General features: G+C 31.4%; 57 protein-coding genes and 1 pseudogene (1 of these 58 running past the window's edge). 47 read left to right on the top strand and 11 right to left on the bottom strand.

Annotated features, from left to right (window positions below; genetic code table 11):
* From CLHOM_RS06030 to CLHOM_RS06020, 3 genes are all read left to right on the top strand, one after another.
* A protein-coding gene (locus CLHOM_RS06030; RefSeq protein WP_052220800.1) for a DNA topoisomerase III crosses the window boundary here: on the top strand, positions 1 to 1,627 show its 3' portion. The gene continues 569 nt to the left of window position 1, outside the view; only the last 1,627 of its 2,196 coding nucleotides appear in the window; its start codon lies beyond the left edge, outside the window; the stop codon is at positions 1,625 to 1,627.
* A 193-nt stretch (positions 1,628 to 1,820) separates the two neighbouring features.
* The gene (locus CLHOM_RS06025) at positions 1,821 to 3,011 is read left to right on the top strand and encodes a class I SAM-dependent methyltransferase (protein ID WP_052220799.1); all 1,191 of its coding nucleotides are present in this window, start codon (positions 1,821 to 1,823) and stop codon (positions 3,009 to 3,011) included.
* A gap of 35 nt (positions 3,012 to 3,046) precedes the next feature.
* Positions 3,047 to 3,226: a DUF1540 domain-containing protein gene (locus CLHOM_RS06020; RefSeq protein ID WP_052220798.1), complete on the top strand. Its 180-nt coding sequence runs from the start codon at positions 3,047 to 3,049 to the stop codon at positions 3,224 to 3,226.
* Positions 3,227 to 3,361: 135 nt separating this feature from the next.
* On the opposite strand, the gene CLHOM_RS06015 is transcribed toward CLHOM_RS06020, so the two are convergent.
* Positions 3,362 to 3,823, bottom strand: a complete 462-nt coding sequence (locus CLHOM_RS06015) for a spore coat protein (RefSeq protein WP_052220797.1) — start codon at positions 3,821 to 3,823, stop codon at positions 3,362 to 3,364.
* A 291-nt stretch (positions 3,824 to 4,114) separates the two neighbouring features.
* Between CLHOM_RS06015 and CLHOM_RS06010 the strand changes: the two genes are divergently transcribed.
* From CLHOM_RS06010 to CLHOM_RS05985, 6 genes are all read left to right on the top strand, one after another.
* Positions 4,115 to 4,621 carry a DUF4149 domain-containing protein gene (locus CLHOM_RS06010; RefSeq protein WP_052220796.1) on the top strand — a complete coding sequence of 169 codons (507 nt, stop codon included), beginning with the start codon at positions 4,115 to 4,117 and terminating at the stop codon, positions 4,619 to 4,621.
* Positions 4,622 to 4,698: 77 nt separating this feature from the next.
* Positions 4,699 to 5,397, top strand: coding sequence for a YetF domain-containing protein (locus tag CLHOM_RS06005; RefSeq protein WP_242846741.1), 699 nt, complete (start codon positions 4,699 to 4,701; stop codon positions 5,395 to 5,397).
* A gap of 16 nt (positions 5,398 to 5,413) precedes the next feature.
* Positions 5,414 to 6,136 (top strand): YetF domain-containing protein, encoded by a 723-nt coding sequence (locus CLHOM_RS06000; protein ID WP_052220795.1) that lies wholly within the window; start codon positions 5,414 to 5,416, stop codon positions 6,134 to 6,136.
* Between the two features lie 13 nt (positions 6,137 to 6,149).
* Positions 6,150 to 6,350 carry a hypothetical protein gene (locus CLHOM_RS05995; RefSeq protein WP_052220794.1) on the top strand — a complete coding sequence of 67 codons (201 nt, stop codon included), beginning with the start codon at positions 6,150 to 6,152 and terminating at the stop codon, positions 6,348 to 6,350.
* Between the two features lie 57 nt (positions 6,351 to 6,407).
* Entirely contained in the window at positions 6,408 to 6,602 is a 195-nt protein-coding gene (locus tag CLHOM_RS05990; RefSeq protein WP_052220793.1) for a hypothetical protein, read from the top strand.
* Between the two features lie 146 nt (positions 6,603 to 6,748).
* Positions 6,749 to 7,438, top strand: coding sequence for a YetF domain-containing protein (locus tag CLHOM_RS05985; RefSeq protein WP_052220792.1), 690 nt, complete (start codon positions 6,749 to 6,751; stop codon positions 7,436 to 7,438).
* A gap of 65 nt (positions 7,439 to 7,503) precedes the next feature.
* On the opposite strand, the gene CLHOM_RS05980 is transcribed toward CLHOM_RS05985, so the two are convergent.
* From CLHOM_RS05980 to CLHOM_RS05975, 3 genes are all read right to left on the bottom strand, one after another.
* Complete coding sequence (locus CLHOM_RS05980; RefSeq protein ID WP_052220791.1) at positions 7,504 to 8,001, bottom strand: hypothetical protein; 498 nt, start codon at positions 7,999 to 8,001, stop codon at positions 7,504 to 7,506.
* A gap of 219 nt (positions 8,002 to 8,220) precedes the next feature.
* Complete coding sequence (locus CLHOM_RS18920; RefSeq protein ID WP_423230630.1) at positions 8,221 to 8,388, bottom strand: N-acetylmuramoyl-L-alanine amidase family protein; 168 nt, start codon at positions 8,386 to 8,388, stop codon at positions 8,221 to 8,223.
* A 34-nt stretch (positions 8,389 to 8,422) separates the two neighbouring features.
* A complete protein-coding gene (locus CLHOM_RS05975; RefSeq protein ID WP_052220790.1) occupies positions 8,423 to 8,776 on the bottom strand; it encodes an N-acetylmuramoyl-L-alanine amidase family protein in 354 nt (117 codons plus the stop codon).
* A gap of 204 nt (positions 8,777 to 8,980) precedes the next feature.
* Here CLHOM_RS05975 and CLHOM_RS05970 point away from each other — a divergent pair, with 204 nt between their 5' ends.
* The gene (locus tag CLHOM_RS05970) at positions 8,981 to 9,211 is read left to right on the top strand and encodes a heavy-metal-associated domain-containing protein (RefSeq protein WP_052220789.1); all 231 of its coding nucleotides are present in this window, start codon (positions 8,981 to 8,983) and stop codon (positions 9,209 to 9,211) included.
* A 42-nt stretch (positions 9,212 to 9,253) separates the two neighbouring features.
* Entirely contained in the window at positions 9,254 to 9,463 is a 210-nt protein-coding gene (locus tag CLHOM_RS05965; protein ID WP_052220788.1) for a hypothetical protein, read from the top strand.
* Between the two features lie 57 nt (positions 9,464 to 9,520).
* Here CLHOM_RS05965 and CLHOM_RS05960 read toward each other — a convergent pair whose 3' ends face one another.
* Positions 9,521 to 11,218, bottom strand: coding sequence for a methyl-accepting chemotaxis protein (locus CLHOM_RS05960; RefSeq protein WP_052220787.1), 1,698 nt, complete (start codon positions 11,216 to 11,218; stop codon positions 9,521 to 9,523).
* 420 nt (positions 11,219 to 11,638) lie between these two features.
* Between CLHOM_RS05960 and CLHOM_RS17840 the strand changes: the two are divergent.
* The 8 genes and pseudogenes from CLHOM_RS17840 to CLHOM_RS05930 form a co-directional block, all read left to right on the top strand.
* Positions 11,639 to 11,794, top strand: a pseudogene (locus CLHOM_RS17840) (four-helix bundle copper-binding protein); the annotation flags it as partial.
* Between the two features lie 361 nt (positions 11,795 to 12,155).
* On the top strand, positions 12,156 to 12,422 hold the full coding sequence (locus tag CLHOM_RS05955) for a metal-sensing transcriptional repressor (protein ID WP_052220786.1): 267 nt from the start codon (positions 12,156 to 12,158) through the stop codon (positions 12,420 to 12,422).
* Positions 12,423 to 12,442: 20 nt separating this feature from the next.
* Complete coding sequence (locus tag CLHOM_RS18465) at positions 12,443 to 12,592, top strand: LDCC motif putative metal-binding protein (RefSeq protein ID WP_175478680.1); 150 nt, start codon at positions 12,443 to 12,445, stop codon at positions 12,590 to 12,592.
* Between the two features lie 19 nt (positions 12,593 to 12,611).
* Complete coding sequence (locus CLHOM_RS05950; protein WP_423230629.1) at positions 12,612 to 14,858, top strand: heavy metal translocating P-type ATPase; 2,247 nt, start codon at positions 12,612 to 12,614, stop codon at positions 14,856 to 14,858.
* A gap of 159 nt (positions 14,859 to 15,017) precedes the next feature.
* Positions 15,018 to 15,233, top strand: a complete 216-nt coding sequence (locus CLHOM_RS05945) for a heavy-metal-associated domain-containing protein (protein WP_052220784.1) — start codon at positions 15,018 to 15,020, stop codon at positions 15,231 to 15,233.
* A 19-nt stretch (positions 15,234 to 15,252) separates the two neighbouring features.
* Positions 15,253 to 15,663 (top strand): NusG domain II-containing protein, encoded by a 411-nt coding sequence (locus tag CLHOM_RS05940; protein ID WP_052220783.1) that lies wholly within the window; start codon positions 15,253 to 15,255, stop codon positions 15,661 to 15,663.
* A gap of 296 nt (positions 15,664 to 15,959) precedes the next feature.
* Entirely contained in the window at positions 15,960 to 16,646 is a 687-nt protein-coding gene (locus CLHOM_RS05935) for a response regulator transcription factor (RefSeq protein WP_052220782.1), read from the top strand.
* Positions 16,647 to 18,026, top strand: coding sequence for a sensor histidine kinase (locus CLHOM_RS05930; protein ID WP_052220781.1), 1,380 nt, complete (start codon positions 16,647 to 16,649; stop codon positions 18,024 to 18,026).
* 250 nt (positions 18,027 to 18,276) lie between these two features.
* Here CLHOM_RS05930 and CLHOM_RS05925 read toward each other — a convergent pair whose 3' ends face one another.
* A complete protein-coding gene (locus CLHOM_RS05925) occupies positions 18,277 to 19,437 on the bottom strand; it encodes a DEAD/DEAH box helicase (protein WP_052220780.1) in 1,161 nt (386 codons plus the stop codon).
* A gap of 395 nt (positions 19,438 to 19,832) precedes the next feature.
* On the opposite strand from CLHOM_RS05925, the gene CLHOM_RS05920 reads away from it, so the two are divergent.
* From CLHOM_RS05920 to CLHOM_RS05895, 6 genes are all read left to right on the top strand, one after another.
* On the top strand, positions 19,833 to 20,000 hold the full coding sequence (locus CLHOM_RS05920; RefSeq protein ID WP_052220779.1) for a zinc-ribbon domain-containing protein: 168 nt from the start codon (positions 19,833 to 19,835) through the stop codon (positions 19,998 to 20,000).
* A 689-nt stretch (positions 20,001 to 20,689) separates the two neighbouring features.
* Positions 20,690 to 21,562 (top strand): branched-chain amino acid ABC transporter permease, encoded by an 873-nt coding sequence (locus CLHOM_RS05915; RefSeq protein WP_052220778.1) that lies wholly within the window; start codon positions 20,690 to 20,692, stop codon positions 21,560 to 21,562.
* Between the two features lie 2 nt (positions 21,563 to 21,564).
* A complete protein-coding gene (locus tag CLHOM_RS05910) occupies positions 21,565 to 22,575 on the top strand; it encodes a branched-chain amino acid ABC transporter permease (RefSeq protein WP_052220777.1) in 1,011 nt (336 codons plus the stop codon).
* Positions 22,541 to 23,311 (top strand): ABC transporter ATP-binding protein, encoded by a 771-nt coding sequence (locus tag CLHOM_RS05905; RefSeq protein WP_052220776.1) that lies wholly within the window; start codon positions 22,541 to 22,543, stop codon positions 23,309 to 23,311. Before CLHOM_RS05910 ends, CLHOM_RS05905 begins: the two co-directional genes overlap by 35 nt.
* Positions 23,311 to 24,015, top strand: coding sequence for an ABC transporter ATP-binding protein (locus tag CLHOM_RS05900; protein ID WP_052220775.1), 705 nt, complete (start codon positions 23,311 to 23,313; stop codon positions 24,013 to 24,015). The genes CLHOM_RS05905 and CLHOM_RS05900 overlap by 1 nt, the downstream gene beginning before the upstream one ends.
* 47 nt (positions 24,016 to 24,062) lie before the next feature.
* Positions 24,063 to 25,319, top strand: a complete 1,257-nt coding sequence (locus CLHOM_RS05895; protein ID WP_052220774.1) for an ABC transporter substrate-binding protein — start codon at positions 24,063 to 24,065, stop codon at positions 25,317 to 25,319.
* A 121-nt stretch (positions 25,320 to 25,440) separates the two neighbouring features.
* Here the strand turns inward: CLHOM_RS05895 and CLHOM_RS05890 are convergent, their stop codons facing one another.
* On the bottom strand, positions 25,441 to 26,277 hold the full coding sequence (locus CLHOM_RS05890) for a CAP domain-containing protein (protein WP_052220773.1): 837 nt from the start codon (positions 26,275 to 26,277) through the stop codon (positions 25,441 to 25,443).
* Between the two features lie 257 nt (positions 26,278 to 26,534).
* Here CLHOM_RS05890 and CLHOM_RS05885 point away from each other — a divergent pair, with 257 nt between their 5' ends.
* The 5 genes from CLHOM_RS05885 (at position 26,535) to CLHOM_RS05865 (ending at position 32,044) form a co-directional block, all read left to right on the top strand.
* Positions 26,535 to 28,100, top strand: a complete 1,566-nt coding sequence (locus CLHOM_RS05885) for an ABC transporter substrate-binding protein (RefSeq protein ID WP_052220772.1) — start codon at positions 26,535 to 26,537, stop codon at positions 28,098 to 28,100.
* Positions 28,101 to 28,178: 78 nt separating this feature from the next.
* On the top strand, positions 28,179 to 29,183 hold the full coding sequence (locus CLHOM_RS05880; protein ID WP_052220771.1) for an ABC transporter permease: 1,005 nt from the start codon (positions 28,179 to 28,181) through the stop codon (positions 29,181 to 29,183).
* 14 nt (positions 29,184 to 29,197) lie between these two features.
* A complete protein-coding gene (gene nikC / locus CLHOM_RS05875) occupies positions 29,198 to 30,094 on the top strand; it encodes a nickel transporter permease (RefSeq protein ID WP_423230628.1) in 897 nt (298 codons plus the stop codon).
* Between the two features lie 11 nt (positions 30,095 to 30,105).
* Positions 30,106 to 31,083 carry an ABC transporter ATP-binding protein gene (locus CLHOM_RS05870; RefSeq protein ID WP_052220770.1) on the top strand — a complete coding sequence of 326 codons (978 nt, stop codon included), beginning with the start codon at positions 30,106 to 30,108 and terminating at the stop codon, positions 31,081 to 31,083.
* Positions 31,076 to 32,044, top strand: a complete 969-nt coding sequence (locus tag CLHOM_RS05865) for an ABC transporter ATP-binding protein (protein WP_052220769.1) — start codon at positions 31,076 to 31,078, stop codon at positions 32,042 to 32,044. The genes CLHOM_RS05870 and CLHOM_RS05865 overlap by 8 nt, the downstream gene beginning before the upstream one ends.
* A 125-nt stretch (positions 32,045 to 32,169) precedes the next feature.
* Here CLHOM_RS05865 and CLHOM_RS05860 read toward each other — a convergent pair whose 3' ends face one another.
* A complete protein-coding gene (locus tag CLHOM_RS05860; RefSeq protein WP_052220768.1) occupies positions 32,170 to 32,991 on the bottom strand; it encodes a methyl-accepting chemotaxis protein in 822 nt (273 codons plus the stop codon).
* 158 nt (positions 32,992 to 33,149) lie between these two features.
* Here CLHOM_RS05860 and CLHOM_RS05855 point away from each other — a divergent pair, with 158 nt between their 5' ends.
* The 16 genes from CLHOM_RS05855 (at position 33,150) to CLHOM_RS05780 (ending at position 52,457) form a co-directional block, all read left to right on the top strand.
* Entirely contained in the window at positions 33,150 to 33,473 is a 324-nt protein-coding gene (locus tag CLHOM_RS05855) for a hypothetical protein (protein ID WP_052220767.1), read from the top strand.
* A 237-nt stretch (positions 33,474 to 33,710) separates the two neighbouring features.
* Positions 33,711 to 33,953, top strand: coding sequence for an acyl carrier protein (locus tag CLHOM_RS05850; RefSeq protein ID WP_052220766.1), 243 nt, complete (start codon positions 33,711 to 33,713; stop codon positions 33,951 to 33,953).
* Positions 33,950 to 35,458, top strand: a complete 1,509-nt coding sequence (locus CLHOM_RS05845) for an AMP-binding protein (protein ID WP_052220765.1) — start codon at positions 33,950 to 33,952, stop codon at positions 35,456 to 35,458. Before CLHOM_RS05850 ends, CLHOM_RS05845 begins: the two co-directional genes overlap by 4 nt.
* Position 35,459: 1 nt before the next feature.
* The gene (locus CLHOM_RS05840) at positions 35,460 to 36,563 is read left to right on the top strand and encodes a LuxE/PaaK family acyltransferase (protein ID WP_052220764.1); all 1,104 of its coding nucleotides are present in this window, start codon (positions 35,460 to 35,462) and stop codon (positions 36,561 to 36,563) included.
* Positions 36,560 to 37,855, top strand: a complete 1,296-nt coding sequence (locus CLHOM_RS05835; RefSeq protein ID WP_052220763.1) for an acyl-CoA reductase — start codon at positions 36,560 to 36,562, stop codon at positions 37,853 to 37,855. The genes CLHOM_RS05840 and CLHOM_RS05835 overlap by 4 nt, the downstream gene beginning before the upstream one ends.
* Positions 37,856 to 37,944: 89 nt before the next feature.
* The gene (locus CLHOM_RS05830) at positions 37,945 to 39,750 is read left to right on the top strand and encodes a sigma-54-dependent Fis family transcriptional regulator (protein ID WP_052220762.1); all 1,806 of its coding nucleotides are present in this window, start codon (positions 37,945 to 37,947) and stop codon (positions 39,748 to 39,750) included.
* Positions 39,751 to 40,083: 333 nt separating this feature from the next.
* Entirely contained in the window at positions 40,084 to 41,538 is a 1,455-nt protein-coding gene (locus CLHOM_RS05825) for a 4-hydroxyphenylacetate 3-hydroxylase family protein (RefSeq protein ID WP_052220761.1), read from the top strand.
* Between the two features lie 240 nt (positions 41,539 to 41,778).
* On the top strand, positions 41,779 to 42,066 hold the full coding sequence (locus CLHOM_RS05820) for a NifU family protein (RefSeq protein WP_052220760.1): 288 nt from the start codon (positions 41,779 to 41,781) through the stop codon (positions 42,064 to 42,066).
* Entirely contained in the window at positions 42,066 to 42,338 is a 273-nt protein-coding gene (locus CLHOM_RS05815) for a hypothetical protein (protein WP_052220759.1), read from the top strand. The genes CLHOM_RS05820 and CLHOM_RS05815 overlap by 1 nt, the downstream gene beginning before the upstream one ends.
* Before the next feature lie 17 nt (positions 42,339 to 42,355).
* Entirely contained in the window at positions 42,356 to 43,657 is a 1,302-nt protein-coding gene (locus CLHOM_RS05810; protein WP_052220758.1) for an acetyl-CoA hydrolase/transferase family protein, read from the top strand.
* A 33-nt stretch (positions 43,658 to 43,690) separates the two neighbouring features.
* A complete protein-coding gene (locus tag CLHOM_RS05805; protein ID WP_052220757.1) occupies positions 43,691 to 45,061 on the top strand; it encodes a hypothetical protein in 1,371 nt (456 codons plus the stop codon).
* A 232-nt stretch (positions 45,062 to 45,293) separates the two neighbouring features.
* Positions 45,294 to 45,824 (top strand): sigma-70 family RNA polymerase sigma factor, encoded by a 531-nt coding sequence (locus CLHOM_RS05800; protein WP_242846740.1) that lies wholly within the window; start codon positions 45,294 to 45,296, stop codon positions 45,822 to 45,824.
* Entirely contained in the window at positions 45,821 to 47,128 is a 1,308-nt protein-coding gene (locus tag CLHOM_RS05795; protein ID WP_052220755.1) for a DUF4179 domain-containing protein, read from the top strand. The genes CLHOM_RS05800 and CLHOM_RS05795 overlap by 4 nt, the downstream gene beginning before the upstream one ends.
* A gap of 171 nt (positions 47,129 to 47,299) precedes the next feature.
* Positions 47,300 to 49,039, top strand: coding sequence for a methyl-accepting chemotaxis protein (locus CLHOM_RS05790; RefSeq protein WP_052220754.1), 1,740 nt, complete (start codon positions 47,300 to 47,302; stop codon positions 49,037 to 49,039).
* A gap of 261 nt (positions 49,040 to 49,300) precedes the next feature.
* Positions 49,301 to 52,087, top strand: a complete 2,787-nt coding sequence (locus CLHOM_RS05785; RefSeq protein ID WP_052220753.1) for a 7TM diverse intracellular signaling domain-containing protein — start codon at positions 49,301 to 49,303, stop codon at positions 52,085 to 52,087.
* Positions 52,088 to 52,091: 4 nt separating this feature from the next.
* Positions 52,092 to 52,457 (top strand): response regulator, encoded by a 366-nt coding sequence (locus CLHOM_RS05780; protein WP_052220752.1) that lies wholly within the window; start codon positions 52,092 to 52,094, stop codon positions 52,455 to 52,457.
* A gap of 9 nt (positions 52,458 to 52,466) precedes the next feature.
* On the opposite strand, the gene CLHOM_RS05775 is transcribed toward CLHOM_RS05780, so the two are convergent.
* Positions 52,467 to 54,149 (bottom strand): MutS-related protein, encoded by a 1,683-nt coding sequence (locus tag CLHOM_RS05775; RefSeq protein WP_052220751.1) that lies wholly within the window; start codon positions 54,147 to 54,149, stop codon positions 52,467 to 52,469.
* 276 nt (positions 54,150 to 54,425) lie between these two features.
* On the opposite strand from CLHOM_RS05775, the gene CLHOM_RS05770 reads away from it, so the two are divergent.
* Entirely contained in the window at positions 54,426 to 55,589 is a 1,164-nt protein-coding gene (locus CLHOM_RS05770; RefSeq protein ID WP_052220750.1) for a radical SAM protein, read from the top strand.
* A 145-nt stretch (positions 55,590 to 55,734) separates the two neighbouring features.
* Here the strand turns inward: CLHOM_RS05770 and CLHOM_RS05765 are convergent, their stop codons facing one another.
* Positions 55,735 to 56,499, bottom strand: coding sequence for a hypothetical protein (locus tag CLHOM_RS05765; RefSeq protein ID WP_052220749.1), 765 nt, complete (start codon positions 56,497 to 56,499; stop codon positions 55,735 to 55,737).
* On the bottom strand, positions 56,489 to 57,361 hold the full coding sequence (locus CLHOM_RS05760) for a 4Fe-4S binding protein (protein WP_052220748.1): 873 nt from the start codon (positions 57,359 to 57,361) through the stop codon (positions 56,489 to 56,491). The genes CLHOM_RS05765 and CLHOM_RS05760 overlap by 11 nt, the downstream gene beginning before the upstream one ends.
* Positions 57,362 to 57,671 lie beyond the last annotated feature (310 nt).

The raw sequence follows: 57,671 nt of genomic DNA, 5'->3' as shown, positions 1-57,671 counted from the left end.
AGTTCAAACTCCAACTCTTTCAATAATTGCTTCAAAAGAAGAGGAGATAAAAAACTTTAAACCTAAAACTTATTATGGAATAACAGCTGTATCTGACAAATTGAAATTAATTTGGCAGGATAGTAAGACTAGAGATTATAAAACCTTTAATAAAGAAAAATGTAGTAGCATTGTTTCTAGTATTAAAAATAAGAAGGCTGAAGTTATCGAGATTGATAAGAGCTTTAAAAAGAGTTTTGCTCCAGGTCTTTATGATTTAACAGAACTTCAAAGAGATGCAAATAGAATATTTAACTTTTCAGCTAAAGAAACCTTATCTATTATGCAGAGGCTGTATGAAAATTACAAGGTTCTTACATATCCAAGAACAGACTCTAGGTATATATCTGAGGACGTAGTAGAAACCTTAAAGGATAGAGTTAAGGCTGCAGGGGTAGGACCTTATTCAAAGGCAGCTCAAAAGGTTTTAAGAAATCCAATAAAAGCTAATAAATCCTTTGTAGATGGCAGTAAGGTTTCAGATCACTATGCTATTATACCAACAGAGCAACATGTTTCATTAAGTACCTTTGGCGACAATGAAAGAAAGATATATGATTTAGTGGTAAAAAGATTTTTAGCAGTTTTATTTCCTCCTTTTGAATATGAACAGACAACTATAAAGGCAAGGATAGGTGAAGAAAACTTTATTGCTAAAGGGAAGGTAGTTATTTCAGAAGGTTGGAAGGAAGTATATGAGAAAAACCTTCAAGAGGAAGAGGATAATGGTGATCTTAAGGAACAAATACTACCAAGCATTAATAAAGGAGACATTTTAAATATCGCTTCAGTTACTATGACAAAAGGTGAAACTAAGCCTCCAGCTCCTTTTAATGAGGGAACACTTTTATCTGCTATGGAAAATCCAATAAAATATATGAGTGGTGAAAGTGAAGCTTTAAAAAAGACACTAGGAGAAACCGGTGGTCTTGGAACAGTAGCCACCAGAGCAGATATTATAGAGAAATTATTTAACAGCTTTTTAATTGAAAAAAAGGGTAAAGACATTTTTGTAACCTCAAAGGGAAAACAGCTTTTAGAATTGGTTCCAGAAGACTTAAGGTCTCCAGCCCTTACAGCACAATGGGAGCAAAAGCTTAATTCCATTTCTAAGGGGAAGCTTAATAAAAACAATTTTATTAATGAAATGAGAGATTATGCTAAAGAGGTTGTAGGTGAAATTAAAAATAGTGAAGAAAAATTTAGGCATGACAATTTAACTAGAGAAAAGTGCCCTGAATGCGGCAAGTATATGCTTGCGGTTAAGGGTAAAAAAGGCAAAATGCTAGTTTGCCAAGACAGGGAATGTGGTTATAGAAAAGGAATTGCTAAGATAACTAATGCAAGATGTCCTCAGTGTCACAAAAAGCTTGAGCTTCGCGGCTCTGGAGAAAGTCAAATATTTGTTTGCGGCTGTGGTTATAGAGAAAAGCTTTCAAGCTTCAATGAAAGAAGAAGCAAGGAAAATAAGAAGGTTTCAAAGCAAGATGTAAATAGCTATCTTAGAAAGCAGCAAAAAGAAATGAAAGAGGATATAAATAACCCATTTGCTGAAGCTTTGGCTAAATGGAAATCAGAACAAAAGTAGAGATGCTTTAAAATATGTAAAAGTCCACCCTATAAAAGATGTTTTTAGGGTGGACTAGAAGGTTAAGGGCTAATGAGCTTTTACGTTGTAATTTGAGACATAGGCTGATTTTATCATTTATTACAATATGTGAATATAATTTTTTCATCACGTCAATAATAAATGTTATATTAATTACAAAGGAAGTGAAAACATGGAAAAGAATGTTATACATAAGTTTTGTGAAAAAGTTAAAGATTATTCTTTTTCAATTGATTACTGGGATGGATCAAGTGAAAACTATGGTCAAGGAGCTCCTGCCTTTAAAGTCATATTTAAAGATAAAATTTCCGTAATGAAGATGCTAAAAGATCCTTCACTAGCCTTGGGAGAAGCTTATATGGATGGAATTATTGATTTTAAGGGCAATCTTGAACAAATTGTTGAAACAGCCTACAAAATTAAGATTCCTTTTTTTGAAAAGAAAGGTTTCCATGGATTACAAAAATTTTTTGCTAGGGAAAATAAATCAACTTCCCTAATAAAACAACGAAAAGATATTGAGCATCATTATGATTTAGGAAATGATTTTTATGAACTGTGGCTAGATGAAACTATGAGTTATTCATGTGCTTATTTTTGTTCACCAGAAGATTCACTTTATCAAGCTCAATTACAAAAAATTGATTACATATTAAAGAAATTGCAGCTTAAATCAGGAGAAACCTTACTAGACATAGGATGTGGGTGGGGGTGGTTGATTATTCGTGCTGCACAGCAATATGGAGTAAAAGCTTTAGGCATAACCTTGAGTGAGGAGCAGTATACCAAAACAAAGCAGCGTATTGCCGAACTTGGGTTAACAGAACAGGTAGATGTAAAATTAATGGATTATAGAAAACTTGCAGAAAGTGATGGTTATAAATTTAATAAAGTAGTCAGTGTTGGAATGGTAGAGCATGTGGGAAAAGCAAACTTGCCTAAGTATATGGAGGCAGTAGAGAAACTTCTTGTTCCTGGAGGTATATCTGTTTTACATTGTATTACAGGACAAATTGAGGGTCCTTGTAACCGATGGATTAGTAAATACATCTTTCCAGGTGGATATATTCCTTCAATTCGTGAATTGATTTATCTTTTACCTGAAAACGACTTTCACTTATTAGACGCAGAAAGCCTCCGTTTACATTATGCAAAAACTCTAGACCATTGGTCAAAAAACTTTGAAAACAAAATAGAGCAAGTTCGAGAAAAATATGATGAACGTTTTATTAAAATGTGGAGACTATATCTAAATTCTTGCGCTGCCTCCTTCTGTGCTAGTGGTTTAGACATTCACCAGATTATTTTCTCTAAAGGAATTAATAACAAACTGCCAATGACAAGGAACTACCTATACAGTTGAATTAAAGGATACTAAATAACTGGAGGTAAAGCATTATGTCGTCTAAAGTTGTAAAGAGTATGTGTGAAGAATGTTTTTTTAATGAAGAACACCAGTGTCATGCAGGTAGTATTGAGGTTAGATCTAGTGGAGATAACAAGGTTCACTCATCAGAAGGAATCTGCTGTAGCACTTTCGAAGCTAAAAATGATACCTGTGGATGCAGGAATCACTAATTACGTAAAAACAAAAGTAAACTTATTAAGGTAGAGCATAAATAGCTCTACCTCTTCTAAAAAATTCTTTCAACATATGTAACATTCATATCTAAATTTCTTCATTCAAAATTATTTACAGTTAATAATTTATTATTATTGTACATTATACATACCATGACTATTCATATAATTGAATAGTTCTTCACCATGTTTTTGCTCATCTTTTTGAATATGTTGCATTGCTTGCCTAACTATAGGATTAGCAGATTCAAAAATGTCAATATCATAAGTACCTGAAACATACTTTTCTGTTGATAATAAGTCACTACAAAGTATTTTATCATGCTGATTATTTATAGCTCCTTGGGAAGTACTTTGAGTCATTGGTTGTTGAGCTTGTTGATTGTGAGCTAGATTTGGCTGTTGCCCTTGAAGCATTTGATTAATAATATCATAGTGATGTTGTTCTTCACCAGATAGTCTATTAAAAAGTTGCTTCAACTGAGGATCTTGAGCTTGCTGAGAATAATTTTTGTATTTTTGAACACAAATTTCCTCTTGAAGTTTTCCATCCTCTAAGAACATTCTTTCTTTTTGACTAAGTTGTATTTGCATAATACCCCTCCTAGATTATTTATTGATACTGAATGATTATTAATTATTCAGCCTCCAACATATATTCTAAGCAATAAAAAATAATATTATACACTTAAAGTTTTATTATATTCTTCTGTTAAGTATAAATCATTTAGTTTTTTTATGTTCCTTATTAAAAAATTAAGAATGTTTACCGACGAAGAGTCAGATTCTACAGTGAGAATCATGTAGCTATATGAATAAAATTAACTTCATTAGAAAAAACTATTCTAAGAAAGGAGCAGGAAAATTAAAGGAGGCTTTTATCTTATGGAAATATCTCATGTAATATCCGCCTCACTGCATATCCTCGCTGCAGTTACTTGGATTGGAAGCATGATATACAGTGAGTTTGGAGTTAAACCAGCATTAAAGAATTTAGGAGATATGAAGGCTCATTCAGTTAGCGGAAATGCAATGAAGAAATTTTCTAGCCTTACATGGACCAGTCTTATTATCCTCATACTTACAGGAAGTTATGCAACCTACAGCAAGAAAGATAAGTTAGCTCCAGTTTTTCAAGAACCATCAGGTACAGTTCTATTTATAAAACTTGTTTTAGTAGCAGCAATGATAGTCATTTTATTTCTTCAAGTTTTTGTATATGGTCCTAAAATGCAAAGCCTTATAAGTACAGCTACACCACAAAATCAAGAAAATCAGATGGAGATGACTAAAACCTCAAACACTGCCAAAGTTTTATCAAAAACTCATTTATATACTGGTATCATCATTATTATCCTGGCAGTTATCCTTTCAGGACTGCTTGAAAAATAATTGCCAATGGTAATAGTTTAGGGGGCATGAAGATTAATAATCTTCATGTACTTTTAAGGAATACAGGAGGGTTTACTTTGGATTGGAATTCATTTATGGAAGGAAGTAAAAATTTATCAGCCTTTGCTTTGGCTTTAAGGGCTGTTATCCTTTATATTGCATTGATTTTTGCAACTCGCTTGATGGGCCACCGTCAAGTAGGAATCCTGTCAGGTCATAACTACTTGGTAGCTGCTGGAATCGTCAGCTTAGCTGCTATTAGAATGTTAAACCCTGAATCATCTCTTACTTCTGGATTAGTAATTACTTTTGTTTATGCCTTTGTAAATATTTTTTTATCTTATTTAGATATGAAATGGCCTAACTTAATTGATAGAAAACCAACACTTCTTATGAAGGATGGAATAATACTCAGAGAAAATATGCTTGATTGCCATGTAACACTAGATAATCTATTAGGTCAATTAAGACTAAAAGGAGCCCATAATCTATCAGAAATTGATACCATTGTACTAGAACCCTATGGGAAAATAAGTGTTATTAAAAAGCCTGAAGCATTACCACTTACAAGAAAACAGATGAACTTACCACCTAAAATGGCAACGCTACCTACAATTCTTATTTATGATGGAGAAATAGACGAAAAAAATCTTCATGCCATGGGGTTAGATCATGATTGGCTAATGACAAAATTAAAAGAAAAGGGCATTGCCAATCAAAAAGATATATTTTTAGCTATGCTTGAATCAGATGGAACAGTGTACATGAGTATATAGTAAAGAAGGTATGATAATGGAATTATTAAAAGATGTATTTGGAAGTGCTCAGGAAATTAGCCCATTTATATTTGCTTTACGCAGTATCGCAGTTGGAATTTTGCTATTCCTAGAAGGAAAAGTTTTACCACACCGTTCTGGTGGTCAGTTTGCAGGTTATGACTTTGCATTTTTCTGGATGATGGGTGGAATAACAGCAGCTCCCTTATTTGAAGCTAAAATAAGCTTTATTAATACTGCTGTTATAATTGTTGTGATATATAGTCTTCATTACCTTATATCCTATATAGCCGTAAAAAATAGAACTTTCGCTAAAGTTGTAATGGGGAAATCAATCCCATTGGTATCCGGTGGGAAGATTCTCCGACCTAACATGGCAAAAGCTTTCTTCCCATTAGAATTACTACTATCTGATATACGTAGCATAGATGCTCCTAATCTTAGTGAAGTGGAGGCTGCAGTTTTGGAAACCAGCGGTCATGTAAGTGTTCTAAAAAAATCAGACTATCAGCCTGTAACTCCAAAGGATTTAAAAATTCAAACCATGGGTGCTGGTCTTCCAACTCTCCTTATCAATGAGGGGAAGATTGAAGAAAAAAATTTAAAGGAATTAGGATATGATGAGAAATGGCTGAAGGATGAATTGCTTAAAAAAGGTATTGCAAATATAAAAGATGTTTATGCTGCATTAATTGATTCGACCGGAGAATTATATTATTCTGTAATAACTGAAAAATAAGGAGGTTATAAAAATGCTTACTGAACAAGAAATAATGAACAACGCTTTTAAGGAAATGCAGTTTCATGAAGACGGTATGGCAAAAAAATATGCTAGTATTTCACAACAAATTAACGATCCAAAGTTAAAGCAAATGTTAAAGGGAATGGAACAAGGATCACGTAATCACTATAATACATTAACACAAACCATGTCAAAGTTTTCGATTGTTTAAATCTTAGGTGTGGCATACCTTCTGGTTTGTCACCCTTCATTAAAGGAGTGATACTATATGAATAATATGGATTTTTTACATGATTCTCTACAGGATGAAATGATGCTACAATCTATGTATAATAAATACATGATGGAGATTAGCAACCCAGAAGTACGTCAGCTTTTCACTCAACTAAGAGATGCAAAAATGAAAAATGTCTCTCAGCTACAGCAAGAAATTAAAAGTATGATGGAGCAAGGAAAATCTTAATTCGAAAGAAGTATGAAATGAAACTGTTGATGATAAGTTATTAAAGCCCGTATAAAAGACACTCTATGATAAAACGGAGTCTAAAAAGGGCTCCGCTTTATGTTTCTAAGTATTTTATATATTTGTTATAAACCAGGAGGAAATTTATGAGTGGATATTTTAATATTTTTTTGAGATCTACAATTTCTTTTATAGTACTCCTCTTTATAACTCGTTTAATGGGGAGAAAGCATCGTTCAGAGCTTACATTTTTTGATCATGTTGTTTCAATTACAATAGGTTCAATAATTGCATCTGTTGCTGTTGATAGATCTATTAAGACTATTGATAGCATAATTGCTACTACAGTATGGGGTGTATTGCCAATTTTGGTAGGATATATTTCTATGAAAAATTTATTTTTCAGAAAGATTGTGGATAGCGAACCTTTAATTATTATTCAAAACGGAACTATAAATGATAAAAATATGGCAAAATCAAGATACCATATAGGTGATCTGCTAATGCAACTTCGTCAGAAGAATGTTTTTGATATAACTGAGGTAGAGTTCGCAATATTAGAGCCTAATGGAGACTTAAGTGTATTAAAAAAGCCTCAATATAATACTGTAACCACGAAAGATTTAAATATTCCGACTAACTACAAGGGACTAATGACAGAACTAATTATAAATGGTCAGATTATGAGGTATCATTTAAAAATGATAAATGTAGATATTGAATGGCTATTAAATCAGTTAAAGATGAGAAATATTACAAATGTTAATGATGTCATATTTGCTGCCCTTCAAACTGATGGACAACTATACATTGCATTAAAAAATAAAATAACTTAAATAAAAATTGTTGATGATAAATTATTTAGGGACATTTTGCTTTAACTCCAATAATCTTATTACCATTATACTTTTTTAGTGCTATCCATAAAGCTCTTTTTAAGCCATTTATCAACCAAAAGATAATACACTGTCATCAAGGGCGTCCAAACACTGTAGAACAGTAATGAATAAGGAATGACTAGCCATTTTAAGTAAACTATTGTGCCAGTGGCTTCCACATAGACCAATTCAAATACAGTATTGAATATAATCCAAAGAACATTATATTTCACCAAGTTTAAAATTTCTCTTTTCTTTGGGAATAGCCTTGAAAATATAAGTCCAAAGGTAGGATAAACAATGCAGTGATACAGTAGGGCATAAATTATGTTCACTTGGTTGTTTACATAATAATACATTTGAAATTGTATTAAAACTAATATATCAATAGTCTCTGAAAAAGCCCAAAATGAAAGGTATACAACAAAGTCAATAAACGTAAACCTTTTGGTGGCAATGAATATTATGGTTGTAAAAAGCATAACAGCAAATAAGACCCAATAAGCAATGTGTGCTACCATATAATCACCTCAATTAGATTAGTAAGTATGTAACATTTTCTAATGTAGTTATTATAGTTTAAATAACATTTTTTATTCAAAGCATATTTAAATCTATATATCTTTTTCTATTAAAATAATTGCAGGTGTAGTTTTTTGGTATATTATTAATACTGGAGTAGCTATTAAAAGAATAACTACTCCTACTTGGACAATGAGAACTAGTGGTACCTTATTAAGTTATTGAAAATACTCATTGATGCCACTAGCTATAGCTTGTGCAAATTTAGTCTGATATACTGGACTTGCGAGTAGAGATTCTTCTTTAGGATTGCTAATATAAGCAAGTTCTATAATAACAGTTGGAGTATCAACATTTTCAAGTATAGAAAAGTTTTCTGGTTTAATTCCCCTATCTCTTAAATTTACTTCATTTACAATTTTAGACTGAATAATCTTTGCGGATATAGATTACATTAAAATCTTTTTTCTCTAATATTTTGCCAACCTTTAACATCACTGCCAAAGCCACATCTTTTTCAAGTGTACCTTTAGGTCCAATAGGGCCAGGAGTTTTTCCACCATGACCTGTATCTAATACTACCGTATACCTATTTTTACCAATTATGGATGAATTGGTTTGTGGAGAAGTAGGCTCAACTGTTGATGAAATAGTAGGAGAATTGTTTGTCTTTAATATTGAATCGCTACCGTTTAAAACACCTATAACATTTATTGAAGTGGTAATCATAACAATAATCATTAAGAACATAAATATAAAAATAAACTTCTTCATTTGCAATATAATCTCTTGTCTATAGAAAAATGTAATTTCTTTAGTGCTATTTAGATTACAACATGGCATTACTATAGAAAGGATTAAAGGTAGAAGTTTATTAGATATTAAATAATAAAAATTTCAAACTTTAATATTTTTTCATAATTTCTTCATAAGTAAAAGGTATACTTTTATTAAATAAAAAATAAGGAAGGGATTTAGATGAGAAATCATACAATTAAATTTAAACAAGAAAATATACTTTGTCACAGATGTGTTATTAATGCGGTTAAAGCACTAAGTCAAATTAAATATGTTCAAGGATTTAATGTAGATATCGATTCTAAAATAATTCAAGTTATATATGAAGGGAATAGAATGTCAAAGGAAATCATAAGGGAGGCTGTTAACTACTCTATAATCAGTGGGAAAACAAAATTAATTTCATACTAGTTATTAAATTAACTTATATAAAGATAAAAGGAGTGTTGTATTATGGAATTCTTAGCAAGTAATTGGATATATTTTGCTATTGCCGCATTGATGGCATATATGATGTTTAAAAAGGGTGGATGCTGTGGGGGACATTCTGATGACTCACATTCCCATAGTAAAAATTCTAACAGTGGTGGATGCTGTAGTGGGAAACAAAATAGTAATTATATCAGTAAGAGTAATGAATATGATAAACGAAAATTATTATAGTGCTATAGAAATTTAATAAAAAACGTCCTCCTTTGAGGACGTTTTTGCTTATATCAACTAAATAACTTTAAAGTATTCAACCATAGAATTTAGGTTTTCTGTCATTGTAGAAAGAGTCTTTGATGTGGAAGATACTTCTTTAATGACATATGTCTGTTCCTCTATGTTAGCATTAATTTCTTGAGTGGTAGAAAAGAGATTTTGTGTATTTACTACAATACCATGCATATTTTCGGAGATATTACTTGATTGCTTAGCCTGCTCAACTGTTTGAGAAGAGATTTCTTCTATTTTTTCTATAAGAATATTCATATTATCTATAACGAGTTTAATTTGATTTTTTGTATCCATTGATACAGCTATGCCCTCTTTTACTTTATCTTCTGTTAAGGAAATACTATTTACTGCAACTTCAGTTTTAGATTGAATCTCAATAATCATATTTTCAATACTATTAGCAGCAGAAGCGCTTTCTTCAGCTAGCTTCTTAACTTGATCTGCTACAACAGAGAAACCCTTACCATGTTCTCCAGATCTAGCAGCTTCTATAGCTGCATTCAATGCCAACATATTAGTTTGGTTTGCTATATTAGTAATTAGAGAAGTTATGCTTTCAATTTTATTTGATAATACATCAAGTTCATATATAACACCTTTAACTTGTGCAGTAGAGGTTTGAATATCTGACATAGCTAAAGCAGCTGTTTCCACGGATCTTCTTCCTTTATCTGCATAATCTTTAAGAGCAAAGGAATTAGTCTTGGTTTCTTCTGCAAATATAGATACTTTATTTGAACTTGCTGAAATAGCTTGTATACTTTTATTGATTTCTTCTACAGCAGAAACAATATCTTGTATATTATCAGAAGAATTTGAAACCTTTTCTCCTATTTCAGTTGTAGTATTACTAGTATTATGCATTGCTGAAGCTAACTGTTCACTTCCTAAAGCTACTTCATTAGAGGTTAATTTTATTTGGGTTACAATATCTTTAAGTTTCATTCCTGTGTTATTTAAGGCATTAACTAGTACCCCTATTTCATCTGTAGCTTTTACATTTAGGCGATCTGTTAAGTTTCCTTTGGCTAAGTCTTTAGCAAAATTAACACTTTTCTTTAGTGGTTTGACTATTGATGAGGATATAGTTACTGCTAAGATAATGCTTATAATAAGTGCAACAGCAGTAAATATGATAACTAGAATAATAACTCTTTCATAAATCAATACGCTACTATCATATTTTTGTTTTGCTTCTTCAAGTTTATGCTCAGCTATCTCATCTATAGTTTTTTCTATAGTTGAAAATTTAGCAGAATTATCTTTAGAGATCTCGTAAGCTTCAGAATATTTAAAGGACATACTCTTATCTATAGCTTCTAATTGCTGTTTTTTTACTTTGATTATATCCTCTAGCAATGAATCAATTTGTTTGTTATCACTTTCGTGAGACATGCTTTTAAATTCATTAAGATTCTCAATAATTCCTTTAGAATAATACTCTTCTAAATGGGATGCATGTTCCTTCTTTTCAGCAATAGTTGGTGATAAAATAACATTCTTCTCTGAGCGTTGAACTATAGCTATGTAATATTGAGCATCTTTAATAAAGTTAATTCCCTTTACCTGGTCATGATACATTTTTTCTACATTTTGATTTATTTCACTTAATTGATATATGCCTACGGAACCTAGCAAGAAGATCAGGAATGTAGTAATACCAAAGGCTAAAAATAGTTTTTTTCTAATGCTGTCCATTTAATTACCCCCCATAATATTTATATTTACATAGTAGCTATATTACTAATATCATCACCGCAAATACTTTGCTTTCTTGGAGCAGTAGATGTATTAGATATATATTAAATTATTGTTGCTAGAACTTCTATGGTATATCCAGAACTTTTTGCTAGCTTTAATTTGACTAGAGATACTCATAAATTCCTCAAGTATATAACTAATGAATTGAGTATGTTTATCCTGATTGTAAAAAAGTAAACTAAATTATGGATAAAGTATATAAAAAAGATATGTTGATTTTATGAATATTTCTAAAAAGTAGAAGTATGGTAGATGCAATATTAGTTTTTATGTATAGGGAACATAATTATAAAGAAATAATATGTTTTGTAATATTATAAAAAAGGAGTGTTAATATGTTTGGTACAATAAAATAAATTTCAAGTATGCATAGATGCTTGCACAAAATGCGCACAGGCATGCTATGAGTGCTATAATGCATGTCTAAACGAGCCGGACTTAAATGCAAGAAAAAACTGTGTGAATATACTAGTTGAATGTGCTATGATGTGTCAAATGTCAGCAGCAACTATGTAATTTAATCTATTCAAAATACTAAATAATGATACCCTATTATATAGATAAAAAACTATTTAATAGGGTGTTTTTATTTAAAAAATATATATAAATAAATTATTTACTAATAAGACAAAATAATTTTAAAACGAAAATGCTATGATGAGATAAAAAATTTATGGGATTTTTTACTTCTTCATATTTTCTTCATAACATTTCATTATTATTAACTTATAGATAAATACTATAAGGAGTTGGATTATATGAATTTCAGGGGAACAGTTACTAGAAATAATTCCCTTGACAGTTTTTTGAAAAGGGGTTATATCGCAGTCGCACCACCCGCACGGGGTGGGGGGATAATAAAGGAGATATAATTATGAACGAGGAAAGAAAAAAAGCTTTAACATCATTAAAAACTGCCAAGGGACAAATTGATGGAATTATCAAAATGCTAGAAGATGAGAGATATTGCGTTGATATATCTAATCAGATTATTGCTTCACAAGCTCTTTTAAAAAAGGCAAATATGCTAATTTTAAAGCAGCATATGCATCATTGTGTAAAGGATGCTATTATGGAAAATGATGCTAATAGAAAAATAGATGAAATAATTGTTATTTTAGAAAAGGTAATTCAAAAGTAATTTTAGAGAGGGTGTATATTATGTTAAATTTTATAAAGGAATATTTTAAAAAATCTATAAAGAAAATGGCACAAGAAAATGAAAAAAATTTTGGTAAAGGTAAGTTGGATTGTTGTGATTTAAATAAAGCTAATAATGCAGCAAAGAAAGCTAATACTCAAGATAAGTAGAGAAAAAGAGGTGAAGGTCTTGGATAAAAATCTTAAAATAGAAGGAATGACCTGTGCAGCTTGCGCAAAGGCTATAGAAAGAGTTACAAAGAAATTAGATGGAGTTGTAGAATCAAATGTAAATTTTGCAACAGAAAAATTAAATATTAGTTATGATCCCTTAAAGGTTAGGGTTTCAGATATTAAGAAAGCGGTAGAAAAGGCTGGATATAAAGCTGTAGAAGAAGAAACTACTGTAGATTCAGATAAAGAAAGAAAAGAGAAAGAAATAAGGTTACTTTGGACGAAGTTTATTATTGGAGCAATTTTTACTGTGCCATTACTTGTTATTACTATGGGACATATGTTTGGTGAAGCCTTTGGATTTAAGCTTCCAATAGTCATAGATCCTATGATGAATCCTAGAAACTTTGCTTTAATCCAGTTAATACTTGTTATACCAGTTATGATAGCAGGTCACAAGTTCTTTACAGTAGGTTTTAAATCCTTATTTAGAAGAAGTCCTAATATGGATTCCCTAATAGCCATTGGAACTTCCGCTGCATTCTTATATGGAATATTTGCGATAGTACAGATTTATGGTGGAAACACAGAGTATGCTAAGGATTTATATTTTGAGGCAGCCGGTGTAATCATAACGCTAATAACACTTGGTAAGTATTTGGAAGCAGTTACAAAGGGTAAAACATCAGAAGCTATTAAGAAACTTATGGGACTTGCTCCCAAAACAGCTATCATTATAAGGGATGGCATAGAAATAGAAACTCCTATTGAAGAAGTTGAAGTAGGGGATATAATACTCGTAAAACCAGGAGAAAAAATGCCTGTAGATGGAGAAGTAGTAGAAGGTTCTACCTCTGTAGATGAATCTATGCTTACAGGAGAGAGCATACCAGTAGAAAAGAATATTGGAGATAAAATAATTGGAGCAAGTATCAATAAAAATGGTTCTATAAAATATAAGGCTACTAGAGTTGGTAAAGATACTGCACTTGCTCAAATAATAAAACTTGTAGAAGATGCTCAAGGGTCTAAAGCTCCAATTGCAAAAATGGCAGATATAATTTCAGGTTACTTTGTTCCAGTAGTTATGGGAATTGCTCTTATTTCAGCCTTAGCGTGGTATTTCATTGGTGGAGAAACAGGAATATTCGCTTTAACTATATTTATTTCGGTACTTGTTATTGCTTGTCCTTGTGCATTGGGACTTGCAACTCCAACTGCTATTATGGTTGGTACAGGTAAGGGCGCTGAATATGGTGTATTAATAAAGAGTGGTGTTGCTCTAGAAACAGCTCACAAAATACAAACAATAGTATTTGATAAAACTGGTACTATTACAGAAGGTAAACCAAAGGTAACTGATATGGTTGTTACAGATGGTATAAAAGGAGATGAATTACTACAATTAGCTGCATCAGCAGAAAAAGGTTCAGAACACCCACTTGGAGAAGCTATAGTAAAAGGTGCTGAGGAAAAGGGCATAGAATTTAAGAAAGTTGATTTCTTTAAAGCAATACCTGGTCATGGCATAGAAGTTAAGATAGATGGTAAAGATATACTATTAGGTAATAGAAAGTTGATGGTTGAAAGTAATATATCCCTAGAAGATCTAGAGGAAACTTCACACAATCTTGCAGGAGAAGGTAAGACTCCAATGTATGTGGCTATTGAAGGCAAGTTAGCAGGAATAGTTGCTGTTGCCGATACAGTTAAAGAAAACAGCAAAAGGGCAATAGAACAACTTCATAAAATGGAGATTGAAGTTGCCATGATTACTGGAGATAATAAGAGAACTGCAGAAGCTATAGCAAAACAAGTTGGAATAGATAGAATTCTTGCAGAAGTTCTCCCACAAGATAAAGCAAATGAAGTTAAAAAACTTCAAGCAGAAGGCAAAAAGGTAGCTATGGTTGGTGATGGTATAAATGATGCTCCAGCTCTAGCACAAGCAGATATAGGTATAGCAATAGGTTCAGGTACAGATGTCGCCATGGAATCAGCTGACATAGTTCTTATGAGAAGTGATTTAATGGATGTACCCACTGCAATACAATTAAGTAAGAAAACTATACTAAACATTAAAGAAAACTTATTCTGGGCATTTGGGTACAATACTTTAGGTATACCAGTAGCAATGGGAATACTATATATATTTGGAGGACCACTTTTAAACCCAATTATTGCAGCTGCTGCTATGAGTTTTAGCTCAGTATCAGTACTATTAAATGCACTTAGATTAAAAAGATTTAAAACAGCAAGATAAGTAGAGAACCCAAATCTATGATTTGGTGTGAGTCACTTAAGCAGAAATCTCAAATCTTTGATTTGAGGATGGTCGCTTACTCTTTGAGTACTGATTCTAGGAATGAGAAGGAGTTTCCTATTAGTAATTAAAATATAAATATATATGGAGGTAATAATTATGAAAAAGAAAATATTAATAGAAGGAATGAGCTGTGGACATTGCGTTAATCATGTTAAAGAGGCATTAAGTGAACTTAATGGAGTAACTAGTGTAGATGTAAATTTAGCTTCTAAATCAGCAGTAATAGAAGCATCTGAAGATGTAAAAGATGAGGAAATAAAGTTTGCTATTGATGATGTAGGATACGATGTAGTTAGAATAGAAGTATTATAATTTAGAAAAGAGCCTTGAAATGAAACCAATAAAAAAATTAGAAATAACAACATGGGATAAAATAATAATAGTAGTTCTGTTAATACTAAGTATTTTGCCAGCAGCAGTTTTAATGATAACTAAATCTAATAGTCAAAGCAGTCGTATTGTTATTAAAGTTGATAATAAATTGGAAAAAAGTATTCCATTGAATAATCAAGGTAAAAGTAAAATTTATGAGTTTAACTTTAATAAAAATATAGGATATGTCGAAGTAGAAAATGGAAGAGTAAGGATGCTTGAAATGAACAAGGAGATTTGTCCTAATGCTATTTGTTCAGACACAGGGTGGATAGATAAGGGTTACCAGAGTATCGTATGTCTTCCTAATAATATTGTGGTTACAATTGAAGGAAACAAAAATGAAAGTATAGATGCTTGGGTATATTAAAAAGATGATATAAAACCTTAAAGTATTATTAGAAAGCAAATATGAAGAAGGAAGGATTAGTTCGCTTCCTTCTTTTGTTTTTTGAGCATAAATATAATAGTTTTTTATAATTTATATTTTTGAATTAAATTGTCAAATCTTCATAAAATCTTTAAAAAAAATTACTATAATAACGATAAGTTTAAAATTCTTATATATCAAGTAATTATGGTAGTTATTATAAGTAGAAGAATAGCTAAAACATAATAGTTAGCAATATTCAACATAAAATCAATAGTTAAGAGGTGAGATTGCATATGAAAAACATTTTAATAATTGAAGATGAAGAGAAGGTATCTGGGGTACTAAAAGCTTATTTGGAAAAAGAAGGATATACAGTACATTGTACAACTAAAGGTCTTGAGGGAATTCAATTGTTTAAAAAAATAGAATTTAAGTTAGTAATTCTAGATTTAATGCTTCCAGATTTAAGTGGAGAAGAGGTATGTAAAATTATAAGAGAAACTTCAGATGTCCATATATTTATGCTTACTGCTAAAGGTACTTTAACAGATAGAATTGATGGTCTAAATATTGGAGCTGATGAGTATTTAGTTAAGCCTTTTAGCCCTAGAGAGCTAACTGCTAGAGTTAATGCATTGTTTAGAAGATTAATTACAGCAAGTGATTCTTCGATTCTTTCATTTGATAATAATATGTTAATTATAGATTATGAGAAAAGAATGGTTAAGCTTAATAATAAAGAAATTACTTTTACTCCAAATGAATTTGATATTTTATATGCACTTGCAGTTAATAAGGGAATAGTTCTTACACGAGAACAACTTATAGATAAAGTCTTTGGAGTTGATTTTGAAGGTTTTGATAGAACTATAGATGTACACATAAAAAATATTCGAAAAAAATTAGAGGAAGATACTAGAAAGCCTAGATACATTATTACTGTAATGAGAGTTGGATATAAGTTTGGTGGTGAGAATTAGATGCAATCTATCAGAAGAAGATTAAGTGTTATACTTGTTGCTTGTTCTATTGCAGCTATATTACTTGTAACCCTTTTTGTAAATGTAACTATAAATAATAAATTTAACAAATATTTAGATGATATTAAAAATAAGAGGAATGAAAGAATTGTAGGGTATTTTGAAGAGATATATAAGAGAGAAGGAAAGTGGGATGAGAATTCTGGGACAGAGTTAATGAATGAAGCCTACATGGGGAACTATTGTTTAACACTTAGAGATAACAATAAGAAAGTTGTATGGGGAATGAATCCAGAAGATATAAGATATAAATTTCACCTAAATACTATGTTAGTAAAAGATAAAGGTGTATATATATCACAAACTTTTGAAATTAAAAGGGAAGGTAAAATAGTCGGATTTATAGATATAGGACAATACTCTTCAGTTTTACTTACTGAGGAAGATGTAAACTTTAAGGTAGCTATAAATAAAAGCATTTTTGCTAGCAGTATAATGACACTGATAATTATAATAAGTATTAGTTTGTATTTTTCTAAACAATTATCTGTACCCATTAAAGAAGTTGCTAATATGTCTGTAAACTTGTCTAAGGGAAAATTTGATTTTCGAACTAAAACTAAAAGTAATATAGAGGAATTAGAAGATTTGAGAAAGAGTGTAAATATACTTGCAGAAAAGCTAAATCATCAAGAAATGCTTAGGAAACGCTTAGTATCAGATATATCTCATGAAATTAGAACACCACTAAATATACTTCAAAACAATTTAGAAGCTATGATAGATGGAGTTTTTGAAATTAATGAAGAAATATTAATAAGCTTAAATGAAGAAGTTATAAGGTTTGGGAAATTACTAAATAATCTAGACATACTAAAGGAATTTGAAACTGAAAGTATAGCATTAGCTCTAGAAACAATAGCATTAGATGACCTTCTTGAGGGTATCTATAAGGATTTTATAAGAATAGCTGAGAATAAAGGAATAAATCTTATATATGAAACAGAGTTATTAGAAAATTATAATATTATTGGAGATAAGGATAAATTAAAGCAAGTATTTATAAATCTAATTTCTAATGCACTTAAATTTACTAGGGAAAAGGGAAATATATTAATTAATTTATACGGTGATAACAAAAATATTGTTGTAGAAATTAAAGATAATGGCATGGGAATTAAGAAAGAAGATTTACCTTATATATTCGAACGCCTATATAGAGGAGATAAAAGTAGACATGAAATTGAAGGTAATGGTATAGGATTAACTATTGTAAAGAACATATTGCAACTTCATTCTGCAAGTATAGATGTAGAAAGTGAGGAAGGAGTGGGTACTACTTTTAGAGTATATTTTAATAGATTTACTAATGCTCAATAAATTAGGGATGCAGATATGATATAGTAAAGAAATACTATAGTCTATAAAAAGGCTTTGAAATGAAATTAATATATAAAAAGTTATTAAAGAAGATATATGGCGTGAAAAATAATTTTAAGAAAACCTCTTGTACATTAATAAAATCAATGTACAAGAGGTTTTCCATCTCTTACCATGACTAAAGGTGAAACTAAACCTCCGGCTCCAAGTAATGAACTCAACGTTTTTAAGCCGGATTTAAATTTCAGAGTTATCTTGCTTTAGGTTTTCTCTTGTTATAAATAACACCTTTATAAATTTCTTTTTCTTCTATATTAATATTAAATTGTCTCGTATATTTATTTATAAAAGATACTTCTCTTTCAGTAACAATTGAAATGGCTGTTCCGCTTTCTCCAGCTCTTCCAGTTCGCCCAACCCTATGAAGGTAGTTTTCAGGTTCCTCTGGAAGGTCTAAGTTAAAAATATGAGTTACTCCTTTTACATCAAGACCCCTAGCGGATAAATCAGAAGAAACTAGAATTTTAATTTTACCAGTCCTGAAGCTATCAATAGCTGTTTTTCTTTCTTCCTTGGAAGCATTTCCGTATATAGCTTCAGCTTTTACCTTATGATATTGAAGCTTTGAGGTAGTTAATCGAGTCTCTTCATTTTTATTTATAAATACAATTGCTTTCTCTGGATTAATTGATGCTATGAGTTTTCTTAAAAGCTCAATTTTATCCCTGTTTTCACATTTAAAATACATGTGAGTAATATTAGGATTTACTTTTACTGTCTCTTCTGCTTTTAAAAATACTGGAGATTTCATTAATTCCTGTGCAACACTGAGAGTCTTACTATTGATAGTGGCTGAAAAGACCATAAGCTGTCTATCTCTCATAGTAGTTTTAATGACGTCTTTTACTAATGGTAAATTGTTTTGATCAAGTAATTTATCACCTTCATCAATAACAATAGTCTTAATTGTATGAGCAGTTATTTTCTTCTTTTTTATTAACTCTAAAATCCTTCCGCTGGAACCTACTATTATATGAGGCTTTTCTTTAAGCTTCTCAATCTGTCTTTTGATATTTACCTCTCCAATTATAGGTGCTGAAGTTACTGGAGTATTAGAGTTTTCTGCTAAAGCAGTAATTTCTCTATCAATTTGCATAGCCAGTTCATGTGTTGGAGCTAAGATAATTGCTTGCATTTCTCTTTTAGTTAAATCTACTTTTTGAAAAATAGGAAGTAGATAAGCAAGTGTTTTACCGCTGCCAGTTTCTGATTGACCAATAATATCTTTATTTAATAAAGCTTCAGGTATAGCTTTTTCTTGTATACTAGTGGGTTTTATAATATGAAGTTTATTTAGACCTGTTACTATAGCTTCATTTAATCCTAATTCCTGAAATGATTTATTACTCATATTTCATATTTGTCTCCTTATAGTTAATTTGGAATATAAGAATTTTACGACGTAAAATTCTTAGTGACCAGTAACCAATTCCCAGTAACCAGTTTTATTAATCCTACTGGCAACTGGTTACTGGTTACTAAAGAAAAATGCGTCGCATTTTTCATCTATTTAACATAAAAAATCTATATAATTCTATACTTAGTGTATCACTTTGTCAAACACAATATATACAAAATTATTTTAAATATCTATTGTATAATGATATTGGATATGTTACACTGAGAAAGTAAGTAATGAACAATTACTTGGAAAGATTTAATATGGTTAACAACATTTCCTCTTTTTAGGAACATAGTGTAATCAAATTTTAAATCTAATATCTTATAAAAAGGAGGAATGTTGAAATGGCAGATAAGACATTAGTATGTAAAGATTGTGGAAAAGAATTCGTTTTCACTGAAGGAGAACAAAATTTCTACAAGGAAAAAGGTTTTGATAATGAACCACAAAGATGCGTAGATTGCAGAAAAGCAAGAAAGCAACAAAACAACAATAGAGGATTCAGAAGATAATAACTTCGAATGCTATACCCTATAAGATTGATCTCTTATAGGGTTTTTGTTATTTTATAGATAATATTATTAAAATTGAAGATTATTAAATATAATTTAACTTAAGAGAAGTATATCTGGAAATTTAAAAGGAAATAACTAGTAATTAGTCGGTTACTTGTGGTATACTATAGATAAATCTCAACTACTCATTTTTATTATTACCTAAAAGTAGTTATTATGCTTATGATAAGTAGTTGATTTTGTGACCTTGTGACAAATTGATACATAGCTTTAACCATTAGATTGATCCGTTGGACTGAGCCATCTAAACGATTTCAATATGATAGTCAGAATATTCATATAATATTATTTTATAACAGGATAATATAAAAGTATATGGTTATTTTGAAGACACTTATGAAAATGCGTATATTATTGATACGGTCGTTACACATTGTATCAATTTGGACGTATGTATAAAAATAAGACAAGTAACGGATGCTTTAAACTATTATTAGAGTAAATTTTCAGTGAATTTTCAGACTTATCACTTATTTAAAAAAAATTGAATCTGCTTACGGCCAAAGTTTACAAGGCTTTTAATAAAAAAGTAAAAATGTATGTTAAATATCTTGATCATTTGGCACAGGAGTTGCTTATATAAATACATGTAAACGTAATACATAAAATTTTTAAGGAGGTACAAGATGGTAGTTTTTTTACAAAACATAATTTCAGGTCTTGAGACTGGTGCACTTTATGCATTGGCAGCTTTGGGGTTAGTGCTAATATTCAAGACTTCAGACGTTATCAACTTTGCACAAGGGGACATGGCAATGTTTTCAGCCTTCGTTGCATATAGGATTTTCGAAAAGCATGTACCTTATTGGGGGGCAGTAATAGGAGCGTTAGTCTTTGCTGCAGTATTTGGATACATAATTGAAAGGTTGTTCTTAAGACCAGCTGTTAAGGCCTCGATTATTAATAAGTTAATAATCACCATGGGTCTGGTAATGGTTGTACAAGGCTTAGCGGTAATTTTCTTCGGAACAGAGGATTATTACTTAAGAAAAGCTATTGAATCTAACAACATAAATGTTGATGGAGTAATAATTCAACCAAATGCAATATTTATTATAGTTTTAATTCTTGCAATCGTATTTATATTTAACTATCTTGTTAAGAAAACTAAGTTTGGTATATCAATAAGAGCTACTGCTGAAAAAGATATGACAGCTAGAATGATGGGAATACCAGTTAGCTCAGTTTACTCAAGATCTTGGATGATAGCTACAGCTCTTGGAGCACTTGCTGGAATTCTAGTTGCACCTAAAACTCAAGTAAGCGTTACCATGATGGCAGACATACATATGAAATCATTTATAGCAGCAGTTGTTGGAGGATTCTCAAGCTTCATTGGACCTGTTGCAGGTGGATTCATAATGGGTATAGCAGATAATATGGTTGGATACTATATATCATTAGACTGGAAAACAGTAATTGTTTACGGATTCCTTATCGTAATGCTTCTAGTTAAGCCAGCAGGATTATTCGGCGAAATTATCAGGAAGAAGGTGTAGTGATGAAGGTATTACAAGACAAAAGAATTCAATTTATACTTACAGGAATACTTTTCGTATTGCTTGTAAATGTATTACCACTTAAATCTTCAACTTATACAATGTTAACAAGCTGCGTTATTTATTCAATTGCAGCATTAGGATTCAATGTTTTACTTGGATATACAGGACAAATATCACTTGGACATGCTGCCTTTATAGGCTTAGGTGCATATGTGTCAGCCTTTGTAACTCAAGATTTGAAGCTTCCATTCTTAGTTGGGTTACTTGCAGCAGGAGTTGTTCCAATAATACTAGGTTTAATACTTGGACTTGCAGCTCTTAGACTCGAAGGACACTTTTTAGCAATTGCTTCTTTAGGCTTTGGTGTTGCAGTTCAACAAACCTTTAAGGTATTGACTGCTTTAACAGGTGGATTTACTGGTAAAACAGCACCATCTGCTGTAATCTTCGGTACCAAATTAAAAGGTGGTCCAGAGTATTTAGCCTTTGCTGTAATCGTACTTGTTATTTTATGTATATTTGTATATAATATATATAATTCCAAAACTGGAAGAGCTTTCATAGCCATGAGAGACAGTGTTCACGCTGCACAAGCTATGGGTATTGACGTAGTAAAATATAAATTAATAGCATTCTCAATAAGTGCTTTTTATTCAGGAATTGCAGGATCAATATATATGCACTTAGTTAAATATACTCAACCAGATGTATGGGGAATTGTATTATCAATAAACCTTTTAGGAATGGTTGTAATTGGTGGACTTGCATCAATTGGTGGCAGCATAATCGGTGCTTCATTTATCACATTGATGCCTCACATTATATTAGAAATACCTGGTCTTAAAGATATACCAAGCTCGGCCACAATATTTACTGGTCTAGCAATAATATTAGTTATTAGATTCATTCCAGAAGGAGTAATCCACGTAATTGGAAGAGTAAAAGGCAAAATCTTTAAGAGCGGAGGTAAAAAGAATGAGCTTACTGAAAGTACAGAATCTGTCAATTAGCTTTGGTGGTTTAAAAGCCGTAGACAGCTTAAATTTTGAAGTTCCACAAAATTCAATATATGGACTAATCGGTCCAAACGGTGCTGGTAAAACAACAGTTTTCAACTGCATTAGTAGATTTTATACACCTGATGAAGGTAGTGTAATGTTCTACCCAGATGGAAATGAAGTAGATCTTTTAAAATTAAAGGTTCACGAAGTTGTTAGCAAGAAAATGGTTAGAACTTTCCAAAACGTTGAACTTGTAAAGATGATGTCAGTTATGGACAATCTTCTTATAGGTCTTCATCATGAAATAAAGACAAACTTTTTCCAGGAAGCTTTAGGTCTAGCTAAACTTAAGGAAAAAATGTATCACGACAAAGCAAGAGAAGTTTTAAAATTCTTAGGACTTGAAAAGATTGAAAATGAAATAGCTGGAGCACAAGCTTATGGTGTTCAAAAGCTTATAGAGCTTGGAAGAACATTAATGTCTGATCCTAAGCTTATAATACTTGACGAGCCTGCTGCAGGTATGAACCATACAGAAACAGAAGCTCTTGCAGTGTTAATCAAGAGAATAAGAGATGAACTGGGAATTTCCGTTTTACTAGTTGAGCATGATATGGCCCTAGTAATGAAAATATGTGAAAGACTATGCGTTATCAGCTTTGGTAAAAAGATAACTGAAGGAACTCCAGAAGAAGTTCAAAATAATAAAGAAGTACAAGCTGCATATCTTGGAGGTGAAGAATAATGCTAGAAATACAAGGATTGCATGCATACTATGGATTTGTTCATGCCCTAAAGGGATTAAATATTAAAGTTGGTAAGGGTCAAGTTGTAACCTTGCTTGGCGCAAATGGAGCAGGAAAAACTTCAACTCTTAAATGTATATCTGGAGTATTAAGACCGTCACAAGGAAAGATAGTTTACAAGGACAAAGATATTACACACGAGAGTATAGAAAATATAGTTAAAGCTGGGATTGTACAATCTCCAGAAGGAAGGCAAGTTTTTTCAACTTTAAGTGTTAAAGACAACCTTATGGCAGGAGCATTTACAATTAATGATACTAAAAAGGTTCAAGAAAACTTAGAATTGGCATATAGCTATTTCCCAAGATTAAAGGAAAGAGAAAAGCAATATGCAGGAACACTTTCAGGAGGAGAACAGCAAATGCTAGCCATCGCTAGAGCTCTAATGGCATCACCAGAGCTTCTTATCCTAGATGAGCCTTCACTTGGACTTGCTCCACTTATAGTAAAGGATATTTTTAGAATTGTTAAAGAAATTAACAAAACTGGTACAACTATATTACTAGTTGAACAAAATGCAAAACAAGCATTAGGAGTTTCTGATTACGCATATGTATTAGAAACAGGAAAAATTCTTTTCGAAGGACCAGCTAAACAAATGGAAAATGATGAGAATATTAAGAAAGCTTATTTAGGAGCTTAACTTAATTATATATTAATATTCTACATAAAATTTAAGGAGGGTATTTAATGAAAAAGGTAGTAGCGTTAGTATTAGGATTAACAATGGCTTTATCTGTAGTAGGTTGCGGAAGTCAAGCAGCTAGCTCAGACAAAACAAAAAAAGAAACTGCACAAGGAATATTAGCTGACAAGGTTGTTGTTGGTTCTTCTGGAGCACAACAAGGAGCTTATGCTTTCATAGGAAAACCTTACTATGATGCAATGAAAGCTTATTTCCAAGAATTAAATGAAAAAGGCGGAGTTAATGGAAAGAAAATAGAACTAAAAGTTTTAGAAGATGAGTTCAAACCAGAAAATGCTATTGCAAATGTTCAAAAGCTTATAAATGATGAAAAAGTATTCTCAATAGTTGGATTATTCGGAACTCCTGGTGTTAAAGCTGCAGTTCCTACAATCAAAGATGCTGGAATCCCTGCTGTTTACTTTGCAACAGGAGCAGCAATAACAACTAAGAGTGGTCCAAACTTCTTCCCAGTTCAACCTAACTATATCTATGAAGGAAAATTAATGGCAATGTATGCTAACACTTACTTCAAAGCTAAGAAAGTAGCCGTTGTTTACAGAAATGACGACGCTGGTGTTGATGGACTTGCAGGATTTGAAGATGGATTAAAACAATTAGGAAAATCTGATATACTTGTTCAAAAGGTATCAATGGATGTAGGAACTACAGATGCTACAGCACAAATTGCTAAAGTTAAAGAATCAGGTGCTGATTTAGTCATAGCTTATGCATTAAGTGGAGAACTTTCAGTTATATTAAAAGAAGTTGAAAAAGCAGGTTTAAATGTTCCAATGCTTACTACTTATTCAAACGTATCTGACAGCTTTGTTAATGCAAACGCTAAAGCTGCTCCAAATGCAATTAAAAACCTACACGGTTTATCATGGGTTGATACTACAAGACCAGCTACTAAAACATTTGCTGATGTTACAAAGAAACACTTCCCAGAGGCTACTGTAAATGCTTATGCAATGTCTGGATGGATAGCTGCAGAAACATTTACAAAAGGACTTGAATTAGCTCTTAAAGACAACAACAATAGCTACGATGGACTTACTTGGGAAGGATATATAGCTGCTATGGGCAAACTTAACTACACAGAAGGTATCTTAAACAAGATAGCTTATCCAAATGGTGAAAGAAACGGTGCTACTAACATGTCAGTTGCACAAGCTTACGACACTGGCAAAACTGATGCTAAGGGTGCAAAAGTTTGGTCTTGGAAGAGTGTAACTGAATTCCAAGAATTCACAAAATAATAGTTTAAATTTAAAGAGTGTATCTTTTGGATACACTCTTTTTAGTCGCTAATCGCTAATAGCTAATCTCTAGGTTTATATGTAAATCCATAGAGAATAGAAACTAGTGACTAGCGATTATTTATTGTGGTTTACTGATAAACATTTGACAAAACATATTTCCATAAGGTCCACCCTTTTTTATTCCAAGACCAATATGGGTGAAATCAGGATTTAATATGTTTCTTCTGTGTCCAGGAGAATTCATTAATGAATTATGAGCATTAGCTACATTTTGATTTCCAGCAATGTTTTCGCCAGCTGCTACATAATTAATACCAAAAGATTTCATCATGTCAAAAGGACTTCCGTATTTTGGGGAGTTGTGACTGAAATAATTATTATCAATCATGTCCTGTGCCTTTACTCTAGCACAATTAGAAACCTCAGTGTCAAGCTTTAATGGTTGAACATTATTTTGAGCACGAGCTTCATTAATAAGCTTTAGCATTTGTTGCTCTTCAGAAGTTGCTGCATAGGTATTATTTGCACTTGGAGTCTTAGGGGCATTTGGTGCTTGAGGTGTTGTTCCAGCAGCTGATGGAGGCATTGCAGGCTTTTTATCATCTGAAACAATTGCCTTACAATCTCCACTAGGAACAAATCCGATTTTATTATCTGGAAGCTTTACAGCATACCAATCTCCTACTTTACTTAAAACATCATGAGTATTGTTCTTGTTTGTTGTTTGTAAAACTGGAGAGTCAGGAGAAACGCCAGTCCTAATATTACTAACATCAGAAGTAATCTTTATTTTATCAATATCTCCTAATTGGAAAACTGAAGATTCAACTCCACCAATTGCTTGCTTTTGGGCAGTTCTATTTTGATTTTGTCTTCTAGCAGTTTGGTTTCTAGTGCAAGCAATAGAGAAAATTGATAGTATAACTAAAGCTAAAACTAAAAGTCTTTTTTTCATTAGTAAACCTCCTTAAAATATTTTAATAAAAACTACATTAATAGTATTAGGAAATTAAATAAATTTATTAAGTAAAGTTTTTCTTAAATAAAAGATATAAATACAAAATAGGATTTATGTGGATTAATTTACATACAATACACATAATATTAATAAAAATGAATAAATTTAAAATGAAAATTGCAATAATATCAATACAGTGGTATAATTTTATAGTAAATTTATAATTTTTTTATTAAAAAAGGGGGAAAAAAATTATGAAAAGGAAGATATTAGCAACAGTGCTTGTACTGGCTGTATCGGCTTCTATGCTGCTCTCAGGTTGCGGCGGCAAGGGGACTAATACTGCAGATGCAAGTAAAGCAAAAACTTTAGTATTTGCACAAGGAGCAGATCCAAGAGGATTAGACCCAGCTTTTGTAGATGATGGTGAATCAGCAAAAGTAATTGTAAACGTTTATGACGGGCTACTAAAGTACAAAAAGGATTCCACAGAATTAGAACCAGGCCTAGCAACAGAATGGACAATAAGTCCTGATGGAAAGGAATATACCTTTAAACTACGTCAAGGAGTAAAATTCCATGATGGAACTGATTTCAATGCTGAAGCAGTTAAGTTCAGTATAGAAAGACAGCTTCCGCCAAAGAGAACAGATGATATGCCTTATGCATCTTTTACTTATGGACCAGTTGATAAAGTTGTAGTAGTAGATACTTATACAGTTAAAATACTTTTAAAGGAAGCATATACTCCATTCTTATCTAACCTTGCAATGGCGCTTGCAGCTCCAATTGTAAGTCCTGCAGCTGTACAAAAATATGGTGACAAATTTATAGAAAATCCAGTAGGAACAGGTCCTTTCAAATTTGTAAAATGGGATAAAGGACAATCAATACAACTTGAAAGAAACGACGACTATTGGGGAGAAAAAGCAAAAGTTGGTAAGCTTATATTCCAATTTACAAAGGAAAACTCTGTAAGAGCGACACAACTTATTACAGGAGCAGTAGATATAATTGATGGTGTAGATTCTAACAACGTAGCAGAAATCGAAAAAGCTGGAGCAGTAATGGCAGAAGATGAAGGAATGAACATCAACTATATGGCATTTAATACATCAAGAGCTCCATTCAATGATGCTAAACTTAGAGAGGCAATAAGCCATGCTATTAATAGAGAAGAATTAGTTAAATTCTTATATCAAGGCTATGCAAAAGTTGCAAACAGCTATATGCCAAGCTTTATTCCAGGATATAATGATAAGGTAACTCCTTATGAATACAATCCAGAAAAAGCTAAGGCTATGTTAAAGGAATTAGGAAAAGAAAACTTAGAAATAAATATGATAGTTTACTCTAACCCAAGACCATATAATCCAGCAGGACAAAAACTAGCTGAATCTATCCAAGGTTACTTATTAAAAGTTGGTATTAAATCTAAAATAAATGTTTATACATGGACAGAATACAAGAAGAAAACTCAACAAGGTGAAGGAGACATATTATTCTACGGATGGACAGGAGATAATGGTGATCCTGATAACTTCTTATCATTACTTGACTCAAATGAAATTGCATCAAGCTTAAACGTAGCAAAATTCAAGAATGCTGAAGTTGACAAGCTATTAAAAGCTGCAAGAGGAACACCAAACGGAGCAGAAAGAGACAAAATGTACCAAGACATTCAAACAATAGCAACAAAAGAAGCACCATGGCTTCCAATTTCTAATGCTAAGAGCATGGCTGCTTATTCTAAGAAGGTAACAGGCTTTAAGTATCATCCAACAGGAGTTATATTCTTCAATGGAGTAGATAAGCAATAGTCTGTAATTAGAAAATAAAGAAATGGGAACCCCTTTGGGATTTCCATTTTCTTTGTTTAAAGGTAGGAGGTCACACAAATGTTTAAATATACAATTAAGAGGCTAATAATGCTTTTACCTGTTCTATTTGGAGTATCAGTAATAGTTTTTATAGTAATGCGTGTATTTGCCTCTGATCCAACAAGTATAATTTTAGGACAACATGCAACAACAGAACAAATAGCTAATCTGCGTGAAGAGCTTGGATTAAATCAACCTCTTTATATGCAATATATTGATTTTTTAAAGGGAATTTTACATGGAAATTTAGGAAATTCTCTTATAACTAAAACCTCTGTAACACAGGAACTTCTTTCAAGATTTCCGGCAACAGTAGAACTTGCAATAGTTTCTATAATATTAGCATCTATAGTTGGTATTACAGTGGGGGTTATTTCAGCTGTTAAACAAAACAGCATAATTGATTACATAAGCATGGTATTATCCCTTCTTGGTGTATCAATGCCTATATTTTGGCTTGGATTAATGTTAATAGTACTTTTCTCAGTAAACATGGGATTATTACCGCCAGCAGGAAGAATTCAAATTGGAATGGAACCTGCTCATATAACTGGCTTATACTTACTAGATAGCTTAGTAACTGGAAATATGGAAGCATTTAAGAGCTCCTTAAGCCACATTATTTTACCAGCTGTGGCTCTAGCTTCATATTCTACTGCTATTATAGCTAGAATGACTAGATCTACTATGTTAGAAGTTATAAGACAAGACTACATACGTACAGCAAGAGCTAAGGGCGTATTTGAAAATGTAATTATTTTAGGACATGCACTTAGAAATGCTTTAATTCCTATAATTACAGTAATTGGACTTCAACTTGGTTCTCTTCTTGGTGGAGCTGTTTTAACAGAAACAGTTTTTGCTTGGCCAGGAGTAGGAAGCTATACTATAGAATCAATTTTGAAATCTGACTATCCTGTAGTTCAAGGAGCTGTTATGATGCTTGCAGTAATATTCGTTTTGGTTAATCTGCTTGTGGACTTGCTATATTCACAATTAGACCCAAGAATAAAATATTCTTAAGGGGGCTTTTACATATGGAAAAAAACACTAGTGAAATGAAAATGGCTAAGCTTGATAAAAGCAGTGAAAAAGCCTCACAATTTAAAGAAATGTTTGGAATGCTAATAAAAAATAGGGCAGCCTTAGTAGGGATGATTATAATAATATTTCTCGTTATTATAGCGTTGATAGGAAAATTTATAGAGCCTTTTGACCCTAATGTAGGACAATTATCTGAGAGTTTACAAGCACCATCATCAGCACACTTGCTTGGTACTGATGAGCAAGGAAGAGATATTTTAAGTAGAATTATTGATGGTACAAGTATTTCCTTAAGAGTTGGAGTCACTTCTGTTACCTTTGCTTTAACTATAGGAATAATACTAGGTTCTATCGCAGGATATTATGGCAAAAGAGTAGACATGATCATAATGAGAATTATGGATATGATTCTAGCTTTCCCTTCTTTACTACTTGCAATTGCTTTTATGACAGCTCTAGGACGTGGTATTGACAAAGCTATTATTGCTATAAGTATAGTAACAATACCTGAGTACGCTAGAATAGTAAGAAGTTCAATTCTTTCAATAAAGGAAAGTGAATATGTTCAAGCTGCTAGAGTAATAGGTAATAGAGATTCTGCTATAATTTTCAAGCACATTTTACCTAATGTTATTTCACCTATTGTTGTACGTGCTACCCTCGGAATCTCCTCAGCTATCCTAGATACAGCTGCTCTAGGTTTCTTAGGACTTGGTGTTCAACCGCCAGCTGCAGAGTGGGGAAGTATGCTAGGATCAGGAAGAACTTATTTTTTCAACGCCCCTCATATAGTTCTATTCCCAGGAATAGCTATAACAATTACAGTGCTTGCTTTTAACTTATTTGGTGATGGGCTTAGAGATGCTCTTGATCCAAAACTTCGTAACTAGGGGGGATTATAATGCTATTAGATGTTAAGAATCTTAAGACACAATTTAAAACAAAAAATGGCGTGGTAAATGCAGTAAACGGGGTAAGCTTCTCAGTTGAAGAAGGTGAAGTCGTTGCTATAGTAGGTGAATCAGGAAGCGGAAAAAGCGTTACCTCCCTTTCCATAATGAGATTAATTGATAGACCAGGAGAAATTACTGGAGGAGAAATTATATTTGAAGGTGAGGATTTATTAAAGAAGAGCAAAAAAGAGATGCAAAATATCAGAGGAAATAAGATTTCAATGATATTCCAAGAGCCAATGACTTCTTTAAATCCTGTATATACAATTGAAAAACAGCTTTGTGAAACTTTAATAAGACACAAAAATTTATCAAAAAAGGATGCAGCTCAAGAGGCTGTAAAGCTATTAGAATTAGTAGGTATACCTTCACCGGAAAAAAGGGTAAAAGAATATCCTCATCAAATGAGTGGTGGTATGAGACAGCGTATTATGATTGCCATGGCACTTGCCTGCAGTCCAAAGCTATTAATTGCTGATGAACCAACAACTGCTTTGGATGTAACTATTCAAGCACAAATTTTAGATTTGATGTTAAATTTAAAAGATAAATTTGGTACATCCATATTACTTATAACTCATGATTTAGGGGTAGTTGCTGAAACTGCCGATAAGGTTGTAGTAATGTATTGCGGTGAAGCGGTAGAAAAAAGCTCAGTAAATGAACTGTTTGCAAAGCCTCTTCATCCTTATACTGAAGGACTTTTGATGTCTATACCTAAAATTGATGATGAAAAGAATAGACTATTTATGATAGATGGAGTTGTTCCAAATCCATTAGATTTGCCTGAAGGTTGTGCATTTAGTACAAGATGTGTAAAATGCTTTGACAGATGCAGAAAAGAGAAACCGCAGTTAGTCAAAGTTGGAGATAGAGAAGTTAGATGCTTTTTATATAATGAAGAGGGGGAGATAAGTAATGAGTGAGGTTTTACTTGAAGTTAAAAATCTTAAAAAATATTTCCCTATAAATTCAGGATTTTTTGGCAAGGTTACAAATCACGTTAAAGCTGTAGATAATGTAAGCTTTGATATTTTTAAAGGAGAAACCTTAGGTCTAGTTGGAGAATCTGGTTGCGGAAAATCTACTACAGGAAGAATGCTAGTTAACCTACTAGAGCCAACCAGTGGAGAGATAATCTTTAATGGGGAAGATATAACAAAGATAAATAGCAAAAGAAGAAAAGAACTTAGAAAAGAAATTCAAATTATATTCCAAGATCCATATGCCTCTTTAAATCCAAGAATGACCATTGGAAATATAATTGCTGAGCCTATGAAAGTAAACAATATAGCAGAGGGAGAACAGCTAGAAAAAAGAGTCAAGGAGTTATTAGAATGTGTAGGACTTGCATCTTACCACAGAAATAGATATCCTCATGAATTCAGTGGAGGACAAAGACAAAGAGTTGGTATTGCTAGAGCACTAGCAGTAAACCCTAAATTGATTGTCTGTGACGAACCAGTATCAGCTTTGGACGTTTCAGTTCAAGCACAGGTTTTGAATCTTTTAGACGACCTGCAAAAGGAATTTCATTTAACATATTTATTCATAGCTCATGGATTAAATGTAGTTAAGCATGTAAGTAATAGAGTTGGAGTAATGTACCTTGGAAAACTTGTAGAGCTTGGAAAGGACACTAATCTATACAAGAATCCGAAACATCCTTATACTCAAGCATTACTTTCTGCAATTCCTGTACCTGATCCAACTAGAAAAAGCGAAAGAATTATTCTAACAGGGGATGTACCAAGTCCTATAAATCCTCCAAAGGGATGTTCTTTCCACACAAGATGCAGCAAGTGCATGGCAAAATGCAAAGAAGTGGAGCCTGAGATGAAGGAATTAGAAGACGGACACTTTGTAGCCTGCCATTTGTATGAATAAATGAAAGGTGCCAGGCACCGGAGAAAGGAGTTTTGGATTCTCCGGTGCCTGGCACCTGATAAAAGAGATTACATATAAAAAATAAAAATCCAGTAGAATGAAAGTTCTACTGGATTTTTATGTATTTAACTTGGATTTATACTTGAAGTGGTATGTTTATTACTTTCCTCCATAAGATTTGCAATAGCATCATTTACGTGATTAGAAGCAACTATTTGTTTTTCTGATAAGGAATCTAATTTTTTTGCCTCTACATTGATCTTGTTTATTTCATGAGATAGCTTGTTCAATATTTGGTCAATTTCCTTTGAAAAACCAGCACTGTCGTTAGCTAATTTTTGAACTTCCTTAGCCACTACAGAAAAGCCTCTACCTTGTTCACCTGCTCTGGCAGCTTCTATTGAAGCATTTAGACCAAGCATATTAGTTTTACTAGATATTTCATTTACATATTTTATTATTGTATCACTTTTATTTATGTATTCATTGGAAAGCTGTGTATAGGATAATAAGTTACTGCTTAAATTCCGCAGTTCCTCTATAGTAAGGGTGATTTCTTTAATTTGGTACTCTACAAGTGATGAAGTATCATGAATAAGGGATATTTGATTATTCATCTTAGTTATATTGTCTATGTCTTTTCTAACTAAAGTCATTAGAAATAATGCTGCTTTAGAGTCGATGATAGTACATGAGTTTTCGAATTTATCCTTAACCATTTTGGAAACCTTTTCATTTCCCGTAGCTTCTATCACGATGTCCGTTTCTGAAGATCTTATGCTGTCCATACTGTCAGAATATTTTATTCCATATTTCTTTGCAAGTAAAATACCTGGAGAGTTTAAATTAGTATCTACTACCATAGTAATTTTAACGTCTTCTACATTTATAAGAGAATTCAATAAATTACTTCCGCCAACACCGGCACCGACAATTGCAATATTCAAGTTGATTCCCCCTTCTAAGTGTGATCTTGTGTAACCAAATTTTTCATATACTTTAATTATATCACAATAAATTATTAATACAATTTTGGTATGTGAATTGCTTCATTAAATTATATATAAAAATAAATGTAAAAAATTTTTATGAAGAGGTGTTATTTATGGAAATTACAATTACTGAAAAAGCTCTAAAGTATCTAAAAAAGCATAAACCTTTATCAATAATTATTTACGGAATTCCAAATGAAACAAGTGCTGGATGCAGCTGTGGCGGGAATGCTAAAAAATATTATATTCCTTCTATTCAAATGGAATTTACTAATAAGGAAAGAAGCCAATATAAAGAATTTTACTGTAATGATTATAAAATACTAATATCTAATAACATAGATATTGAAAAGAATGATAAGATAATTATTGATCTAGAAAAGATATTTTTTTCAGAAAAGCTCATTGTTAGCGGTATAAAAATAAAAATGGGATAAATTTTGTTGCAATAATTAAACGTGATGCATAATTACAACACAGAGAAAATTATGTATAATGCTCAATTTAAAAAGATAATCTAAGTGAGAAAGTAATAGTGCGTTGAAATAATGCAACAGGACAGTTATTTTATAATAAAAATACTTATATAAATCAAGGTTTTTAAAGAATGGCATGTTTATTGCTTTATATTTAGGGAAGCTTATACACTATTTTAATATAAGGGAGGAATTATTGTGAGTAATTTAGATAAGCTTAATAAAATATTATGTGATGTATTTGACTATGCAAGTGCAGATGATTTAAGTGATGAATTAGGACCAGATGAAATAGAAGAATGGGATTCTCTTGCTCATGTAGAACTTGTAACTCAAATGGAAGGTACTTTTGAAATAGGCTTTGAAGTAATTGATGTTTCAAGAATGTATACTATTGGAGATATTAAGAAGATACTTAAAAAATATGGAGTTCAACTATGACTTTTACTGATTATTTATTTGAATTCTCAAGGCAACTTGAGGATTCAGCTGTAATATTTAAAGGAGAATATAGTTACAAGGAAATATATGAAAATGTTGTAAGTATAGCTTGCTTTTTACAGCAAAAAGGATTATCCAAAAAAGATGCAGTACTATTGGTATCGGAAAACTCTATTTTTTTCATAAATAGCTATTTTGGAATAATAAAAAGCGGAGCAATTTGTGTTCCTATAAATCCTTCTTTAAGTGAAGAACAGATACAGTATATTCTTAAAGTGTTAAATATCAAATTAGTCTTTTGCGAAAAAAAATTCACCAAAAAAATTAAATCTTTGATCACTAAAGATGTAGAAATTTATACAGAAGATGATAAAGAGTATAACTCACAATCCGATGTAAATATTTACCAAAATGACAAATTAAATTATGTAAACATTAAAGAAGATGTTGCTGTAATACTATTTACTTCTGGCTCAACAGCAACTCCAAAAGGTGTAATGTTAACTCATTACAATCTAATGTATAATACTAATTCTATAATTGAATATCTAAATCTAACTAAGAATGATAGAGTTGAAGTTGTACTTCCTTTTTATTATTGCTATGGTACCTCACTTTTGCATACTCATTTTAGAGTAGGTGGAAGTCTTGTAATAAATAATAGATTTATGTTTCCGCAAACTGTAATTGATGATATTAATAAATACAATTGTACAGGTTTTGCTGGTGTACCAAGCACCTATCAAATATTGCTAAGAATGACTGATATAAAAAACAGTAAGCTTCGATCATTAAGATATATAACTCAAGCTGGTGGAAAACTTGCAGAGGTATTTATAAAGGAGCTTGTATCTATATTAGAAGGTGTAGATATATTCATTATGTATGGACAAACTGAAGCAACAGCAAGACTTTCTTACTTACCTCCAAATTTAATTAATATAAAGGCAAATTCTATAGGTAAAGGCATTCCAGGAACTGAGCTTAAGGTTATTAATAAGAATGGGGAAGAAGTAAAAAAAGATGAGATAGGTGAGGTTGTTGCAAGAGGTGGCAATATAATGAAGGGATATTTTAATGACGAAGAAGAGACTAGAAAAGTAATTAAGAATGGGTATTTATATACAGGAGACTTAGCAAAGGTAGATGAAGAGGGATATATTTATATTGTTTCTAGAGAAAAAAATATTATTAAAAGCGGTGGAAACAGGGTAAGTCCAAAAGAAATTGAAGATATAATTGTTAAGATTCCTGAGGTAGTTGAATGTGCAGTTATCGGAGTTGAGGATGATATTTTGGGGGAAGCTGTAAAAGCTTTTGTAGTTTTGACTGAAGAAAATAGCTTAATAGATTCTAAATATATAATAGATTTTTCAAGTAAGCATCTTCCAAGCTATAAAACCCCTAAATATGTAGAATTTCTAAAGAAGCTTCCTAAGAATTCTTCTGGTAAAATTCTTATAAAAAAGCTTAAGGATTTTGAAGAAGGCAAAAAGGAGAATTAATATGGATAATCTAAATTTAATTGATGAATTGATTTTAGGAGAGCAGTTTAATTTAGATAGAGAGAATAAAGAAAAATTATTACTACAGATTATAAAACCACAATTAGAAAATAATTGTGATAATCTTAATATAAGAAGCATGTACGAAAAGCTAGGTATAAACATTAATGAAATTCAAAGATTAGAAGATGTTCCTTATATACCTGTAAACATGTTTAAAGAGTTTAATCTATCAGTGTGTAAAGAACAAGAGGTAGTAAGAGTGCTAACTTCAAGTGCTACAACTACAGGAATCCCAAGTAAAATTTATTTAGATAAAAAAACGTCAATTCGTCAAACACAAGGATTAATATCTACTATTTCAAACTTCATTGGTGCAGAACGAAGGCCTCTACTTGTTATTGACAGTGAAGATAGCAATAAAAGAGGAGGAAGTATAACTGCCAGAGGAACTGCAATAAGAGGAGTAAGTACCTTTGCAAGTAATATAACTTATGTTATGGATAAGGAACTTGAATTAGATATAAATAAATTATATGAGTTTGCAGAAAAATATAGAAATCAAGAAGTACTGATCTATGGCTTTACTTATATAGTATGGTCAAAATTTATAAAAGTTTTAGAGGAAAAAGGAATAAAATTTGACATGCATAAGATAAAGCTTCTTCATAGCGGTGGTTGGAAAAAGCTTATATCTCAAAAGGTAGAAAAGTACGAGTTTAATATAAGGACAGCAAAGGTATTTAACACAAGTCCATCAAATATAATTGACTTTTATGGCATGGTAGAACAAGTAGGAGTAGTTTTTCTTGATTGTGAATGTGGGCATAAACATATAGCAAACTTTGCAGATGTTATAATTAGGGATTTGGAAAGTTTAGAAGAGGTGAAACCAGGAGGCACTGGTATTATACAGGTTATGAGTATTTTAGGTTCAAGTTATCCATCTCAGGCAATATTAACTGAAGATATTGGAGAATTAATAGGAATTGACGATTGCCCTTGTGGAAGAAAGGGTAAATATTTTAAGTTTAAGGCTAGAGTTGAGAAAGCTGAAGTAAGAGGGTGCGGAGATACCTTTGCTGAAATGGAGAGGGAAATATGATAAAGTGTTTTGAGCTTAATTCACAATTCTATAAAGATGGAATAGAGTTTGAAAATTTTAGTGAAATAAAGAATCACTTAAAGCATGCAAATGAAGAGTTGCACAAATTTCCTGTGGAAGCAATACTTCTTATAATAAATGAATTTAGTAAGAAAATTGCTCTGAACAAAGAAATTTTAAGAGCAGAGGGAGTTCCTTTCTTATGTTTTTATTTTAAAAAAGTCAATATGGAAAAGCAGGTAACGCTTAATCTAGGAGACATGAAGTATTTGGACAACTTTTTAGAAGTTGAAAAAGGTAAGTTCATGAAAGCTCAAGGAAGAGGAATTGTATGTCACTGGACGGCTGGAAATGTACCAACCTTAGGTATTTATTCAGTAATTGAAAGCTTACTTTGTAAAAATGCAAATATCCTTAGAGTTCCTGAGAATAGTATAACTATAGTATATGAGCTTTTAAAATTACTAGATGATATTGCAATAGAACTCGAAGGAATAACTTATTCATCAAAGGTTTTACTGAGAAACATAGTATTAATTTACTTTAATAGTGAAAATCATAAGCTTAATAGTAAAATGTCTTTAGCCGCAGATGCCCGTGTGATTTGGGGAGGAAAAGAAGCAGTAGATTCAATTTCACTTTTACCTAAAAAAACAACCTGCAAGGATTTGGTATTTGGACCTAAATATTCTTTTGCAGTGTTCCACAAATCAGCAATTAAAAGTTTATACTTTGAGAAATATTTAGAAAAACTTGTAATGGACATAATTACTTTTAATCAGATGGCCTGTTCATCACCACAAGTGGTATTCATAGAAAAAACTAATCTATCTATTAATGAAATAGGAGAGACACTGAGTAAAGTATTTGAAAAAGTATTAAAAAGGTATAAAAGTTTCACTATAGAAGAGGCTATAGCAGCTAAGATAATTAATAAAAGAGGTGAATACCTATTAAGTCTTGATAAAATGATTTATAAATCTAAAGGTTTGGAATATACGATTTTGATTAACAGTGAAAAGTGCCTTGAAGAGCCTATTTTTGGTAGAACTATTTTTTTAAAAGAAGTGGATAACATATTAGAAGCAGTAGCACTTGTTACAAATAAAGTTCAAACTATAGGTATTGCTTCAGAAGATGTAGAAAAAACTATAAAATTTGCAGAAAAAGTTACTGCTCATGGGGTAGATAGGGTTACAAACATTGGACACATGAATTATTATGATTCACCTTGGGATGGCAGCCTAATAATAAGTGAACTAGTAAGATGGTGTTCTCTTAATATAAAATAAAATTTTATGTTATAATATAGATAAACTATGTTCTTATAAAAAATAAATAATAGAGCATAGTTTAATTTTATATATTGCGGGGTTTTTTTATGAAAATAAAAGAAGTTATGAATAAAAGCAATATTACTTTAAGTATAGACAATAATCTTTTGGATGCTCTTAAATTATTTACTATGGATTTTATTGAAGCTATAAATATTGTAGATGAGAACAACTTATTAGTTGGGATTATAACTAAAGATTTAGTTATAAAAAAATTAGTAGAGAACCTTAGTCCCAATACATCTATAAGAAATATAAATTTAGATAAAAGCCTAATTATAGATGAAGATTGCAATCTAGAAGATTGTATTAATAAGAATGAAAAAGTCATGGGAGTAAAGAATAAAAAGGGTGAAGCAGTAGGTATCTTCAGTTTAAGCTACATGAATGAAAAACATTTCAATAAGATATTGGAAAGATTGAATACTTTAAAACATAGATTAAAGTGCATTACTAATGAATGTGGAGAAGTAAAGCTTAATTGTTTAGAGTTAGATGCAGTTATTGAATCCTCCTATGATGGAATATATGTTACAGATGGAAATGCAAATACAATTAAGATAAATAAAGCCTATGAAACCATAACTGGATTAAAAAGAGAAAACATGTTGAATAGAAATATGCATGACTTAGTAAAAGAAGGGTATGTATCTAAGTCCGGTACATTAATTGTCCTTAAAACTAAAAAGTCTGCTACAATAATACAAGATTTTAAATCAGGGAAAAGAGTCTTAATTTCCAGTAATCCTATATTCGATAAATATGGAAATATAACTATGGTTGTGACCAATGTACGAGATGTAACTGAATTATATGAGTTAGAAGAGGAATTAGCTAAAAATAAGAAGCTTACTGAAAAGTATTATTCTGAAATTGAAGCCATGAGGGCTCAGCTATTGACTAAATCAGATTTAGTGGCTGAGGATAAAAAAACCATTGATTTACTTGAAGTTGTGAAAAGGGTTTCGAAGGTTGATACTACTATTTTATTATTAGGAGAAACAGGAGTAGGAAAAGAGGAAGTTGCAAAATATATACATAAAAACAGTTTAAGAAGTGATAAGAATTTCATTAAAATCAATTGTGGAGCCATACCTGAAAATCTTATAGAATCTGAGCTTTTCGGATATGAAAAGGGTGCCTTTACAGGGGCAAACAGAGAAGGTAAAATGGGGCTTTTTGAAGTTGCTGATGGAGGTACAATGTTTTTAGATGAAGTGGGAGAACTCCCTTTAAATGTACAAGTTAAGCTTCTAAGAGTACTCCAAGAAAGTGAGATAGAGAGAGTTGGGGGAGTAAAACCAATTAAAGTAGATGTAAGAATAATTGCTGCTACAAATAGAGATTTAGAAGAAATGATTGTAGCAAAAACCTTTAGGTCTGATTTATTCTACCGTCTTAATGTTGTACCTCTTACTATTCCTTCCTTAAGAGAGAGAAGAGAAGATATAATTCCACTAGTTCAATATTATTTATCTAAGCTAAATAGTAAATATAAATTAAAGAAATCCTTCTCTGCAGAGGCAATAAAAGCTATGTATAATTATAATTGGCCAGGAAATGTAAGAGAACTTAAAAACATGGTAGAGAGAGTTGTAGTAATGAGCAGTTGTGATAAAATACTTAAAAGCGATCTGCCAATTTCAAACCATGTGAATGCTATAGAAACTTCTATAAATTGCGGAGAGATATGTAACTTGAAAGATGCAGTTGAAAAAGTGGAAGCTGAGCTTATCACAAAGGCTTTTAATAAAGCAGGAAATGTGAGAGAAGCGGCAAAAATTCTTGGAATAGATGCTGCTACTTTCGTAAGAAAACGTAAAAGATATATAGATAAAAAATTGTTGCAATGATGCAATTTGTTTCAATAATGCAATGACCATAAATAGTCCTGAAAGTAAGGTATTTCAATGATTTATAATTTATTTAAAAAATAATAAAGAATATTTGTTGCTTTTATGCAATGAATATTCTTTTTATTTCCTATAAATCAATAAATTTATATTTTCATAGGTACTTTAAGTATACCATTATTTCAAGAAAATGCTGATAATACAAGGCTTTCAGCATATTCAGTATATTATTATAATATTATATTATAAAAATTAGATTTTGGCACAGGTGTTGCTATATATAAGAGTGTAAAACAAATAAAATAATAAATTATTGAAAGGAATGATTTTTTAATGGCAATGATGACAGGCGAGCAGTATGTAGAAAGTCTAAGAAAACTAAAATTAAACGTTTATATGTTTGGAAAGAAAATAGAGAATGTAGTAGACAATCCTATAATTCGTCCTTCAATGAATTCTGTTAAAATGACTTATGATTTAGCAGAAAAACCTGAATATGAAGAATTGATGACAACAGTTTCAAACATCACAGGAGAAAAGATAAATAGGTTTACAAACATTCACCAAAGTACAGAAGACCTAGTTAAAAAGGTTAAGATGCAAAGACTATGTGGACAAAAGACAGCAGCATGTTTCCAAAGATGTGTTGGTATGGATGCTTTTAATGCAGAGTACAGTACAACTTTTGAAATTGATAAAGAATATGGCACAAATTATCACGAAAGATTTAAGAAATTCATGGCTTATGTACAAGAAAACGATTTAACTGTAGATGGAGCTATGACTGATCCTAAAGGGGATAGAGCTTTATCACCAGCAAAACAAGCAGACCCTGACTTATATCTTCACATTGTTGAAAGAAGAGAGGATGGTATTGTAGTTAGAGGTGCTAAATCTCACCAAACTGGTATAACAAATTCTCACGAAGTTTTAGTAATGCCTACTGTAGCAATGAGACCAGAAGATAAAGATTATGCAGTATCTTTTGCAGTTCCAACTGACTCTCAAGGAATAACTATTATAATGGGACGTCAATCTTGTGATACAAGAAAGAGCGAAGAAGGAGCAGACATAGATGTTGGTAACTTCAACTATGGAGGACACGAAGCTCTAGTTGTATTCGATAATGTATTTGTACCAAACGATAGAATATTCTTAAATGGAGAAACTGAATTTGCAGGAATGCTTGTTGAAAGATTTGCAGGTTACCACAGACAAAGCTATGGTGGATGTAAAGTAGGAGTTGGTGATGTACTAATTGGAGCTACAGCACTTGCAGCAGATTACAATGGAGCTCATAAAGTATCTCATATAAAAGATAAATTAATAGAAATGACTCACTTAAATGAAACTTTATATGCATGTGGTATTGCATGTTCTGCAGAAGGACATAAAACTGAATCAGGCAACTATTTAATAAACCTTTTACTTGCAAATGTATGTAAGCAAAATGTAACAAGATTCCCATATGAAATAGCAAGACTTGCAGAAGATATTGCAGGCGGATTAATGGTAACAATGCCATCAGAAAAAGATTTTAGAAGTGAAGAAGTTGGACATTATATTGAAAAGTACTTAAAAGGTGTAGCATCAGTATCAACTGAAAACAGAATGAGAATTTTAAGATTAATAGAAAACATAACACTAGGAACTGCAGCAGTTGGATATAGAACAGAATCTATGCATGGAGCAGGTTCACCTCAAGCACAAAGAATAATGATTTCAAGACAAAGCAATTTAGCTCATAAGAAAGCTTTAGCAAAGGCAATTGCAAGAATAAAAGAATAGGATTCAATAATTTATATTAATATAAATCCCTATTAATACCTTTTTCAGTACTATGCGTAAGGACATCCTTGATATAAGATAAAGCAATAAACGAACTAAAAATAAACCCGAATATACTACCTACCAAAATAGAAACTTATACAGTCCACAATTTGAAATAGATGAAGCACATTATCAAGGATGTGCTATAACGCATAAGTTATTTGCTAAAAATATATCTAAATAGAACGGAGTGAAGAAATGATTAATAAAGTTGAAGAAGTACTAGAAAAAATGGTTAGACCGCAGCTTGCAACTCATTACGGTAATATTGAACTTATAAGTGTGGAAAATGGAATAGTAGAAGTAAGACTTTTAGGGGAGTGTAGTGGGTGTCCTTCAGCAAAATTTACCATAGAAGATGTTGTTGAAACTACTCTTAAAGAAGCTTTACCTGGAATAAAAAAGGTTATACTTACAAATGAAGTAAGTGAAGAATTATTAGACATGGCTAGAGAAATATTATACGGGGATAAATATAAATCCTAATGAGGATAGGAGTTAAATATTGTGGGGGATGTAATCCCAGATATGACAGAACAGCCTTAATTGATAAAATTAAAGAGAATGTAAGCTCTAACCATGTTTTTGAAAATTATAAACAAGAAATTATTTATGATGTAGTGATAATTTTATGTGGATGTACTGGATGCTACCGAAATTATGAAAATATTCACTCTAAAAATGGAAATATTTTTGCAAGTTCTGAAAACGATTACAGGAAAATATTGAGTCAACTAGATAAAATTAATAAAGAATAATTTGGAGGAAGATAAGCTTGAATCTTAAAGAAATTTACATGTCTAAAGTCGTAACAGCAGATGAAGCAGTAAAAAAAATCAAATCAAATGACAGAGTCGTAACAGGACACGCAGTAGGAGAACCAATCGAACTAATAAAGGCAATGGTAAATAACAAAGAAGCTTATGAAAATGTAGAAATAGTGCATATGGTAGCTATGGGTAAAGGTGAATATGTCGCTCCAGGAATGGAAAAACATTTCAGACACAATGCCTTATTCGTTGGAGGAACCACAAGAGATGCAGTAAAATCAGGAAGAGCAGACTTCACCTCTTGTTATTTCTCAGAAGTTCCAAGTCTTTTTAAAACCACTTTACCTGTAGATGTAGCCCTTATACAAGTATCATCTATGGATGAGCATGGATTCTTTAGCTTTGGAGTATCTAATGATTATACAAAGCCAGCAGCAGAAGCAGCAAAAATAGTAATTGCACAAGTAAATGATAAAATGCCAAGAACTATGGGAGATTCCTTTATACACATTTCTGATATCGACTATATAGTAGAAGCAAGTCATGAAATTATAGAACTTAATCCACCTAAGATTGGTGAAATAGAAAAAGCAATTGGAGAAAATTGTGCATCTTTAGTTGAAGATGGCTCAACATTACAACTAGGAATAGGAGCTATTCCTGATGCAGTACTCTTATTTTTAAAGGATAAGAAAGATTTAGGAATACATTCAGAAATGATTTCCGATGGTGTTGTGGAATTAGTTGAAGCTGGAGTAATAACAAATAAAGCTAAATCAATTCATCCAGGAAAAATAATAGTAACATTTCTAATGGGTACTAAAAGACTTTATGATTTCATTGATAATAATCCAATGGTTGAAATGTATCCAGTAAATTATGTTAATGATCCAAGAGTTATAATGCAAAATTCTAAAATGGTATCAATAAATTCTTGCGTCCAAGTTGATTTAATGGGTCAAGTATCTTCAGAATGTGTAGGACTAACCCAAATAAGCGGAGTTGGTGGACAAGTTGATTTCGTAAGAGGTGCAAATATGTGCAAAGATGGTAAATCAATTATTGCTATGCCTTCTACTGCTGCAAAGGGAAAGGTTTCAAAAATAGTACCTATATTAGATGAAGGTGCCGCAGTTACTACAGGAAGAAATGACGTTGATTATATAGTTACAGAATATGGAATAGCAAAGCTTAAGGGTAAAACCCTAAAGGAGAGAGCAAGGGCTTTAATAAATATTGCTCATCCAGATTTTAGAAATGATCTAATGGTGGAATTTGAAAAAAGATTTAGTTGCAAATTTTGGTAAAAATAAAATATATAAATTATGGGAGGTTAAATCATGGCTTTAAAAAGAGAATTTGGAAAAGAACAACCATACATTCCAGCAGGTCCTTTTAAGATACGTATCCCTTTTGTACACTACAGGTTTGAAGCAGCAGACTATATTCAAGGTTTGTTAATGTGCGCAGTATGCTTAGGTGCTATTCCTATGCTTACAGAATATTTAGGTATGCCTTTTGAAATAGCAATTGCTGTTGTTATCTTAAACGGTATTCTATATACTACCCATGTATTCCTAGGGGATCCAGTTATACCAGGATGGGTTACCCCGGCCATACCGCTACTTATGTTATATGTAAGCGACTATCAAATTGGACCTGAAAGAATGCAGGCACTTATAGCCTTTGAATTAATGCTTGGAGGTTTAGCATTCTTCCTTGGAATTACTGGATTAGGTAAAAGAATAGTTTCCATCGTACCTAATGCAATGCAATCTGGTATTATAATTGGATCTGGTATTGCAGCTGTAAATGTAATATTCGTAAAAGGTGCACGTTTTGATACATTCCCAAAATCAATAATGATATGTGTAGGTTTAGCATTTTATTTATTATTCTCAAATCATTTTAAGAGTATCAGAAGCAATAATAAAGTTTTAAAAGTAATTTCAGATTTAGGAATACTACCAATAGTACTTTTAGCAGTAGTTTTAGGACCTATACTTAAGGAAACAAGCTGGCCAGTAATAGAATGGGGAATAACTAAACCAGATTTTGTAGGCTTGTGGTCAGAATGGACAATATTCGGTAACCTACCTTTCCCTAAAGCTAGTATGTTCGTAAAATCTATTCCTATGGTTATATCTGCATATATAATATTATTCGGTGATATGATTCAATCTCAAGCTTTACTAGAAGATGCTGCTAAAGATAGACCAGATGAAAAGATTGATTACAACCCAAATAGAACTCATATAATATTTGGATTACGTAACATGATAATGTCAATAATTGGACCAGATATAACAATGTGTGGACCATTATGGGCAGCAATGCAAGTTGTTGTATGTGAAAGATTTAAACATGGAAGAGAAGCAATGGATTCAATAAATGGAGGAGCAGCTTCCTTTAGATATGGTACACTTACAGGATACTTCATACTACCAATAGTTACTCTTGTAAAACCAATTCTTGGTATTGCTCTTGCTTCTACAATGTTAATTCAAGGATATGTATCCATAAGAGTTGGTGTTATGAAAGCACGTACATTTAATGATCTAGGAATTGCAGGAGTTATGGCAGCCATAGTTGCGACAAGAGGAGCAGCTTGGGGACTTGCCTCTGGTATAATACTTTGCATACTTGTTAATTTAGGAAATAAACCTGAACTAGACGTGGTAATCTTCGATCAAGAAAAAGAAGTAGCATAGTAATAATAAATTAAGGTGCTTTAAATTAAGGTGCCTTTAAGGTGCCTGGCACCGGAGAAAAGAGAATTCAATGCATTAAAGTGTTAAAGGTGAATGCCATCTGAGAAAAGAGATTTAAAAATAAAAAAATCTAGTAGGACAAATTAAAGTTCTACTAGATTTTTTTATTTTTAAATACAAAATGAACCTTTTTACAGGTAAAATACTCTTATATATAGAAAGAGGTGAGAAGGTGGAGACTAGAGAGCTAGTTAAAAAAGCAAAGAGTGGGGAAAAGGAAGCTTTAATTAAGCTTATTATGGATAAAAAGCAGGAGTATTATAAGCTGGCATATGTATATATGAAAAACCAAGAGGATGCACTAGATGCCTTAAGTGACATGATTGTAATTTTATATGAAAGCATACATGGATTAAAAAGAGATGAAGCTTTTTATAGCTGGAGTAAAACTATATTAATTAATTGCTGTAAGAAGATGTTGAATAAAAGAAAAAGAGTCATTTATCTAGAAAATATTAAAGAAGTTGAAGAAAGACAAAAGCAAGAAGAATTAATTGAAAGCAAGCATCAAGAAATCCTCATAGGAAACTATATATCTAGATTAAAATCAAAGCATCAAGAAGTGATAAAACTGAGATATTTTTTAGATTTAGATTATGAATCCATCTCACATATATTGAAAATCCCAATTGGAACGGTTAAATCTCGAATTTCTATTGGACTTAAAAAATTAAAAGAAAGCCTTGGAGGTGAAGAGGTATGAGTGAGGTAGAAAAAATCCTTAATAATAAGAGAATAGAAATAGATAATTTAAAGGTACCAGAGGAATTGGAAAGAAGATTGAGAAATTCACTAGAAAACTTGCAGCCCAAAAAGAAAAGTAAATTTAATTGGAAGGTTAAAATTGCATCTATAATTATTGCCAGTATATTTTTAGGATACAACATGGACACTCTAGCTTTTTATGGGAAAAGACTCATGGGCTATGATGGAGTAATGAACGGAACATTAAAGAAGCTAAATGAAGCAGGAAAAGGGCAAATCATTGATAAAAGCTATACTTTTAAGAATGGGGTTAAAGTTACATTAGATGGAGTTATGCTGGATGACAATCAGCTTTTACTTTTTTACACTATCAATAGTCCAAAAGGAGATGTAGATAAAGTTGATTTAGGAGCTATAACAAGTATTGAAGGAATAGGTGGAAGTCATTATATGAAGAGTGGTCAAGGTGAATCAAATGAGGAAAGAACTGAAATAAAATGGAAGAGTGAATTTGAAAAGCCTTATTTCTTCGAAAAAAAATTAAAATGGAGCTTTAATTTGAAGGAAGGAAACAATCTTGAAACAGGAGAAATCACATTTAATCTAGATAAAGATAAAGCCATGGGGCATTCATTAAAAAAGAGTATAAATAAGAGCATCAAGATAGATCAAGGAGAAATCAGCTTTAAATCTATAGTTGCATCACCAACTTCCACTCGAATTGACGGAACAGTTCAGAATATATTCCAACTTGCAATGGATGAAATAAAGGGTGAAGGCTTTAGAACAACAGGCATAGAAATTAAGCTTATTGCAAACGGAAAAGAGGTGGAAGAACAAAGTGGAGGTACTAGCACAAGCTATAATGGTATAACTTTTAATAGGAAATATGATGCTCTGCCTCAGAATCTAAAAACCTTAGAAATTAAACTTGTGAATTTAGGAACAAATAATACTGTAGATGAAGAGATAGAACTAAAAGATAAAGAAAAGGATAAAATAATAAAAGTTTTAGAAAAAGAAATTGTAATCAATGATATTAATGAACAATCTGGAAACACCTTAGTTACGATCACAACTGAAGAGGATGTAATTCTATCAAAAGTTTATATGATGATTGATGGTAAAAAGGTAGAACTAGATAAAACTACATCAACAAATCATGATAAAAAGTTAAACGGCACAATTATTCATACAAGAACTCTAGATTTCAAAGGAACAGGAAAGGATAAGAAATTAGTAATCAAGGGTATTATGTATAACAAGGAGTATAATCAAGTAATAGAAATACCAGTGGATTAAATTGTATATTTATAAAGGATAAATATTCCTTCACCTGTAGGCGATATGGCCCAAAACAGGTGTTTTTTTATTATAGTTAGCGCGTTTACACTTTATTCACAACCTTGTCATTAAAGTGTCACCTTAGTAATATATAGTATTATTTAAATAGGATAAACAGGGGGTAAATATATGAATTTAATTAGGAATATGAGACTTTCGGTAAAAATAACGGTACTTTCATTAAGCTTTTTTATTTTCCTTGCTGTAATAGGGGCAGCGTCCATTAAACAATTATCTACTGTAAATTCAAAACTCTTGGAATTGAATGATTCTAGGTTAGTTCCAATTGTTAAGCTTCAAAGTATAGTGTCAGATGTAGAATACATAAGGTCACAGTCAAATTCACTAATGGATGCAGGTAGTGATGACAGTGTAAAAAAGCCTATTCAAGAAGATATAGAAGCTAGGGCAGCTTCTGTAACAGAAAAAATATCGGAATACAAAAATAATGAGGAGTATAAGACATTAATTGAAAGCTTTAATAATTTTATAGCAGCTAAAGATGCCTTTATAAAAGCAAATGGAGTAGGTACTACAAAAGTAGTGGGAGGAAGTCAAGCAACAGCTGGAGCATCCCAAGGAAGTGCACCAACTGAAATGGTAAATTATGATACAGCAAAAAAAGCTTTCGTTGAAGTTTTTGATAAGATAATCGATAAACAGGTAGCTAATGCGAAAACAACCTATGATGAAAGTAAAGCTGTTTATAAACAAACAATAATTGCAATTATTTCTCTAATTTCAATATGTGCTGCAATTACATTAATTTTATCAGTAATAATAACAAAATCCATTATATCCCCAGTCAAAAGTGTTACAAATAAGCTAAAGGAAATTTCGAACAACGGCGGAGACTTAACTCAAAGAATAGGATATGAAAGTAAAGATGAAATTGGAGACTTAAGTAGAAGCTTTGACTTATTTATAGAAAAACTTCAAGGAATTATTAGGGAGGTAGCAACTTCAGCTGAAACCATAGCTTCTTCAAGTGAGCAGCTAAGTACAGCAACAGCATCTACTACACAGTCTCTAGAAGATATATCAAATACTATTGTTGAGATAGCTTCAAGTACCTCAGAAGGTGCTGCAGTAACTGAAGAGACTACTGCAAGTCTTCAAGAAATGGCGAATTTTTCTGAATCCACTGCAAGCGCTAGCAGAAACACTGCAGTTAACAGTAAGAAGGCAAAAGAAGCAGCAGAAGATGGATCAGAAAAGATTTCTGAAGTAATTGATTCAATAACAGAAATAGCCTCTTCATCAAAAGAAGTGTCATCAATGATAAATGAACTAGATGAATCTTCAAGAAAAATAGGAGATATTATTCAAATAATAACCTCTATATCAGAACAGACAAATTTATTAGCTCTAAATGCTGCCATAGAAGCTGCTCGTGCTGGTGAAGCAGGCAGAGGTTTTAGTGTAGTGGCAGATGAGATTAGAAAGCTTGCTGATGAAAGTAATAACGCTGCAAGACAAATTTCAGAGCTTGTTAAAGAAAATCAGCTAAAATCAGCTTCTACAGTAACATCAGTAAATCATGTTGAAGAAAAAGTATCTCTTGGAGTAAACATTGCTTCTGAAGTAGGAGAAAGCATAAAAAATATAATCGACAATATTCAAAACATAGTAAATGAAATAGAGCAAATTGACGACGCTAATGATAGACAAGCTAAGAGCACTAAAGAAATGGAAAAGGCTATAAGTAACTTAGCAACAACATCAAATGAAGTAGCTGAGGGTACAGAAAATATAAGTACCGGTATAGAAGAACAGCTTACAACTATGACAGAAATAGAAACTACAACAGAGCAGTTATCAGAAATGGCTAAGAGACTAACAGAACTAACCTCTGGATTTAAAGTTTGAAAATTAAGGAAAGTAAGGTGCCAGGCACCGGAGAAAAGAGTTTTAATTCTCTATTCTCCGGTGCCTGGCACCTTATAATATTAAGAAATAAAAGGAAAAAGAACATAATAGCATATACTATGCAGTATCATTATATAAATTGTAATAATAATAAAATACCTTAAATTTAATCGTCTCTTTATAGAAAAAAATGTTATATAATGTAATAGTACGGAGAAAAATTAAAATAAATCAACGGGGATATTTAGGGGTAATTATGATATGAATAAGAAAACATTCATAATAGCAATAAGCTTACTTTTAGTTATTCTAACTTTATGGCTTAAGCTGTCTTTTACAAACAAGACCAGTACTATTACAGCGAAAAATGGATATTTGGATTTAAGCCAATATGATCTTTTAGAGAATAATATTATAAAATTAGATGGTGAATGGGAACTTTATTATAATAAGCTTTACACGCCAGAAGATTTCCAGTCAAATTCCATAAATAGTATACAATATTTTAAAATTCCATCTAATTTAAAAGGAACTATAATCAATGGAACAAAACTTAGTCATTATGGATTTATGACTTTAAGATTAAAGGTTAAGTTAAATAGTAATGATGTAAATAGGTTTTTAGGAATTAAAACTCAAGATATGCTAACAGCCTCAAAGATATGGGTGAATGGAGATTTAACTGATTATCACGGAGTAGTTGGTAAAAATGAAGAAGAATATAGACCAATATTTAAACCAACGGTATCAATATTTCAACCTAAATCACAATACATAGATATAGTAATTCAAGCAGCAAACTTTAGAGAACCAGCATCCATGATAAAGAGTATTTATCTTGGAACTAAAAATGAAGTGTTGGTAGAAGAGAATGTTCAATTGGGAATTGATTTATTTCTATTTGGAAGTATATTGATAATGTCCTTATATCATCTTGCCCTTTTTTCAATAAGAAGGAAAGATAAATCAACTCTTTATTTTGGCCTATTTTCCTTAGTAATAGCTGTAAGAAGCTTGTTTATGGGAGAAAGAATTGTAGTTCAGGTTTTTCCTAATATGCCTTTTGAAGTATTAAGTAAAACAGCGGCTATTTCTTATTACTTGGCTTTACCTTTATTTTTGATGTTTTTTAAAGAATTGTTTAATGAAATATCAGACAAAGTTATTTACATATCAAAGTATGTAGCAATAATTATGACCTTACTATGCTTAGTTACAACTAATAAAATATATGATAAGTTAGCTATACCATCACAAATATACTCTCTGCTAATTTGTCTGTATATATTGTACAAGCTAATTAAATTCTTAATGGAAAAAAGAGAAAATTCTTTTGAAATGTTTTTAGGTGCATTGATTGTCATGATTGCATTTTTGTGCGACATACTAGATTATGATGGCTATTTATCAATTAGATTTGCTATGCCTGTGGGGGTATTTTTATTTATATTTATTCAATCTTATATTTTAGCAAAGTATTTTACAAGAGCTCTAACATTATCAGAAAGCTTAGCAAATGAAAATGCAAAAATGTATAGTGAAATCAAGGAAATGAATGTTGAATTGGAAGACAAGGTAAAAGAAAGAACTATGAAATTATCTAATAGTAGAAAGGCGCTAAAGAACCTATTAGATAACGCTGGACAAGGCTTTTTAACCTTTGGTAAAGACTATAGAGTAGGAGCTGTATTCAGCATACAATGTGTAGACATTTTTAACGGAGATATACAAGATAGAAGAATACAAGATTTATTATTTAAAAATAATCCAGAGGATAAAGTGATTTTCGAAAGCATAACTGAAGAGATATTTAACACTGATGACAGCTATAAAATAAAAATATTAATGGAGCTACTGCCAGAAGAAATAGAAATTAATAATAGAAATTTATTTGTAGAATATAAGATAATTACAGATGCTGAAGCTTATGATGATAAAATAATAATGATAATTCTAACAGATATATCTGAAAAGAGACAGCTAGAAAACAAAATAGAAAGAGAAAAAGAAGTCCTAGAAATGGTAGTTAATTCAATAATCTATTATGAAGACTTAAGAGAATTAATAAATAGTTATAATAGATTTTGTAATTCATACCTTGATAATATATTAAATAGCAATTTAAATGCAGAAACAATTTCCTATGAGATACTTACTAAAACACATACTTTCAGAGGAAATTTTGCCCAAATAAACATGCTAAAAACAGCTAATAAATTGTGTATCATAGAAGATAATCTTAGTGATCTTATGAGGATTCATGATGAATTAAGTAAAGATGACATAAGGTCAGTAGTGAATAAAGATAAGATTGAGAATGCAATAAAAGAAGACTTAGAAACCATCACTGCAATATTAGGAAAAGATTATTTTAATGATGAGAAGGTTATTGTTCTTAAAACAAAGCTTACAGAAATTGAACAAGCGATGAAAGAAAACTTTGGTGAAGAAGCAGAAGAAATAGTTTCAATGATTAAAAGATTAACTTATATACCTCTAAAAAGATTACTATTCCCATATGGAAAATACATAGAAAGAATAGGAGCAAATTTACAAAAACAAATTTATCCTTTTGAAATTCATGGAGAAGATATTAATGTTGATCCAAATAAATATCATGATTTGATAAGAGCGATGGTACACATTTTCAGAAACATGGTTGATCATGGAATAGAATCTGCTCAAGACAGGATAGAGAGAGGAAAAGATGAATATGGAAAAATATCCTGTTCTTTAAAAAAAGAAGGTAAACATATAAAAATAGAAATTCACGATGACGGATGTGGAATAGATTTAGAAGTTTTAAAGAAAAAAATTGTAGAAAAAGGCTTACTATCCTTAACTGAGCTAGAAAAGTTATCGGATAAGGAAATTTTAGATTATATATTTGTAAAAGGATTTACAACTAGAGACAAATGCACAGAACTATCAGGTAAAGGACTTGGATTATATCATCTTAAAAAACAGGTTAAAAAGTACGGGGGAATTATTGAAGTGCAAACAAAAGCTGATAAAGGTACTACTTTTATAATAATAATTGAGGGGTGATTTTATGGCTTCAGTTTTAATTGTGGATGATGCAAATTTTATGAGGAGAAAAATAAAAGAAATATTAGAAAAAGCGGGGCATAAGGTAATAGCAGAGGCCAATAATGGCTCTAAAGCTATTAATTCCTATAAAGCATATAAGCCAGACATTGTGACCATGGACATTTCCATGCCTAATGATGATGGATTATATGCTTTAGAAGAAATTATAAAATATGATAACAAGGCAAAAATTGTAATGATAAGCTCAATGCAGCATAAAATTACAGTAATAAATGCTATTAAAAAAGGGGCGAAAAGTTATATATTAAAGCCTTTTTCAGAAGAAAAAATTATTGGAACAATAAGCGATGTGTTGAATCTAGAATAATATTAGAATTTATTCCTCTTTCCACACACCTGAATTTAAAAAGTTCTCTGCCCTTTTGTTAGCACTTTCCACTATGCTTTTTTCATAACCTAAGATGCTTAATAGCTTTATAGCATTTTGGGTATTAGATCTACTTTCATAAATTTTATAGTCAAAAATTATTTCATCGCCAACAATTTGTTCTCTAAAATGATAGTTGGCAAAGTATTTATTAAGAATATGAGTAAGCTCTACATCATGAGTAGCAGCAACACAAATACAATTATTTTGGGTTAAATATTTTAAGACTTCGGCAGATGCTGCTATTCTTTCAACAGTATTTGTACCTCTTAAAATTTCATCTACAAAACATATAGTTAGAATATTATCATTTACTGAATTTATTATTCTTTTTAAGGATTTAGTTTCTGCAATATAATAGCTTTCATTATTAAATAAGTTGTCCTTTAAAGCCATGGAAGTGAATATTTGCATAAAAGGGATTCTAAAGTCTTTAGCAAAGCAAGTGTAGATGGTTTGAGCGAATATAGCATTTATAGCTAAGGTTTTTAAAAAAGTAGACTTTCCAGAGGAATTAGAGCCGGTTAGTAATATAGAATCTTTAATGGTTATAGAGTTAGGCACAGACTTTTCTATTAATGGATGACTTAATTCATTCCCTATCATAGATAAGTCATTTTTATTTTTTTGATTCAATAACTCCGGTTTAACAAAGTAAGGAAGCCTTTCTCTATAGGCTGCAACTGAAATACAGCTGTCTATAATTCCTACTATCTGAAATATTTTATTAAATTCTTCTCCGCTTTTAAGCAGCATCTTTGATAGACTTTTATAATTTGTTATGCTTATTAAAAATACTGCGTTAATGTACTCTATAATAATTCCAATATCTGATCCAGCAGTATTAAGCATCATAATTGCATCTTTTATTTTGCCCACTTTACTTAGAGCATTTTTTAGATCTTCTTCAAAAGGTGTTAGTATTTGAAAATTTTCTTTATAAAGTGAATGAGCACACTTAACAATTAAAACAATATAACTAAAAGACTCTAATTTATAAGCTATTTTCTTTTTAACAGAGTAATATACTATAAAATTAACTAAAGCAGATGCAATTAACATACTTGCACCTATAGATTTATTGAAAAGTATTATAAGAATCGAAATTATAGGTAAAAAACCTAAAATTCTGTACCAATTGACTCCTGAAGAATCTAGTCCCTCATTGTCTAAAAAATAATCAGATATTTTAACTCTTTTAACTTTCCCTAATCTTGATAAGATGTATTGAATCTTTTCTCTTTCTTCCTTATGTTCTCTAAAATAATCTATCATTTCATCTCTAGCTTTAAGGTCATTTTCATCGTAAATTATTTCTCTTAGCATGCTGTAGAGGTACTGTTCCCCAACGGTAGTTTCTGCACTGTTTATTTTCTCAAATACCTTATCCATGCTTAAATCATTCCAAGTAATTTCATCAATAAAAAAGCTATCTTTTTTATGCTTTTTTATGTTATTAAAATATTCTGTTATGTCATCCCAATCCTCATCCGTATATTTTCTCTCTCTTTCTTTTGCCCACTCTTCTCTAATTCTTTTTTTAGTCTTGATTCTATTCCTTACTTCTGTAACTATTGATATAGCAGATACTATCAAAATTACTAATACTACATAAATTAAAAAGCTGTCCAAATTATCTCCTCCATTTTAGCTAAGTATTTAGTTATTACAGCTATGAATAATATAATTGATGATAAAAAATAAATTGCATACCAATTATAACACAAATTGTAACAACCAGGGACTAAAGAATACAAAAACTAACATAAAGTTATAAAATAAAATCTATACCTAAAGTCTGATAAAATAAGATATAATATAGATAAAATTTTAAATTGAAAATAAATAATTATAAGGTGCCAATTATAAGGTGCCAGGCACCGGAGAAAAGAGAAAAGGAGAAAATATATGAGTTTAGATAAAAAGAATCAAGAATATGAAGGATTTGAGCTAGGACCAATTAGACCTCCTAGTGAGGCAGAAAGTCTGCTTTTAAGAATAACTAGAAATTGTCCTTGGAATCAATGCAAATTTTGTGCCCTATACAAAGGAGAAAAATTTAGCATCAGACCTTTAGAGCATGTTTTAAAAGATATTGATAGGCTTAAATACTATATTGATGCTATTATAAATATTAGAGAAAATTCTACTAATAACGTGAAGGAAGAAATGAGGAAGCTAGGCAGTACAGTCACGGAAGAAGGCAATTGGGCATATTACTCTGCTATAACTTGGCTTCAAGGGGGAATGAAATCCATATTCCTTCAAGATGCTAACAGCATGATTATAAAACCAGAGGATATGATGACAATACTAAAGTATGTCAGAAAAAATTTCCCTGGGGTTGAAAGAATCACTTCTTATGCAAGATCTCAAACTATTGCTAGAATTAGTGATGAAGACCTTTTGAAAATTAGAGAAGCTGGTCTTAATAGAATTCATATTGGAATGGAATCAGCGGCAGATGTGGTGCTAGATTTTATAAAAAAAGGAGTAGACAAGAAGACTCATATTATAGCAGGTCAGAAGGTTAAGAAAGCTGGAATAGAGCTATCAGAGTATTTTATGCCAGGACTTGGTGGAGCCGCATACTCAAAAGAGAATGCCATTGAAACATCAGATGCCATGAATCAAATAAATCCAGACTTTATTCGATTGAGAACCCTTGCAATCCCAGATAAAGCCCCATTAGCTATAGATTATAGGGATGGAAAATTTAAGAAGCTTGGAGATGTTCAAGTAATAGAAGAGCTTTTAATGTTTATAGAAAATTTGCATGGGATAACTTCAGCAATAAAGAGTGATCACATTTTAAATCTTATCCCAGAAGTAGAAGGAAAGCTTCCAGAGGATAAAGAAAAAATCATTGCAGTAATTAAAAAGTTCCTTAATTTAAGTGAGGAAGATAAAATAGTATACATGATAGGAAGAAGAACTGGCAGCATTAAGGGAATTTACGATATGGATTATTATAACTTAACAGAGAAAGCAAGAGAAATTGTAGCTAGAAATAACATAACATCAGAAAATGTGGATGAAATTGTTGGAGAATTAATGAAGAGATTTATATAAAATGCAAAGTTTATGCAGCCCCGTTTGATGTAATATTTTCTACACTATCAATGCATTAGAATTGATTTCCCAATCTAATTAGTTTTTATAGACTAATTAAATTGGGAAATTATTTACATTCTCCTCAGGGGTAATTATTTGAATATTATTTATTTTGTGCGTCTACAAGGCTTTGAAGTGATTCCTTTAAGGTGCTGAACTCAACTCCTTTTTCAGTTGCATAGTCCTTTACTAATTTTCCTGTACTAGGTATTTTATCATTAATAACTTTTTCAATTTCTTCTGTTTTTACTCCCCAATCTATCAAATCTTTAAAAGTAGTACTGCCTTTAATGATTTTTTCTGTAGTGGAAGTTTCTTTTACTTTTGCTGTACTTTCTTCTTGGGCTTGTGATTTTGTATCTGAACTTATAGCTGCATCAAGGGGAGCTATAGTATGAGTGTCTAAATATTTTGATTGTTCTTCAGTTAATTTTACTTTGCTTCTAAGAATATTTACAGCTGGCTCTGGTAAATAAGTAGTATCATTTAAGGTTATAGGTAGGGACTTGTACAAAGCAACAAAGGTTTTTACAGAATCAGTTCCAACTTCTTTTCCTTCTGAGGCAGCTGAAGTATATATTGCTTCGAGCTCTTTACACTGGAAGGTTGCAAAGGTTTTTTCATCCTTAAGGGCAAAAGCTATGCCTAAATCTTCTAGAGAAACCTCAAATAAGTCACTGATTTCTCCAAAGTTATAGGAACCTCTTATATCTGCTGGGTTATATTCTCCAGCAAACTCCCCTGTAGTATAAAGTGCAGGTTCTTTTGTATTTACAGTATTCCATAACCCAAAAGCTGAGGTGATGGCAATGGTACCAAAAATAGATGCAAAAATAATTACGGCAACAGCTGATGTTTTAATTTTCATTATCAGCACCTCCTACTCTGAAATTTACAGTATCATTTATAGGACAAGCTGATTCACTTGTGCATTTCATACAGCTTATACACTGGTGATTTTTTATAACATTTGTTTCAGACACCTTAATATTCATTGGGCAGAATCTGTCACAGGCTTTACAGTTAACACAAGTAGAAGCTTTACGTTTTATTTTGAATATTCTAAATAAATTAAAGATTCCAAGGAAAGCACCGTATGGGCAAGCATATTTGCACCATGGACGTTCAATTATTAATGAAAGAAGTATTGTAGCTGCAAGAATAACATATGCAGTTACGGCAACTTCATTTGTCCAAAAATTGAAAAGTGCATAGTAAGGGTCAATATTTTGGAACATTAGCTTTGCTGTAGTGGCAGTATTGTAAACAACTAAGATAAGAATTATATATCTTATATAACGCAAGTATTTATCAATTTTTGAAGGAATCATATTGTTATAACGGTTTTTGAATATTTTTTTTCCTATCTTTCCAAGCAATTCTTGGAATGTACCAAAAGGACAAACCCAACCACAGATAAGTGGACCGAAGCCAATGGCAAGAATGATTCCTATAGTCATAAGTATGAAAGATGATTCATGGATTTTCTGCACAAAGGTTCCCGCTGTGAAAAATTGATAAATTGAAACCACTCCGCCAAAAGGGCATATTGCGTGAAGAGAAGCTGTGGATAGAAGGGGGATTGAAATGCCCCCTTCTACAAGGGTTTTATTAAGTGATATTGCAAGAACAAGAAGGAAAAAGAATATTTGTATTGATGATCTTATCCATGTCTTTTTCTTTTTAATTTTTATTGAGGTATTGCTCTGAGTTTTTACATTCGCATCCATTTGTATTTTCACTCCTATTTATTTAGATTTTTCTGGAACCCATCCAGATGGCTTTTTGAGGTGTGTATAGGAATCACTGTATTATAATTTCTATATTTCAATAATAAAATTAATTTGTGACAGAATTGTGATGAAAATTTGATGAAAATTAAAATAATAAAAAAGGGTGCCTGGCACCGGAGATTAGACCAGCTAGTAAAAGTCAATAAATTTTTATAAAAAAATTTATGAGTAAAAATAGGTATCACAAAAAATCCATTAAAAAATACGAATAATGGAAATTAGTCCCTAATTATTTTAGCCGTTAGGC

This window comes from Clostridium homopropionicum DSM 5847 (genome assembly GCF_001263795.1).
GTDB lineage: Bacteria > Bacillota > Clostridia > Clostridiales > Clostridiaceae > Clostridium_H > Clostridium_H homopropionicum.
The sequence above is the reverse complement of the archived record's forward strand: the minus strand, read 5'-3'. Positions and strand labels throughout refer to the sequence as shown.

Excerpts from the sequence above, each read along its gene's own strand:
- CLHOM_RS06020 (WP_052220798.1), top strand. The coding sequence starts at position 3,047 with ATGTCGTCTAAAGTTGTAAAGAGTATGTGTGAAGAATGTTTTTTTAAT.
- CLHOM_RS06010 (WP_052220796.1), top strand. The coding sequence starts at position 4,115 with ATGGAAATATCTCATGTAATATCCGCCTCACTGCATATCCTCGCTGCA.
- CLHOM_RS05885 (WP_052220772.1), top strand. The coding sequence starts at position 26,535 with ATGAAAAGGAAGATATTAGCAACAGTGCTTGTACTGGCTGTATCGGCT.
- CLHOM_RS05785 (WP_052220753.1), top strand. The coding sequence starts at position 49,301 with ATGAATAAGAAAACATTCATAATAGCAATAAGCTTACTTTTAGTTATT.
- CLHOM_RS05945 (WP_052220784.1), top strand. The coding sequence starts at position 15,018 with ATGAAAAAGAAAATATTAATAGAAGGAATGAGCTGTGGACATTGCGTT.
- CLHOM_RS05930 (WP_052220781.1), top strand. The coding sequence starts at position 16,647 with ATGCAATCTATCAGAAGAAGATTAAGTGTTATACTTGTTGCTTGTTCT.
- CLHOM_RS05820 (WP_052220760.1), top strand. The coding sequence starts at position 41,779 with ATGATTAATAAAGTTGAAGAAGTACTAGAAAAAATGGTTAGACCGCAG.
- CLHOM_RS05890 (WP_052220773.1), bottom strand. The coding sequence starts at position 26,277 with ATGAAAAAAAGACTTTTAGTTTTAGCTTTAGTTATACTATCAATTTTC.
- CLHOM_RS05895 (WP_052220774.1), top strand. The coding sequence starts at position 24,063 with ATGAAAAAGGTAGTAGCGTTAGTATTAGGATTAACAATGGCTTTATCT.
- CLHOM_RS05845 (WP_052220765.1), top strand. The coding sequence starts at position 33,950 with ATGACTTTTACTGATTATTTATTTGAATTCTCAAGGCAACTTGAGGAT.
- CLHOM_RS05920 (WP_052220779.1), top strand. The coding sequence starts at position 19,833 with ATGGCAGATAAGACATTAGTATGTAAAGATTGTGGAAAAGAATTCGTT.
- CLHOM_RS05790 (WP_052220754.1), top strand. The coding sequence starts at position 47,300 with ATGAATTTAATTAGGAATATGAGACTTTCGGTAAAAATAACGGTACTT.
- CLHOM_RS05840 (WP_052220764.1), top strand. The coding sequence starts at position 35,460 with ATGGATAATCTAAATTTAATTGATGAATTGATTTTAGGAGAGCAGTTT.
- CLHOM_RS05825 (WP_052220761.1), top strand. The coding sequence starts at position 40,084 with ATGGCAATGATGACAGGCGAGCAGTATGTAGAAAGTCTAAGAAAACTA.
- CLHOM_RS05855 (WP_052220767.1), top strand. The coding sequence starts at position 33,150 with ATGGAAATTACAATTACTGAAAAAGCTCTAAAGTATCTAAAAAAGCAT.
- CLHOM_RS05765 (WP_052220749.1), bottom strand. The coding sequence starts at position 56,499 with ATGAAAATTAAAACATCAGCTGTTGCCGTAATTATTTTTGCATCTATT.
- CLHOM_RS05880 (WP_052220771.1), top strand. The coding sequence starts at position 28,179 with ATGTTTAAATATACAATTAAGAGGCTAATAATGCTTTTACCTGTTCTA.
- CLHOM_RS05780 (WP_052220752.1), top strand. The coding sequence starts at position 52,092 with ATGGCTTCAGTTTTAATTGTGGATGATGCAAATTTTATGAGGAGAAAA.
- CLHOM_RS05980 (WP_052220791.1), bottom strand. The coding sequence starts at position 8,001 with ATGGTAGCACACATTGCTTATTGGGTCTTATTTGCTGTTATGCTTTTT.
- CLHOM_RS05995 (WP_052220794.1), top strand. The coding sequence starts at position 6,150 with ATGCTTACTGAACAAGAAATAATGAACAACGCTTTTAAGGAAATGCAG.
- CLHOM_RS05915 (WP_052220778.1), top strand. The coding sequence starts at position 20,690 with ATGGTAGTTTTTTTACAAAACATAATTTCAGGTCTTGAGACTGGTGCA.
- CLHOM_RS05990 (WP_052220793.1), top strand. The coding sequence starts at position 6,408 with ATGAATAATATGGATTTTTTACATGATTCTCTACAGGATGAAATGATG.
- CLHOM_RS05985 (WP_052220792.1), top strand. The coding sequence starts at position 6,749 with ATGAGTGGATATTTTAATATTTTTTTGAGATCTACAATTTCTTTTATA.
- CLHOM_RS05760 (WP_052220748.1), bottom strand. The coding sequence starts at position 57,361 with ATGGATGCGAATGTAAAAACTCAGAGCAATACCTCAATAAAAATTAAA.
- CLHOM_RS05935 (WP_052220782.1), top strand. The coding sequence starts at position 15,960 with ATGAAAAACATTTTAATAATTGAAGATGAAGAGAAGGTATCTGGGGTA.
- CLHOM_RS05960 (WP_052220787.1), bottom strand. The coding sequence starts at position 11,218 with ATGGACAGCATTAGAAAAAAACTATTTTTAGCCTTTGGTATTACTACA.
- CLHOM_RS18465 (WP_175478680.1), top strand. The coding sequence starts at position 12,443 with ATGTTAAATTTTATAAAGGAATATTTTAAAAAATCTATAAAGAAAATG.
- CLHOM_RS05970 (WP_052220789.1), top strand. The coding sequence starts at position 8,981 with ATGAGAAATCATACAATTAAATTTAAACAAGAAAATATACTTTGTCAC.
- CLHOM_RS05830 (WP_052220762.1), top strand. The coding sequence starts at position 37,945 with ATGAAAATAAAAGAAGTTATGAATAAAAGCAATATTACTTTAAGTATA.
- CLHOM_RS05770 (WP_052220750.1), top strand. The coding sequence starts at position 54,426 with ATGAGTTTAGATAAAAAGAATCAAGAATATGAAGGATTTGAGCTAGGA.
- CLHOM_RS05905 (WP_052220776.1), top strand. The coding sequence starts at position 22,541 with ATGAGCTTACTGAAAGTACAGAATCTGTCAATTAGCTTTGGTGGTTTA.
- nikC (WP_423230628.1), top strand. The coding sequence starts at position 29,198 with ATGGAAAAAAACACTAGTGAAATGAAAATGGCTAAGCTTGATAAAAGC.
- CLHOM_RS06025 (WP_052220799.1), top strand. The coding sequence starts at position 1,821 with ATGGAAAAGAATGTTATACATAAGTTTTGTGAAAAAGTTAAAGATTAT.
- CLHOM_RS05865 (WP_052220769.1), top strand. The coding sequence starts at position 31,076 with ATGAGTGAGGTTTTACTTGAAGTTAAAAATCTTAAAAAATATTTCCCT.
- CLHOM_RS05975 (WP_052220790.1), bottom strand. The coding sequence starts at position 8,776 with ATGAAGAAGTTTATTTTTATATTTATGTTCTTAATGATTATTGTTATG.
- CLHOM_RS05955 (WP_052220786.1), top strand. The coding sequence starts at position 12,156 with ATGAACGAGGAAAGAAAAAAAGCTTTAACATCATTAAAAACTGCCAAG.
- CLHOM_RS05795 (WP_052220755.1), top strand. The coding sequence starts at position 45,821 with ATGAGTGAGGTAGAAAAAATCCTTAATAATAAGAGAATAGAAATAGAT.
- CLHOM_RS05925 (WP_052220780.1), bottom strand. The coding sequence starts at position 19,437 with ATGAGTAATAAATCATTTCAGGAATTAGGATTAAATGAAGCTATAGTA.
- CLHOM_RS05815 (WP_052220759.1), top strand. The coding sequence starts at position 42,066 with ATGAGGATAGGAGTTAAATATTGTGGGGGATGTAATCCCAGATATGAC.
- CLHOM_RS06015 (WP_052220797.1), bottom strand. The coding sequence starts at position 3,823 with ATGCAAATACAACTTAGTCAAAAAGAAAGAATGTTCTTAGAGGATGGA.
- CLHOM_RS05835 (WP_052220763.1), top strand. The coding sequence starts at position 36,560 with ATGATAAAGTGTTTTGAGCTTAATTCACAATTCTATAAAGATGGAATA.
- CLHOM_RS05900 (WP_052220775.1), top strand. The coding sequence starts at position 23,311 with ATGCTAGAAATACAAGGATTGCATGCATACTATGGATTTGTTCATGCC.
- CLHOM_RS05940 (WP_052220783.1), top strand. The coding sequence starts at position 15,253 with ATGAAACCAATAAAAAAATTAGAAATAACAACATGGGATAAAATAATA.
- CLHOM_RS05910 (WP_052220777.1), top strand. The coding sequence starts at position 21,565 with ATGAAGGTATTACAAGACAAAAGAATTCAATTTATACTTACAGGAATA.
- CLHOM_RS05870 (WP_052220770.1), top strand. The coding sequence starts at position 30,106 with ATGCTATTAGATGTTAAGAATCTTAAGACACAATTTAAAACAAAAAAT.
- CLHOM_RS05965 (WP_052220788.1), top strand. The coding sequence starts at position 9,254 with ATGGAATTCTTAGCAAGTAATTGGATATATTTTGCTATTGCCGCATTG.
- CLHOM_RS05805 (WP_052220757.1), top strand. The coding sequence starts at position 43,691 with ATGGCTTTAAAAAGAGAATTTGGAAAAGAACAACCATACATTCCAGCA.
- CLHOM_RS06000 (WP_052220795.1), top strand. The coding sequence starts at position 5,414 with ATGGAATTATTAAAAGATGTATTTGGAAGTGCTCAGGAAATTAGCCCA.